This is a genomic window from Maribellus luteus, from assembly GCF_003576475.1.
In the GTDB taxonomy this organism is placed as follows: domain Bacteria; phylum Bacteroidota; class Bacteroidia; order Bacteroidales; family Prolixibacteraceae; genus Draconibacterium; species Draconibacterium luteum.
Map to the genome: position 1 here is coordinate 1 of NZ_QWGR01000020.1, position 57671 is coordinate 57671.

A 57671-nucleotide genomic window follows, 5' to 3' on the forward strand; every position below is an offset into this window, starting at 1 on the left:
CTTATAAGAAATACAAAGTCCCTCTCGCGGAAACGAATCGAGACTTTTTAACTGCAGCTGAACTTAGTGCTATTCAGGATAAAGAAATAAAGATTCAACGTCTCGATGCAATCCGGGATATCTTCGTTTTCGCTTGTTACACCGGTCTCTCCTACTCCGACATTGCCAAACTGCACAGAGATCATCTTCGTATGGGAATAGACAAAAACGACTGGATTTTTATTGATCGAACTAAAACCAATAACCGCTGTAGAATACCTCTACTTCCTGAAGCAAAGATCATCCTGGGAAAATATCAAAACACTCCTCAATACCAGGTAAAAGGTTTGTTATTACCGGTTCTTACCAATCAGAAAATGAATAGCTACCTAAAAGAGCTAGCCGACATCTGTGAAATCAATAAAGAGCTCACAATGCATGTTGCAAGACACACTTTTGCCACTTCGGTCACTTTGGGGCACGGAGTTCCTATCGAAACTGTTTCTAAAATGCTTGGACACATTTCACTTAAGACCACACAGATATATGCGAGGATCGTTGACAAGAAAATTTCTGAAGCTATGGAATTGATAGGCCAAACTGGGTAATAAGAAAAAAGTCAAAATTTGAGGATTAACACATCAATGTCCATTGCGAAGTTGCAATGGACATTGTTTTTTTTTGGTGTAGGATTCGAATCCTGATAATCCAGAATATTATCAACAGCTTTCTGTGCCAAACCTGAAACAGAAACAATAAACTTATTATCACTATTCCGTTTCTTTAGCCAGCCCTGAATGAAGCTGCACTGTTATCAATTGTTACGTTTTGAATGCCGCAATGACCACAAAAGCAATACTGCCCCCAGTTCAGTTATAACTGAAATTAAAATCTCAATTGACTTTTGCCCAAATAGGAGTAATTCGTAATTTATTCCTCAAACAAACGCACTTCCTGTTGTTTTGCTTTTATAGTAAAGATGGCATTTTTATCTAATATTTCTGAATACTTCAGTTCGATAATGTTTTTTTCGAATGGAGCCAAGGCGGATACACTAGCTTCAAAATTAACAACTTCTCCATTAATCTGACCTTCTACCTGAATCTTCGTTTCTTTAGAACTCACAAGTCCATAATTGCCTACTTCTATCAGGACAATCGTTTTACCATTCTTATGAGAAACAACCGGCTTTCGGGCTGACAGAATTGGGGCATCATACATCAACCAGGGCAAGCGGGCATAACCAAACAGCAAACTTCCATCCTTGTTTTTCCCAAGCAGTTTAGCCGCAAAGTTTTCATCGGTTAGTCCATTTCCCTTACCATCAAAGAATAGGACAAGGTCTTTTCCTTGTTGCTCTGTTTTTACAAGCTTACTCCCCCGGCCGAAGTTAACTTCTTCGGCAGCACCAAAACGAAGCGATTCCAAATCGATGTCTGTATGAGGATCAAAACCCGGTTCTGCTTCAATTTTTACCCGGATCAATGGGGTGTCCTCTGTGATTTCCTCCACATCAAGAATCGTCAGCAGTTTTCCTTTAGTCAGTGGGATGCCGATGTTCTTTGAACTGTGATGGTCATTGCCTAAATCGCCCCATTTGGATGAATCGATCACGGCAAAATTAGCCTGATAAGCCCGGCCATACTCATCCTGAAGCATTTTGATGCGCTCGTATTTATACCAGTCCTCGACTGTTCCGTCTTCGTATTTGGCAATCCCGGGCATGTAAGCTTCACCGGGTTCCACTTTCCAGTCGATGCCATTCGGCGAACGAAGGTAATAAGCAATGCGGCCATACCAATCGTTGACGATCATATGGTACTGAATATGCGTCCGCCAGATAACCGGGTCTTCATAGCGTCCGTCAAAAGCAGGATAGACTGACTTGTTCGTTACTTGGTAATAAGGCGATAGGCCGGTTTCACTCATCCAGATCCCACCACCACGGCAAACAGCCAGGTAGGAGCCGTCTTTTCGTTGAGCAAAACTTACGTTCGACAAGCCATCATGAATCTTCCGGTCTCTCGGATCGAATGTAAATTCCCCCTTCGTCCAAGGACCATTTAGCCCGTCAGCAATATAGTAGGCATTGATTACATAAATGACATACCGCCCGTCTTTCAGCCTGAAAAACTCCGGATTATGCCCTTGTCCAATGGTTTCACCCCGCACCTGGAAGGGCCCCTGAGGATTTTCGGCTACCGCATGGACCACCTCGGATTTTGGCCATTGCATATGCCCTTTTTCAGAATTTTCGGGCCAACGGCAAACAATTAGATGGTACTTCCCATCATCGCCCTTTCGGATGTTTCCTCCCCAATACGACCACTGCGGATCTTCAATACCATTAGCCGTGTAGCGGGGCCTTACCGCATCAGCCCCCCAGGTATCGGAAGTCAGTTCTCCAATTGGAGGGATGGCTTCAAAGCGATCCATAAAGCGGCCACCCAGTACAAGCTGTTTCCATTCCTCAGGACGCTGGCGCTCAATATCCTGGGCATTTAAAGGGGTGAATTGCAACACCCCACATACAACCAATACAAAGCAAAAAGAATAGTAGGAGTTTAGTCGTTTCATTGTTTGATAATTTGATTCGTTGATTATTTGTCTTTTTAAAACTCGGAACAACCATTCGTCAAGAGTTTTACACTTATTTTTCAGAAATCGTATTTATTGTTTCCCTTCTTCAATTATAAGCAGCCATCCCTTCTTGCTTTCAATTGGAATTTCATCTGTAATAGCAAACTGAGCGGATAGCTGAAAGTCTGCTATTTCCGGGGTAATTAGTCTTGCATTTGCCGACGAAAAACCAATTCTATCCCAATCCAGGTTCAGCTTAACTTTTTCCGTCTCATCCGACCAGTTTCCCAGTGCAATTAAGGTTTTGCCATCGCGGATATAAGCGGTTGCCTTCACCTGGGGGTTATTGGTTAGTACAACAGGCTCTTTCTCCCAAAAACCAACCATTTTGGATTGTTCGATACCAAATTCATCCCAAACCTTCCATACAGGACGAGGGTCGCAGGTTACGCCTTCGGTTACCCAGGGGTGCCGAACCGTCATGCCATACACCATGCCCAACCAACGGTTGCCTCCTCCGTGAAGCATGTCGCCCATCAAACCAAATGGAATTCCAGATACTTCAACCAGCCAATTGGCAGGCTCCATATCGCTATACATAAAGCTCTCTCCAAACCAGAGTTTATCCATATACGGAAAATACTCGGTGTATTGTGTGGCCGGACCTTTACTGAAACCCGTATTGGAGTGCAAATCGATCAAACATCCCGGTTTCTCCCGGTCAAGCACTTTTCGGATACGCTTAACAGTGCGGCGATCATACGAAACATCATCGAGATACAATCCGTCGATATCAACGTGGCGCACCAGCCAGGCCAATCCTTCAATATAGTAGTTGTACCAACGCGAATCACCAGGGGCATTTACAATCGATGCATCAGCACTTTTATCGGGAAACCACTGGTACCACTGCGGCCGGTAATTAGAAACCAGGTGCTCGCGCAACCACGGGTAACCGCCTCCGCGACCGTCGCCCAGAATCTCATCACCCAGGCTACGCAACGCCCATAGCTCGGTGGTATAATTGGTCAGTTCGCGGATGGTATAGTAAATTTTTACTTTTTGCCCTTTCTCATGCATCCGGTCCACAAACCATTTCATGGAATCGACCGCTACAAAAGGATAATTGATGTGGGGATTGTAGTTGTTTGCATGGTGCAAATTCACAATCTTAACACCACTTTCTAAATCTTCGTCCGACGGTACGGGCTGCCCACCATTGTGGTAATATCGATTGGTAAATTGGCTCTTGTAATCAATATCCTTAACCGGGGTTAGCAGCATACTCCATTCAAAAGTCAGCTCCTCCCCTTTCTCCAACGAACGCTTACCGCTATAAACCAATGCTTTTACTTCAGAAGGAGTGCTTTCAATACGAAAACCACCCTGATCGTCATTGTACCAACTTGCCGGATAGTCAGGGCGATAAAGATTTAGCAGAGGCCCGCTGTAGCTGCTCCCCCGTAATTCGCACCACAGTCCGGCATGCGTATTGCCAATCCAAAAACTGTCATGCGGCCCGTTCCACTTTGCCGAATGTTTTTTGGGGACAACACCTCCGGGCAAGTCCATGCCCATCATATATTCGGCGACCTCCTTTTTAAAAGGAATTTCCAAACGAATATCTTTTGCTTCAACTGGCTTTAAAGCTTCTACGCTTAATTTATAATTGATGTACCCGTCAGCTTCGATGGTTCCAACGCCCGATATTTTTAGATTGTCCGAATAACTTTCCCAAGCTCCAATCATCTTTCCCGGGGCATTTTTCACCAACTGTATATTTTGGGGTTCTGAAAACTGCTCTTGGCCTTTTGGAGTTTCAACCACAAATGAAATGGGACGATTCAGAACTTCCGTTTCTTTCACTTTAAACGAGCCCGGGAATCCGTTATCAGCAATAGTCATTGTTTTTCCGGTAAAACCATAGGTACTTTCCCCGATAAATGAGATTGGCTTGTAACCGTTGGTTGGTTCATCATCAATGCCCAATGTGGAGTTTAACCAGCGTAGGCGCGAGTGCCTCCAGGCCTCACTATCTCCTCGGTCAGCCAGCATTTCATTGCCAATTTTCAACGAAAGCTGTACAGTTTGTTTTTCCGTGTTTTCAGCCCAAACGCTTGCTGTTCCCTTATAGGTTCCGGCTGGAATATCCTTCGAAATATCCACTCCAATCCACAGTGGCTGTACATTTCCCTGAGCTAGGTCTACCCGCTTTACAAACGGATCGCCATAAGGGCCAATTCCCCCGGTATTGAAGCAAGTCAGTTTATCGGCTGCAATTTTATGATCGTCGTTTTGCAAGCCTGAAAACTCAATTTTTAGATCCTGCAAATCCTTTCGGGCAGCAAAAACACCTAGCTGAAAAGCATAGTATTCATTTTTAAGCGCTTCACCCTTAAAAACCGTTGAAGGACCACTTTCAATCCATTTTTGAGGGATCTCATCAAGCATACGAATCGGGAATAAACGATCCTCAGGGAAAATCAGGAAGTCTTGAGGATGCCTGTTTAAAAGAGAATCTTTCTCTGACTTGAGAGCAATTACCTCCATGGGGTAAAAGTTGTCAAATTCGGTTCGCGACTGAAAATCAATCAGCCTTGCTTTCAATAGCTTGGCAACATCAAGCTTATGCTCCCAATCAGCTGCGGGCTTCGCTTCCGGCTTTAAATAACCTTTATTGTAAAACCCATAGTTCTCCTGAACCAAATAAGGCAAGTAATAGAAAAAGTATTTCCCGGGCTTTTTCAGGGGACCGAAAGCCAATTTACAACGCTCATTATCCACCGCAATTCGATGAATATTCTGAATGGTGTCCCCACTTTCATGGATAATAATGAATCGCTTTTCAGCGGGATCTCGATCGTGCCGACGCCAATCAATATCAATCAAAGCAGCTTCTGCTGATTCTTCAACCTGAAGCACGGCACGATGGTTTCCAAGTGATTCTTCCCAGGGATTCTCAGCAACACTGTAAATCGACTCCTTCTTTGACATACAGCCGGATAAGAATAAGATCATAGAAAAAAGGAAATATTTCATCTGTTTTAAGTTTAGAACCAAGACACCAGCATCAAGACACGAATGGCATTTCAATTACTCTTACGTGCGCTCAAAAACTTTGTCATGGATATTTTAACTGATTTTAATTTTGATTCTTTACCCTTCTAATCGCCACCTGGGGGACAAGCTTAGTTACCAAATATTCCTTTCGGAACAGTTTTCACTTCCGATTTTTTCATGTTCAATACATCAAGAGCCTGCCCCAAGAAACCGTTAAATCGGTTATTTTCCACCTTTACCCCGCTACAATGCTCGAGCTTAAAATGGGCAACCGGCATTTCATCTGGCTTAGAAAGTGGTTTATAATCTACCTTGTTGTTATTAAACTGCAGGTTTCTCACGGACCGGGCAAATAAAACCGGGCTCCCCAGGCATTCAAAAACATTATCTTCTATCTGGATATTGGAGTGGATATATCCATTCTTCGGAAAATTATGCGTCTCCGGTTGAATGGAAATCACATACCCCTTTTCGCCTTGCGTGAAGCCACATTGTAGAAATCGGTTTCCGCGAATAGTCACATCACCAACCGGTCCGGACTCATACCAATAATTACAGTCGTTGGCAATAAGGATGGCATGCATCCCCGTGCGATAAAACGTATTGTTTTCTATTAAAACTTTTCGCCGGGTGGAAATAAGCAATCCCCTTGTGCTCGTTCGCTCAAAATGACTGTTGCACACAATCACTTCCGGAGTCCAGCTCACATTTTCCACACAATCACCTTTTTTAAGATCTTCAGGAAGGTGTTCTTCCATTTCCAATACGATTTCGCGCTTGGAGATCATTTGAGCTGTCTTCACTTTTCCAGAGTTGTAAATCATCAAATTTTCCGGATTGACAAAAGCCACGGAATCACCGGCAAAGAATGCTTTAAATCCATAGGTTTGGTGGTGCATAAAGCGAAGTATGAGCTTGTTATCTCCTTCAACTCTGGTGATTTTAAGATGGGTACCATGCACATTCATCGGATCATCGTGCGAACCTGATGTACGACAACTATCCACCTCTATTAACCCTTTGCATCCCGAAAAATGAAAACAATCAGCAAAAGCAGCAATGGTTCTCCCCGATTCTTTGCGAGGTGCAACAGCAACTTTTTTGAATGTTATATCTTCGGAGAATTGGGAAATAATGCCCATCCCATGAATGTAATGCAAGGAAACATTTTCCAGCACAATATTTTTGCTAAGGTCGATAAAAGCCCCGCAGTTATCTCGGTAAGGATCACGAATGGAGAGCACATCGCCTTTCTGAAAACCAGCCTCCGAAACATCACCATTGAACACAACTGTATTTGCTGATTCCTTTGTAGCTTGGAGTCTCTCAAAAGCCTTCCAGGAAGTCCGGTAAACCAGATCCTTTTCTGGATTCGTAACAACGGTATGCAAAGGTTTGGCCCCCCAGCCTTCTCCATAAAACAGAAGCTGATTATTGTGCACATCAAACCGGGTATCCGGATGAGCCTCCAATTTGGTCTGGTTAGACGATGTTTCAAGTAGCTTAAATTCAGCCATGGTCGGTCGCTCGTAATCAAAACAAATATTCCGGATGGTTACATTTTGACTGTTTAAGATGGCAAACGAAACCATTTTCCCATGTAAAACCACCAGCGTATTGTTTCCATCAATCGTGATATTGGAAAAGCCATCCAGGCAAATTGCCAGGTTTTTTACTTTCGAGAGCGTATCATCTTCCGTCGTGTTCGAAATGTAAAGCTCTTTTTTAACTGCACCTTCGGGCCATAAGTCCACACGACCGCCCGGAAACTTCAGTACGACCTCTTTCTCATCTTTAGCTGCTTCCAGTGCTTTTACAATAGCTGGCGATGCATTTTCATACGACCATGGAGTTACTCCAAAGTCAAGGAGATTAATTTCTTTAGCGCCAGCCAAATTGCAGGCCAATAGAAACAACAGGAATAGACAACATGATTTCAATTTCATAAATCCCAAATTTCAAATTACTTAACCAAAGGCCTTATGATATAGGGCTTTCCCTTTTCGATCTTAAGCGAAAAGACTCCATCCGTTACCTTAATCTCCCTCTCGTTCTTTTCACCATTTACTGAAATCTCCTGAATCCGGACTCGGGACCCCCTTTCCCAGTCGCCCGGTATGGTGATTTCCCGTTCTTCTGATTTAGTGCTATAAACAGCTAGGCTCGTTTCATTTTTCCACACCACAGGAAATGCCACAAACCCCTTTTCCCTCAAAAGGCGATCGCCCTGAAAAACGGTGCTATCGGCCAACGAAGTCGTTACATTATCTGAAAAACGGGCAATACGCTCATCTCCTTCACCCTCAACTTGAATACGTACATGTTTATTCAAGAAAAAATACTGCAAACAGTTTAAGTAGAACTCGTTCACAAACTTTTGCTTCCACTCCTCGTCATTTGGGTTCTTGTGCAATTGAGGAAAAATATTTTCGCCATACATACTTTTCCCAAACAAGAAGCCAAGTCCAAAGTCGGTGTACTCCAAATCGCGATTCAGTCCGCTTCCCGTATAAGTACTGGCCGGATATCTGAGGTAATCCTCTTGCGAAAAATGGTTAAAATGCCAGGCAAAAGGAATTTTACCAATCATGTAATCCATCACCCACTCACTGGTAGCGTCAATACCTTGTTGATTCCAATAGGCAAGCACTTTCTGCTGATATTTGGCTTCGGTTACTGCCGATTCGTAATGTCCTTTGCTTTCGCGCGCAATCCACGCGTCAATATGAATGGTTTTCCCTTCACGCAAAGGTGGCAGCAAATCCAACAGACGATCAATACGCATTTTAGCATAGCCACTCTCCCACTCGTTCTTGTAGTTAATTTGGTAGGCTTTCCGGTTGTTATAATTGCCAATCACCATCAGGTTGCCATTGGTAGTTTTCGAAATCAAATCATTTTCCAGATACTCCGGCCATAACGGACTGTCGTCATAAGCATCGGTCATATTGATGTGAAGGCTCACCACGGTATGGTATTTACGGGCTTCTTCCATCAGCCAAATCAGGCTTTCGCGGGCCGTTGCATCCTGTTCTCGTTTCAGTGCTTCATTCACCCCAAAAAAGGCCGGATATTTATCGTCATGTCCGTTATACTGCCAACCTACGAGATAAATGATTTTAGGCACTCCCAAAGTTAGCTCATCTGTGATTTTAATAATCTCCATAGCATCTTCAAAAGTATTGGCCACCATTGGCTTCCCTTCACTATCGGGTTTAGAAAGAAACAGTTTCATCACCAGCGTTTGCGAATAATCGTGATTAAAATCAGCAAACACGTTCTCTTGTTCACCACTAATTTTCGAAGTAACTCCGTAACAAACATTTCCGACAAGCAAGCCGGCAAGTATTAACAAATTAAGTATTAATCTTTTCATCTTTATTTTTCAAGTCATTATCTTATTTAAAACGTATCAATCACTGACAGAAATTTTTTCAGTATACCTGACCTCAATCTTCTGTTGACAAGAAGAAAAAGTGTTGTTTTTCAACTCTACACCCTTAGCTCCCCGAATGGAGATTCCCACTTCCGCATTTTCTCCCTCTATTATATTCTGTACGATGGCTATATTTTTATGAATACCGGCCTTGGTATCATCCGGTGCCTTCACGTTGACTGCAATTCCGCAGGCACCGTTATTTGTCGCATCGCCTCTCCCGGTTCTCATAATCCGGTTATTACGGATGGTAACATTCGCAGAGCCAGGCCCCTCGCGCCAGTCGCCCTCGGCACCAATGTGAATAGCCGTACCCGTTCCCTCCCGAAAAGTACAATTCTCGATCAGCACGTTGCGGGTTTTTACCAGTACACCACGCGCCAGATGGCTGCCCACGTATGAATTAACAAATTCGAGTTTCGGCAGTCTGGTAACATCAATCAGGTAATAGTCATTGAAATCGCCCGGAAGCTTGCGATTTAGTGTCAATACACTTTTCCATTCTCTTGGAAACGTGTCCACTTCCACAACGGTAAGCGAGTCAATCACCTCCAAAGTTGTTTTCTTTACAATTTCAAGGGCATTCCCAATATCCGGAAAATCAAGTACGCATGCGTGTGTGCACCAGCGATCTTCCAGCTTAATTTCATACGAGTTATTGCCTAAATCTTTGGTTATTTTATGATAGTACCCATGCACATTCGTAGCGTCATCTCCTTGCCCTTCAAACATGCAACCATCGAAACGGATCAGGCCGGTACAGGAAGTAAAGTGCGTAGCATCGGTATTGGTAGACTGGTATTTCCCTGGAGCCGGTACAATACGAAGTCCTTCCATTAATACATTGTGCGAACGGTGTCCAACAATTCCCATCCCGGGCTGAGCATGAATGGTCACCCTCCTCAACACCGTGTTTTTTGCTTCGTGAACCAAAATAGCCGGACGGAAGTGCATCATGTGATTCATCAAGGCAACTGTCCCAAGCATCTCCGGTTTTGCTTTGGTGAAGATGCGCACCGTTTTTTCATCCAGCTTACGGGTTTTAAACGGATGATACAGCGATTGCCCCAGTAAACGGTTCTTCTGCAGGTCCCAAAACATAATCCGGGTAATGGTCATGTCATCCCCTAACCACTGTACATCAGTAAGCTCCACATCCAGAAACTCTTTATCAACGTTCACCACTTTTCCTTCGCTGTGTGGAATGGTTTTGTAATCGATGGTCAAGCCTTCGATGGTGATGTCCCGGCAGTTTTCCAGCGACACAGGCTCCATCCAACCATGGCACAAAAGCGTAGCACCTTCAGCCATAATCCGGAGATTATTCACTCCATTGAAATCGATCCCACGTGAATATGGGAAATAGGGTGTATACACAACATCCTGTGGATTCTCTCCTAACTTGCCTGCCATGATGTCATTCATCAGCTTGATCGCTCCCGCATCGGAAATATCATATACCCCCGGGGGCATTATTAAAGTTTCAGCTCCACTTTTCCGGCACTCATCAATGGCTTTCTGAATCGCTTCACGATCATTCTTGCCATCGTTGGGGAGGGCACCATAATCAGTTACATCAATATTTTGAGCTTGCAACAGAATGGTTGTCAACAGGACAAAACTCATTAAAATCAGTCGTTTCGGTATATTTTCCATCGGTTGGTCTTTCAGGTTAAAAATAGGTTTAAGTCAATTTTAAAGACTCACTTCATCGGAAATTGGGATAAAGCCCTCAATTTTTGGGATGAATAAGGCGACTAATTTTCGAGGTCCAACTTGAAACGATATTCAGGATGTAGCTCAATCGTTGTTATTGCTGCCTGATCAAGCCCTGTTTTATCGACATACTTCTCGAAATAAATATCCGGGTTTGCCCTATCAAAAGCCTTGGCCCGCAACAAAAGTGGGTTATCCTGCAAACGATCCCGGTAACGATTGATCCCAATCACCCAATCTGTTCCATCAAACAGATAATCGCTGATCAGTTCTTCGCCAAGATAAGCGTCGGCGCGATCGCCTCTAAAGGAAATGGCCAGTCGCAACTCTTCTTTACCAAATAGCATATCAGCGGGAAGTTTGATTTCGTAATAATCCAGTCCATCGTCTTTCCGCCACTTGAAAGAAGGCAGTTTGTTTTCACCCTGCCAGCCAAGTCGATTAACCGGCATCCTGTTTTCTCCAACCGACTCCCAAGTCTGGTCCGTAGCCCAATGTAAACGACTTCCATTGTTCATCAGACTTTCAATTTCGCCAATAAACTGCAAGCCGGGATTCTCTGATTCAATACGAATATCGTTTACCCCATTATTGAATGTGCCATTCAAATCAGCCTCCCAGTAATTCCCGTTTTGCTTTAGGTCAATTAATATGTTATTCAAAAAAGCCGAAACCGGCTGTGAAGCGGAACATCGAAGTGTTGCCTCTTTCACTCCGGCCAATGAGCGGGCATCCAAAACCTTAGTGATTATGCTTTTCCCGGTGTTGCTGGCAGACTCAATCCATTTTGATTTTTCCATAGGACGATAGCCAACAGCTTCAACAGGTAGCCTTAAAATATCTTTTTCAAAATCATGAACCTCAAAAATTCCATCTGTTGGTTGATTTACGGATAGCTCGGGATAAATTAAGACTTGCTGTTTGTTGGCTTCCGCGAAAAGGGTCAGTTGCCCATCCTCAATAAAAATCCCGGATTCGGTCATTGCCAAATATTCTGTATCGGTATTTTTAAACTTCCATACTTTATCCGATTGCTCCTCAGTCAAAGTCAGGACTTTTATCACTGAACCATCTTTCTGTTCAATTTCGATAAGGCAATCCGTTCCCGGATTTAAATCAGATACAAAATATCCATTGGCTTCCTTCCTTACCTTCCCGTTGGCAGCCTTTATATTCTTTATCCCACCAGCACTGAAAAAATACTCAGCAGGAATGGCATCGTCTCCGAAAAATGCCCACAGTTTATCTTTTCCGTTCTGAAGCTTTGCGATGGGCTGAACCGTTGCGTATTTTAGTTGAACCTGCCCCATCTCCAGGTTAAACGGCCACATAAAATAGGCTCCATCTTTAATGGTAACGGCTGTGCGCGGAATCTTCAAAGTCTCCGTTTTCAACTTTACCTCAAACTGCACATTCTCAAAATTCTTTCGGGAGCGCTTATAAAGGTAGTTCGAGCAAAACAGATAGCCCTGATTGCCATCGGTGCGAACGGCCCATTGAAGGTTGGCCGTGTCATTGTTGGAAGCAGGGAGATAGGCAACTTGTCTGGCTAGGTCGCTCCCAAAATCATTCATAAAATAGTTGTACTTTTTGGTTTCACTCATTACAGCACCAATTTGCCCAAACTCTCTCAAAGGGGCTTGGTAATCATATGAAACCCGACTGGTTGACGACTCCAGCGTCGTCAGTTTGCCCACCTGGTTACTTCCTCCGCTATACATGTAATACCCCATCAGGTTCACGCCACAGCCAAGCCGAAGATTGATATTCGCTCCGGCCATTTCTTCCGGCACAATGGGACGGCGATGATAAAAACTGGGAGTCCCCAATCCGACTTCACAGGTAAAGTAAGGCGATTCCACTTCCTGCGAATTAAGCGATTGTACTTCACCGTCGAGTTGTATTAAATCGGTCCCGATATTATCCGACAAGCGGTTGTAGCTAAAAAATTGAAAGTTACTCACCGGCAACTCATCAGTTCCCCGAGTCCAGGGCGTTTCGATATAATAGCCGGCATAAGGAATGATCTCTTTCTTCGGATAATCAGAGGCCATCCAATGAGTCATGGAATAGACAGGAACGTCAAATCCTTCTTCAATGGCAATCTTTTTTAGCTCCATCAAATGAGACACAACATGCCCTTCGGTTACATATTCATTTTCGAGCTGTAAGCCCATAACCGGACCCCCATCCTTATACAGCAAGCCTTCAACCTGTCTGAACACCGCCTGATACCACCTCCTGGTATATGCCAAATAGAGCGGGTCGTTATAGCGCTTGCGGATATACGTTTTTTGCATTAACCAATCGGGAAGACCTCCGTTACGGCATTCTGCATTGCAATACGGGCCAAACCGCAGGTGTACCAGCAGCCCGACTTCATCGCACAGCTGGATAAACTTCCGTAAGTTATTGTTTCCGGTCCAGTTCATCTGCCCTTCAATCTCCTCGTGATAAATCCAAAGAACATACGTACTAACAATGGTTATTCCCGAAGCCTTCATTTTCAAAAGGGTTTCTTTCCAATAGCGATGGTCATAACGACTATAATGAAATTCGCCCATAACCGGAAGAACCGGCTCTCCGCCAATAGTCATGTAAAGACTGTTCAATTCAATCTCCTGACCGCCAGGCCCCGGATTCCCCATCTGAAAGTCACCCTTCAGAACCGGATAGCTTATTTTCCTCAAATCAATCTGAAAATCCGTTGCATAAAGGTCATTGTGTAACAACATCAATACCGCTAGCAAAAGGAACAACTGCCTGGCTGGTTGAGCAATATTTCTAGTTTTATAGTTTAAAAGAATCATTTTGCGGAAGTTTTATTGGATACTATTTGTAAGGATTACCACAGGATGGTGGTCAGAAGGAAATTGCTTGTTTCTAAAGTCAGTTAGCACCCCATAATGGCTGACCTCAACCTGCTTGTTCACGAAGATATAGTCGATTCGTGCTTGCTGAGCCTTTCCAAAACGAAAGCCATTAAATGTCCCTTCCGGACCATAGGGCTTTTTCGCGCTCTTCATTTTACTATCATAAAGGCCATTACTTGTCAGTTCTTTATAGGCCGGGCTATCGGGAGTAAAATTGAAATCCCCCATGACAAAAACCGGTTTGTTCTCAACCATGCTTTTTATGGTGTCATTCAGCAGCCGGGCACTTTGCAGGCGCGCTTCTTTACCCACACTATCAAAATGGGTATTAAAAACGTAGAATTGACTTGTTGAATCCAACGTCTCAAAAAGTGCCCAGCTACAAATACGTGTATAGCCTGCATCCCACGAACGGCTGACTTTTTCAGGCGTTTTTGACAACCAGAAGGTACCCGATGAAAGAACTCGAAACTTGTCAGCCCGATAAAAAATAGGATTGAATTCTCCCTCGTTTTTTCCATCTTCACGAGCTACTCCAATCCATTTATAGGCGGAGAGTTGCTCATCAAAATAGTCGATTTGATGACGATGTGGCTCCTGCATTCCCACCACATCCGGCGAATGAAAATCAATCAAACCTATTTGAAAATCCTTTCGGTTTGCCCAGTCATTCTGTTTGGGCTTCCCTTTGTTGAAAATTGACTCATCATACCGGACATTGAAAGTCATTAACTTTAAATTGGTTTGGGCCGGGGCAATGAGCTTGGAAAATGTAAACAGCACCAGCAATATTAAGTGTAATAATTTCATAAGTCGTTTTTTACTATTCGTTCGTTGTTTTAAACGAAACTTCCCATTGTACCGATGAAGTTTTGGCAGGCTGATACGAAACTTTCAAGACTTCACCTTTTTGTTCAGTTCTGGCTTGCTGACCATTGATTACGGCCGACTGCAACAAGTAGGCTTTGGGAACATAAATGGTAATCACATACTCATCGTCTATTACCACCCGACTTCGTCCTTTAAGTGAGTTTTCTTCCCACAGCAGCTTTTCAATTTCAGCAGCCCCCTGCGACAAATGACGGTTTGTAGATACTAATTGGGGATGGTCTAGCTTTTCCCGAATGGCCAAGGATTCCAGTCCATAAGGCTCCAATTCACCCAACGCAAAATCACCTTTCAATACTCCGTACATTTTATCCCGCCAGAACTCATACAACAGGTATTCCTTCGAAGAATCGAGCCCTAAGTCAGCAAACTTCAACACAACCGGCTCAAGCGACTTTTGATTTCTTTCCGACCAATTTAAGCGATGTAACACATTCCAGTTTTCAAAACCTGTATTGAACTCATTCAGCCAATAGGTGCACACCTCACCAAACTGATCTCCATCAATGGGTGTAGGATGTTTTCCTGTCGTAATATCAGTACGCTTGTTGTTTCTAAGCCAATCTGTTTTCCCCGGATCAAAGTCGTATAATTGTCCGGGAACTGAAAATAAAACAGGAGACGAACGACGCAAACCGTAGATCCGACTATCGTCCTCATACACTTCGGGTTTATCGCTGAGCATTAACATGGCTCCGGCAATTGAGGCTAAAGCTGGGCGTATGATGGTTTCCCGCTCCAATGCTTCTCTGGCTTCCAGGTCTTTTACATTGCCAATATCTTTGCCTTTTTTATTGGGAGACACATCACAATGATCAGGATCGTTACGCCAGACAATGCCGTTCCACGAATTATATTGCTGCAAGGTAACCGGGCCATAACCATCGCCACCAATACGGCAGGCATCAGCCAATCCGATACTTTCGGGTAAAACTCCCCAACACGACAAGATAAAAGTATCGTCACCCAGTTCTTCGCGAGCAATGCGCAGGTAAGCCCGCAGCACTTCATCAGGAGCAATGCCTTTTTCGCGGCACCATTCTATATTGTTGTGCAAATTATCATAGAGATAGTGACGAAGCTGATCGATTTTCACATATTCAATCCCTGCGTTTTTCAACCCTTTAAAAACAGGGCGAATCAATGCTTCAACCACTTCGGGATTAGTAGCATCCAACACATAGCTCACCCATGGTGCTGCTGCCGGTTTCCCTGACTCATCGTGCACAAACCAATCCGGATGTTCCTGAACCGTTTCTTCATCCGAAAAAAAGCAGCCCATCCATACCGCCGGATCAAAACCTGCCTGGTGAGTTGAAGTCACATAGCCTGTTAGTCCTGAAGGAAACAGGTCTTTCTTCCAATCGAGCCAGGTAGTAGGACGGCCTCCCAGGTAACCATTTGCTTGCGCACAGTTTTTACGCTCACGGTCATTTTCCCCTTGATAAACATCATCAATCTGAATAAAGCGATACCCATAATCGGCCATGTTTTTCTTTTGCCACATTTCCAACAATTCGAGATGATCCTCTTCCGTAAATTTCCTGAAATAAGCCCACCACGAACACCATCCGGTAATGGATTCTTTGTAAATAGTATAAGTCCAGGGTTGAAAATGAGGTAAGTTCCTGTGTTTTTGATAGTAGCGCGGACGAAAAACCAGCTCTGCACTTTTCGCGGTAAATGTGAGTTCAAACTGTGTTGTTCCGTTTGGGTTTCGAGAGGATCTAATCACAGTCCCAGGTGGCAGCTCAAGCATCCAGTCCAGGTTTCGGTCGTAAATCGCATTGTTTCGCAGGTTATTGCTCAATCCATGCGAGGTACGCACTAGAGCCAATTTCTCCTGGGCATCGCCCCAGGTTTCGGCTGCCAAAGCTTCTGAGCTTCCATACACAAAAGCATGAACAGTAGTTTCCCTTTCAAAATTGAGTTGAATTCGCTGTTCGATGACCTGATCGCCACTTTCCTTTGTGACAGTTTGTACCGGATTATCAAACGCTCCTTCAAAAATAATGGCATCTCCATACTGTAAGGTTACCGATTTTTTATCGTCCCCAATGTTCAGTTTTGCCGGGGTATTTTGCGGGCCTCCAGGCAATTCAGAAAAAGAAAGAAAGGTATTATTCTGTGCTCTTCCCTGAAGCAGGAAAAATAAACATATTCCAATAAGTAGTAAGTTCTGTTTCACTGGTTATCAGTTTAGTTATTTCTACAATTTTCTTTTTTCGAAAGGAATTCTGATGGCGTGTATCCTACTAAAAAAGTGTCAATTTCTCTTTAAATTCTATACAATACTCATTTTTCATCAACTACCAGGCTTTTGGACAGATTCATAAAAAACAGGTCGAAATCTTTACCATTTTCATACAAAATACCTATTAAGCTCCTGGTAATTTTGAAACAGTTATATGGTCTTAGCTACTTCCATTTTTTTGAACTTCATAATTTTGATTAAGATATAGTAATGAAAAACAGCTTTATCACGGTTATTACGAAACAGATACAGAGGCACTTTACAGAATCGCACAACTGGAAGAAGTGGACATGCAATAGTAAAACAGGGATAAAAGTTCTAAAAAATAGGCGAATAATGCGAGCGAAGAGTCCGTTGCCGGCTTGGAAATTCCGGTTACCGGCAACGGCTCTGATCTAACTAGCTTAGCCTACTTCAATATGTACATGCCTCAGTTTAAAACCAATTCAGTTATTCTTATCGTCCAGGTCTGTGTTGTTTTGCCGTTGGCAGCAGTAATTTTATACTTGCGCGAAGTAGAAAAATCGCCTGGTTTACCAAGTACCGGTGCTCCATCAACAGGCTCAATCGTTGCAGCGGTTGAGATATTCATGTAGCAAACGATGTTGCTCAGTGAAACTTTCTGGCGTTCCTCCTCGGTGAAAGTACCGCTGGCTTCAGGAACTGTGATGATAACAACTACTTCATTTCCGTTGATCTCTTTAGCAACTTCGAGTCTTTGGTTTTTTACAACCTCAGAACCGTCAATCCACTCATCATCTGAGTCGAGGTAACGGTGTTCGAAGAATATATTGGCAATTTCTGCCTCTTCGAAAGCTGGCAAGTCATCTAAACCACTTTTCAAACATGAGGTGAAACTAAACAAAACCCCAAGCATTAAAATCAGTGTTTTATAATTCAATATTCTTTTCATCGTATTTCAATTTAGTATTTATGCTTCCACTTTTTACCACCCCGGATTTTGGGTTAAATTCTCGTTGCGGTCAATATGACTTTTAGGAATCGGGAAAAGATATCGTCTATCTGGACTAAATACCCTAACTTCGATATTCAAATAATTTTCCCCTTCATCGGCATATGTTCTGGCATAAAATGATTTTCTGTCTTCAGAAATCAGGATAACACCCGGAACTTCATCTTTCATTTCATAAACTACACCACCCGGTTCACGACCATGATTGGCTTCGTCACCGTATAAGCCCCAACGCAAAAGAGTCCAATAAAAATCACGCTCTTTAACCAGTTCTACACGACGTTCTCTTTTGTAATCATTCCATGCATCCTGAAGCGAACTTGCGGATGACGCAGGTAGTCCGCCATGCTGCACACGAGTAACATTAAGGGCTTCAACTGCTTCAGTTACTTTATTCTGACGAAGCAACGCTTCTGCTTTATTTAAATACACCCTGCCAAGACGTATTATAACATAATGATAATCGGTTGGAATACCTACATAAACTCTTGGAGACACATTGTAAGTACCTTTTCGCCAATAGTACCCGGTACTTGAGATGCTCCACTGACGCGCTCCATTATAAGCGTATCTCCATAAGTTTCCTTTAATCCTTGTTGCAATATCTTCGCCAAACCAGGTTGAACCATCACGAACCACAGTCTGATCCAGACGTAAGTCTGCATTGCCATAAATAATATCATTTACTTCCAGTTCAACGCCATCTTTTACCTTCCATTCCCGATCTCCTATCATCTCCATATTTTCTGTAAACTGTGAAGTCTGGTTCCAAGGCAAGGCCTTTCCTGTATTTTCATCAATAATCAGGTAATTATCTACCAAAGTCTGCGTCGGAGTATGTCGGTTCCAGGCTTCGAAAATTTCGAAATTAGCTTTCCAGACAGGATAGAATCCATTACTTACCAATACATCACGTTTCAGATTGGGCACACACCATTGCAAATCCTGAATGTCGTTGCATACAGTATTGGCTTTATCTCTGTATAACCCCAGAATAATCTCGTTTGAGAAACGTCCCTGTTCGTTAAATATACTTCCGTAATTCGGGTCAATTGAAAAAGGTCCTTCATCTATAACCATATCGGCAGCATCAATTGCCTTTTGGTAGTAAGCATCGTCGCCTGTATAGGCAGCCGCCTGTAAACAAACCTCACTCTTGATGGCAGCAGCAGCGTACTTGCTGGCTTTTCCGGGAAGTGCAGTCTCGGGCAAGCTTGCAATGGCATCGTCCAGGTCCTTCACAATTTTGCTGTACGTCTCAGCAGTGTTTTGTGTAAGAGGCAGTTTGTAAGAATCTTCATTTTCGGTCAACACTTTGTCAACCCAAACTACACGTCCGAAACGACGTGCCTGCCAGAAATACACCATAGCTCGCAGAAATTTCCCTTCAGCAACCAATTCTGTTTTATCGTCTTCAGATAAACCTTCTGATGCTGTAGCTTTTTCAATAATCAGGTTACACTGGCGTATAAGACTAAACTTGTCGAAGCCAAAATCGGTTTCGCGCGTATAGGTTTCATCAGGTACTACTTCATCGCCATGGCAGTAAGCTCCGTTTGAAGTCCAATTTTCCATGGTTGCAAAATCTGCAAACAAACCGTTTAATACATCGCTGTATGTTTGATTCACAAAGGCATCGGCATTTGTACGGCTACCCCAGACCAATTCCTCCTGATATTTAGAACCGTAGGGGTCGGTATCCAGAAGATTGTCCTTACACGATATTGTTATCAATACCAGTAATAGTGCATAAAATATGATATATATATTTTTCATCTTAAGCTTTTTTAAAATCCAACATTTAACCCCACAGAAATAACCCTCTGAAGCGGATAACCATAATTATTGGTGTCGTCTGTTTCAGGATCCATTTTATAATCACTAAATATCTTTGAAATAGTGAACAGATTGGTTCCACTAACAAATAGATCACATCTGCTAAACGGCAAACTTTTTAACAAGCTTTGCGTCAGATCGTATCCCACCTGCAATGATTTCAGTCTGAAGTATCTTGAGTTTACCAACCAGAAATCGGAATCTACGGTGTTGTTGTTACCGTTAAATCCTTCGTTCGAAATTACACGAGGATAAGTTGCATTTGTATTTCCAGGCGTCCAGTAATCGGTTTGGAACGGATATTTAATACTTTCTACATTGCTATTCCTGATTACATTACTCAGATAAACATGCCGGTTACCGGCTCCCTGAAAATGAAGTCCTGCCGACCAGGCTTTGTAGTTCAGATCTACCGTCATACCATACATTACACGGGGAAAAGAAGGTTTACCCAATCGGATTTGGTCTTCGCTATCAATCTGTCCATCACCGTTAATGTCCTTGTATTTAATATCACCGGGAACCAGGTCATGCGAATCATTTCTTTTGGGGCTGTTCATAACATCCTGGGCATTTTGATAATATCCCTGCGAAATAAACCCCTGTGCACCGACACCAGTTTGATGTGTTAAGCGGGTATTTGGATTCATCAGCTGGTCTTCGGATTCATCGTGTTTTACTACCCATAGTTCATCGAACCGGGTTAGATTGGCCCCTATAACGTAGTTTAGTTCGCCGGTTTTGCCCTGGTATCTTACATCAAACTCCCAGCCTGCCCTTCGGTGTTTACCGTCGGTATTTACTTTTGGCAGCGATGTTCCCAACGGGTCGGTGTAACTGGCGCCTGACGGCGATCCCAGGTAGTTTACAGTTTCATAAAAGAAGTAATCAAGCGAACCTGCTATACGGTTGTCCATAAAAGCAAAATCGACGCCAGTATTTACCGATTTACGCTCAAACCACGTAATATCAGGACTTACCAGGTTTCCTTCCTTAAAACCAGGAACCATAACTCCGTTCACCACATAAGCAAACTCGTTCAGTGCATAACCTGGCAGATATTCAAAGCGTTCAACGCCATCATCTAACCCGGTTTCACCATACGAAAAACGGAGTTTAAACAAGTCCATCTGAATCTTCTCTTTAAGGTCGGCAACAAGTTTTTCTTCAGAAATGGCCCATCCTAGCGACCCTGAATAGAAGGTACCCCAGCGTTTGCCATCGGGGAAATTATCGTTACCATCGTAACGAATACTTCCTTCTACCATATACCTGTTATCGTATGCATATTTCAAACGACCCACAAAACCGGCATTGGCATTCTCCCGCTGAACTCCATTGTTTTTTGCGGTTTCTGTTGGTCCGGCAAAGATTTGGTCAACATCCAGGATATAATTTTCTCTCGACGCTAAAACACTTTCAAAATGTGAATACGTTTCATCGTACCCAAAGAGCGTCTCAATACTGTGTTTTTTGATGTTCTTTTCATAGCTGACCAGTGGTTGGATGCGATATGTCCACCCCGAACCTGATTCCAGACCAAGACTGGAGAGGTTTTGAGGAATTGGCGTCTCGCTGCCAAGTTGGTACTGATCTGCATTTTTCTTCCAGTATTTTCCAAAATAATTATCGGTACGGAAATACCCCATAACTTTTAGCTTCAGTCCTTCTATTTTTGGCACGTTCCATTCCAAATCTAACTGAGCATTAATGTTCCTGTCATCGTTTCTGTTGTAACCGGCACTTGGATCAATTTCAACCAAGGGGTGATCGACTTTTGTGGAATAATATCCCAGATCGGTATATGCCAATCCCATTGGAGAACTGTTCTGAATGTGTCCCCAAGTATACCAATACCCTGTTGAATAATGCGAATAAGGTTCACGTGTTTTTTCCAGATTACCGTACAACGACAATACCGATTTTAAACCTATCTTTTCAAAATTATTAGTTAGGCTCATCCTGTAAGTCATTCGTTTTAACCAGTTGGTATCGAACCTGTACAGAGATCCCTGATCGAAATAAGATAATGAAGCATAGTATTGCGATCTTTTGTCACCTCCCATTATAGACAGATCATGCTTCGATTCTTGAGCAAAATTCTTTAATGTTACATCCTGCCAGTCGGTATTTGGATAGTTAAACGGATCGGACTGGTCTTTATACTTCTGAACCGCAATGTCAGTGTACGGACGATCTTGCTTGTCGTTGTCGGCTGCCTCGTTGGCAATTGTTGCCAATTCGTATGAGCTTAATTTTGACGGCAACACTGTCGGTTGGCTAAAATTGTGACTATAGCCATAAGTAATATTAAACTGTCCAACTTCTCCCCTTTTTGTCGTAATTACAATGGCTCCGTTACCTCCTTTAGATCCGTAAATGGCAACAGCCTCGGCATCTTTCAAAACAGTAAAACTCTCAATATCTTTGGGGTTCATACGGTGCATCTCATCCATGTTTGATGTCATAACACCGTCAATTACCAAAATCGGTGCTCCACCACCGCGAACTGTAATTGTGGGTCTTTTCCCAATACCTCCACCATTGTTGGTTACGATTAAGCCCGCTGCCCTACCTGCCAATGCTTCACCAATACTGGTAACAGGTAGGTTCTGAAGATTATCGGTATTAATTTTTGTTACAGCAGCTGTTGTTGTTCTTTTTGTTGTTGTACCATAACCAATGGCAATAACCTCATCAATCCCAACCGCATTTGTTTGCAGAACAATGTTTATTGAAGTTTGATTGCCAACTTCAACTTCCTGAGTCTCCATGCCCACAAACGAAAAAAGCAATATGGCATTTTCGGAAATTGAAGTTAAGGTATAATGACCATCAACATCGGTAACAGTACCCTGGGTTGTTCCTTTTACCACCACCGTAACACCTGGAAGCGGCTCGCCGTTTCTGTCCGTTACTTTTCCGCTCACGGAACTTTGCTGTAGCCCAGTGCCATCATCGGATGTGATTGCAATGTAACGATCTATAATTTTGTAATTGTAACCTGTTCCATCTAAAAGCTCTTCCAGAACTTTATCCATACCTTCATTTACAAAAGTCACCTCTACTTCCTTACCAAGAATAGGTTCGTTTGACCTTATTACAAACCGATACTCTGTCTCTTTTTCCAGTTTCTCAACAAGCTCGCCAAAGGTCGATTTCATTGCCAGCGACACCTTGGTTTGGCCCAGAGAAGAGGCAGACACATGAATGCAAAAAACCAGTAGTAAAAACGCAGTTACTTTCATAATCCGCAATAATTTTTTAGTTCGCGCCCAAATTGGTACGCAATCAGTTTTTTTCATAAATTTGAAATGTTTTGATTGTTAAATTGCCTGTTGTCAGCAGGCGTTTGTTAAATCGAAAATCAGGATGGACCTAGACTCCATCCATTCAACAGACCGAGAATATTGTCAGTATTTTCGGTCTGGTTTTTTCAGGTAAATCTGTTCATTTTCATAAGTATTAGTTTTTAGTTTGATGTTATTTCTTTAGTTAATCTATTTTCGTTTTGATTTCCAATAGATTAATGTTGGCTTATCGACTCTTGGTGTAATAGTATATTCAATAGAACTAGTTATTCTGAATACTTCAAGAATCTGATCTATTGGTTTGTTTTTCATTATTGTCCCATTGTACAGTTCATCAGCTAATTGAGGTGTATCAAACACTATCTCAACATTATACCAACGCTGCATCATTCGGGCAATATCACCAAGGCGTTCATTTCTGAATGTAATCAAACCATCTTTCCACGACGAGAATAATTCTGTTCTTACCTTGCTCACCGTCAACTTGTTCGTTTCAGCAGAATACAATGCTTTATCACCAGGCACTAGTTTTGTAAGTTCATTCCCGGTATCATCAATAATGCTTACACTTCCTTCTTCCAGCACTGTGTGAATTTTGCCTTCATCGTTGTAAGCACGTAAATTAAATGCCGTTCCATGCACTTTTACATGTACCTTGCCTGGGGTTTTAACTACAAAGGGGTGTTCATCATCAGACTGCACATTAAAATAAGCCTCTCCACTTAGTTCTACCACGCGATTGCCCGCTGAAAAATCATTGGCGTACGAAAGTTTGCTTTCCGAATTTAAATGAACCAAAGAGCCATCGGGCAAAAACACACACGACATTTGCCCCACAGGAACTTCAAAACTGGTATTTTCAGCATAAATACTTTCCTGTGCTTTTTTGGTTAAAAGCTTCTGCGAAATGGCTCCGATTCCAACAAGCAAAATTCCAACCACAGCATACTTTATGAATGAGAGCCATAAAGTTATTCTTGGGGAATCTGTTTTTAGCCGACTCTTCACTTGATCCCAGGCTTTTTCCCCATCTTCACTGGCTGACGCGGCTAAAGCCCACGTTTGTTTTAACCGGATTACTTCTGCTCGGTTTTCACCTGATTCTTGTACCCAACTAAACACCTGTTGTACTTCCTCTTCTGAAGCCTCGCCGGATAAATATCTATATAAAATGATTTCTTCCATTTTTTTACTTCTACAATTAGTAACCCTAAAGGAAAGTAAACCCTATATCAGGGTTCATTTTTTTTTGAAAAGGAAAACGTTTTTAGGATTTATGCAACCCTGACTAAACCGATCATAAGCTTTACTATGAAAGAATGATCAAAACAAAGAAGAGTGGCAAATATTCTGTTAGGTTTACCTTTAGTGTCTTTATTGCTCGTGTCATATTTGCTTCAACCGATTTAATGGTAATCCCCAATTCTTCAGCAATCTCCCTATTGGTTTTTCCCTCGAAGCGCTTTTTTTCGAAAACCATTCTGCTCTTTTCAGGTAAATTTTCAATAGATTGCTGAATTAGTTCGTATAATTCGACATATTCCATAGAATTAAAATCCAAGCTATCAAGAGATTCAATCTGCAATTGCTTCTCTATTTCATTTAATCTCCAATCGGAATATTTCTTAACTACCTGCAAATGTCTGATATGTTTAAGGCAGGCTGATTTGGCAGAAGTATAAAGAAATGCATTTATACCCGTTATTTTTAAAATCTTTTCACGATTGAGCCAAAGGTTTACGAAAGCTTCCTGGGCAATTCCTTTCGCTTCTTCCCGATTGTTTACAAATTGAAGACAAAAGCCAACCAGCTGGTTGTATGAAGCTTTAAAAATATGTTCAAATGCCAATTCATCCCCTTTTTGAAAACGTACAAAAAGGAATTCATTTAAACTATTTTTATTATAATTCACTTGTTAAAGTTTAGCTATATCTGTTATTATACTCCTTTGATTAAAGTGAAGAATCAAGTTTAATTCTTTTAAAAATGTAAATTTCTTTTCGAAAATTTCTTGTTTATAAAACCTATCATGCGGTCTCTCTAATCAACTAAAAACGCACCAGTATTTTCAATACTTTTCCGGGAGCTTCAGACCATTCTTTCATGGCTTGAGGAGCTTCTTCAACTGAAACAATTTTTGATACCAGCAACTTTTCATCGGGTTTGGCTTGTTTCAGGTAATTAATCACAGCCTCAAAGTCAGAAGGAGTGGCATTGCGAGACCCCAGTATTTCCAATTCCTTTTGCACCCACAATTTGGTTGAAAATGCAATTTCCTCTCCGGCATAGCCAATACACACCACGCGTCCGGCAAAGCCAATTTCCTCAATCGCGGCTTTGTAAGTAAGAGGATTTCCGGCTGCTTCAACAACAATTGAAGGGCCATCTCCATTGGTCATTCTTTGCACTTCAGCATGAAGATCCTGACTGTTCGAGTTAATTAAATATGTAGCACCTAATTGCCCTGCTATTTCCAGTTTTGCATCATCGATATCAACTGCAATAACAGTAGCACCGCGTAGTTTAGCCCGGACAATGGCTCCGGTTCCAATCATGCCGCATCCAAAAATCAACACCGTATCAACATCCGTAACCCCGGCATTGTCTATAGCATGGAAGCCGACTGTTAAAGGCTCAACCAAGGCTAATTGAATGGAAGACAAGGATTCGCTCTCAACTATTTTCTGCCAGGGAATAACCAAGTATTCGGCCATGGCACCATCGCGCTGCACGCCCAATGTTTGGTTGTAACGACAAGCATTGAAGCGTTTCTTTTTGCATGCAGAACACTGCCCGCAATTGGTATAAGGAACAACAGTCACGTTTTTACCAGGCTTGAAATTCTCCGGCACCCGGCTTCCAGCCAGTTCTATCACTGCGGCTATTTCGTGTCCGGGAATACGCGGATAACTTACCATCGGGTTTTTGCCCAGGTAGGTGCTTAGGTCCGATCCGCAAAAACCAACATATTTCAGTTTTAACAAAACTTCATCTTCTCCATGACCAGGCATTGGTCTCTCCACCACTTTTATCGTTCCCGGTTTTGTTATTTCAATTGCTTTCATTTCTTTTTAAATCATTAAAGTTGATAAACCGTCAAGGCATTGTGATAAAAAATCTGATTTTGTTCTTCGCAGCTTAATGTCGATACCTGCTTCTTTACCAGCTGAAGCCACTCTGAATAGTTGGTTGCCACCAGACATACCGGCCAATCGGAACCAAACATCAAACGGGTTGGGCCAAATGCATCAAGCACCACATCGAAATAAGGATGAAGCTGCGCTTCGGTCCAATGCTGATAGTCTGCCTCAGTTACCATTCCACTAATTTTGCAGCTTACATTTTCGCGTCTGGCCAATTCTTTCAGTAAGTTTTGCCAAGGCTGTATTTCGTTTGTTTTGATCTTCGGTTTCGCAATGTGGTCCACCACAAACTGCTGATCCGGATGACGGTCTACAAAGCGAATGGTGTTGGCTAATTGGTGCTCCAAAATCAGAATATCGTACACCAAGCCATATTCTTTCAGTTGTGAAACGCCTTGGTTAAAAGCTTCTCCTAAAATGAACTCAGGATCGGACTCCCCCTGCACAACATGTCGGACACCTTTCAGCCACCTGTTTCCGCGGTATTGGTCCAGAATGGCCTGAATGTTTTTATCGGCCAAAGGAAGCCATCCAACCACTCCTTTTATAAATTCATTTTCTGGAGCCAGTTGCAGTAACCATTCCGTTTCTTCCAGACATTGCCTGGCCTGAACAGTTACCACGCCATCAACGCTGGAGTTCTGAATGGTGCTTGCCAAGTCTTCCGGCAGAAAGCTTTTACGTATGGCAGCCATTTCATTGTCAATCCAGCCGAATTCAACCGGATTATAATTCCAAAAATGATGGTGAGTATCAATAATCATAGCTTAAATCATTTACAGATAGGCATAGTCTGGATCAATAATTCCCGTATCTTTTAGTTCCTGCCAAAAAGCCTCGGGTAACGGCGTGTTTATCACAACCTTGTTATTCGCCATTCGTTCGGGCTTGCTGGGATTGAGTGCCACTGCGTTGATTTCGGGAGCCGACAAGGCAAATTTCAAACAGGCGTCACCGGGTTGAACCGCATATTTCTCACACACCGAAAAAAACTGCTTGCGCCAGGCAAACAAAGGCTGATCGGCGGGATCTTCCGGATTCAGAATTCGGTAGTCAAAATAGTCGCCTCCGGTTAAAAAGCCGGCATTAAAAATAGCGGAGTTAATGATTGCCAGTCCTTCAGCATGCAGCTGTTGCATAAAGCGGATAATCTCTTTCGGATGATGATAAATGGTGAATTTATTGGCCAACATCACCCAGTCAAATTTCACGTACTTGTATAGCTCTCTGATAATCAGCCAGTCTTTTGCCCCCACACCAACCGCTTTTACCACCCCTTTTCCCTTCAGTTCAAACAGTGCCCGATAGGCTTCCAAAATATCCTTCAGCCTTTGTTCTCGATCGATACCGTCAACGGCCGCCTCCAGGTATTCATCCGGATCGTGAACCGACACCAACTCCTGCTTATAATTTGGTCCCAGCAATTCGGCTCCTTGTTGCCAGCATTCCAAAATTCCGTCGTAGCTGATTTTCTGCACCGCATCATACTTTAGGTTAGCCCAGGCACCCGGCTCAAAAGTTGGTTCAGCCGTTTCCAGCGGCACCCGGTACCATCCCAGCTTATTGCTAATCGTAATTTGTCCTGGTTCAATATTAAGCTTTTCCAGCCCCTGTCGAATTACTTCCAGGGCTAATCCTGCACCATACTTCCCCGCACTGTCAATCATCACTTTTCCATCGCTAACCTTAAACCATTCCTGCATCAGGTTCAGCTTTTCGGTTTCCGACAATTCGCGGTACAGGTTGCCCAGGTAACTGGTGCCATATACAATCGCCGGAAGATTGAGCCCGCTTTTATTCTGTTTGTTCAACATGTCAATCTATTTGCTTTGGTTGTCCGTCTATTGGCAAACACGTTTGCTGCTGGTTCAACTCATAAATTCGATCCATGAGCACCCATTTTTCGCCAGCTGTTGCTTCGGAAGTCGTCAGTTGAAACCGCGACACATAAGCTTCCCATTCGGCTTGATGGGGCTTTTGAGCCAGTTCCTGCATAGCCTGCTCATGGTCAAAATCGGGCACCGTATCCATAATCATGAATAAGCGGTTTTGGATGATGTAAATTTCCATATCCAAAATGCCGACTTCTTTCATTCCCTGCGTAATTTCCGACCACGTATTCTCCGGTTTATGAACCTCCCGGTAGGCTTCAATCAGGCTGGGATCATTTTCCAGCAGCAAGGTTTTACAATACCGTTTAAACTTCATCGGTTTTTCTTTTTGAATACTTAAATTTCTGTGATTTTCAGCTCTTAATCAAAACAACGTATCTAAATATCTCCATGCAAAGCTTTGCGACAAGCTTTGCAATTCAAAAAATATGTTTTCAAACACAAATAGTAGGTGTTTAGATAGGATAAAAACTATTTTTGTTTGGCAAGGACAAACTATGGGGAACAGGCATATTTCATTAAAAGACTTGGCAAGGGAACTAAACGTTTCTATTTCGACGGTGTCGCGTGCGCTAAAAGATCATCCCGACATCAGCGCTGCGATGAAGGAGAAAGTCAAAAAGATGGCGCAGGAGCGCCGTTACACCCCCAACCCCCTTGCGATGGGTTTGCTTAAGCAGGAAACCCGCATGATCGGTGTGATTGTCCCCGATCTGGTTACCCATTTCTATGCCTCCATTATTGCCGGAATTGAAAGTTATGCCAAAGAGAAAGGCTACTTCATTTTATTAGCCAGCTCCAATGAATCATATCTCAAGGAAAAAGAATCCATTGAAAATTTACTGCGTGCGCGGGTGGAAGGATTCATCGTTTGCCTGAGCCAGGAAACAACGGAAACGGCTCATTTCGAGGATTTGCTTAAGCTGAATATTCCGTTGGTATTTTTTGATCGTGTTTGTCTTAACGGACGGGTGTCTTCTGTAACCGCCGACAACACGGAAGCTGCTCAAACAATCACACAACATTTCTATCAACAGGGATGCAGAAGAATTGCGTTTATATCCGGCCCGCAACACCTTAACATTTCCAAAGAACGGATGAGCGGTTATCTGGCAGGTTTAGAAACTTCGAAATTGCCTGTCATCGCGGAATTGATTGAAGCATGCGACCTCAGCTCCGAATCAGCTACACAGGCCATGAAGCGCCTGCTTGAGTTAAAAAGACTGCCGGATGCGGTTTTTGGAATCAACGACACCGTTGCTTTTGCCGCCATGAAGGAAATTAAACGTCATGGTCTGCGTATTCCTGACGATATTGCACTGGTTGGTTTTACCGATGAGTTTCATTCAACAGTGGTTGATCCTCCCATGACCTCCGTTACGCATCCTACTTTTGAAATAGGCAGAGCTGCGGCTAGCTTGTTTTTCATTGCCAAACAAGCGAAAGAAACACCACAAACACTTGTTCTGAAAACCCAGTTGGTTGAGCGCGAATCTTCTCAAAAAAACAAGCTTAACTGAGCCTAACACCGACAACCCCTTTTCCAGTCACCTTTTACTGCGTCCTCCTGTACTAAGTATAATTCTCACCCCGAAATAAAACCGTTTTTATATGATAAAGATTTCCATGATCACCAGATGTTTTGGCCATTAACAATTTAGTATCCGGGTATTGTAACTAATTCAATAGGTGCTAATCGCAAAAAAAGAGACTGCCTTTAACTGACAGCCTCTTCTCATTAACAAACTAAACTAAATCTATCGAGAACCGGTTTTACCATCCCGGATTTTGTTCCTGTTGTGTTCCTTCAATGTCAAACTCGGCCCGTGGAATTGGCCACAGGTAATGTTTGGATGGATCGAAAACACGTGTGCCGCCCGGATCAACCAGCCCATCAAGTACATCTTCTGCAATCTTCCAACGTTTCAAGTCTGAGTATCGGGTTCCTTCCAGAGCCAACTCAACCCTTCTCTCATGGCGAATAGCCTGACGCATTTCATCTTTCGACATCCCGGTTTGAAGTGCAGGCATTTCAACACCTGGGCGTGTACGTACTGCATTAACCGCATCATAAACCGACTGATCGGGGCCTACTGCTTCATTCTGTGCTTCGGCGTAGGCCAGCAATATTTGTCCGTAGCGAAAAACGATCGTATTCGTTCCGGTTGTGTTTGGATAACCAACTACGGGGACTACATTGTCTTCGTTGTATTCCGTATATTTCTTAAACGTGTAACCGGTATATTCACCTTCATGATCAGGAATTCCATTCGCGGTCACTCCCGGAACAAAAATGGTAGCTTTTAAGCGCGGATCCCTGTTATTATAAGGATGTCCTGCATCATACATTGGTGATTCTTCAATCGAAAGGCCATCAGTCATTTCATATTCATCAACCAGGCTTTGCATGGGAACTATTGACGACCAGCCTCCAATGCTAAAACTTCCGAGGTAAAGAATATTAAAATTTCCCTGCTCCGGGGCTTTGAACTGTACATCAAAAATTACTTCCTGATTGTTTTCATTGGCTTCCATGAAAAGTTCGCGGTAGCTTGGAAAAAGCGAATAGTTCATGTTAAGTACTTCTTTGGCAGTTGTGGCTGCTTCTGCCCAACGCCCATTGTACAATAGCACCCGGGTCTTCAGTGCTTTTGCTGCCCCAACTGTAGCCCTGCCCGTTTGCGACTGTGTTGCCGGTAAAAGCGAAGCTGCTTCATCCAGGTCGATCAGAATTTGTTTTACCACATTCTCTTTTGTATCACGCGGCATTTGGCCATGTTCCAGTTTCGGACTCTCAAGGAAAATAGGTACACCTCCGTAATGGTCAGTTAATTTGAAATAGAAGTACGCTCTTAAAAACAATGCTTCGCCTCGAACCGATTTTTTGAAATCATCGTTCAGTCCTTCCACATCATCCAAATTATCAAGAACTACATTCGCACGTCCGATTCCTCGAAAACAATATTCCCAGAATCCTGAGATTGCCCAAGGATCAGAATCGGTATGTGTACCATCGGCAATTGCTTTAAATCCTTCCCATGGATAATTATTGTATGCGTTATCCGACATTACATCGTGATAAATATAATTCTGCTCCAGATCTCCCAGCGTACTATAAGTGCCATCAATAGCTAAACGAACATCACTTTCAGTACGCCAAAATGTTTCAGAGGAGATTTGCGTACTTGATTCCACCTCCAGAATATCTTCTGAACAACTGGCAAAGAAAAACAAACCAATTAGTGCAAAATATATTGATCTCATAATTATTCTTTTAAAGTTTAAATTAGAATGTAACATTTAGTCCCAAAGTATAAATCTGAACATTGGAGTAACTTCCTCTTCCGCCAAAAGGACTCTTCTCCGGATCAAGACCACGGTACTTCGTAAATGTGAGCGGGTTAGTAGCATTTACGTATACATTCAGGTAATCGATCTTGAGGCGCTCTGTAATGCTTTTAGGAAATGTATATCCCAGTTGGATATTTTTCAAGCGCAGGAAAGAAGCATCTTCAATGAGAAATGTAGATCCATTCCTCCAAATATTATTTACGTAATTACTACCACGTGTCAGGCGCGGATATTTATTATTTGGATTTTCTTTGGTCCAGGCATTATCAAGCCAGAATTTTGGAAGTCCAGCATAATTAAAAAACGGTTTTTGTTCTTCTTCCGTTCTCGCATAAACACCTTCCACACCCTGCCATATCATTGACACATTAAAACCCTTGTATTCAATATTTCCGCTAAATCCGTAAATAACATCGGGGATAGAATTTCCCGCCGATTGACGGTCATCTCCGTCTATTTTGCCGTCTTTGTTAAAGTCTTCAAACTTTACATCGCCAGGCTTGGCGGTTGGTTGCGCTTTGTGGGCGACTACTTCTTCCTCGCTTTGGAAGATCCCCAGCATTTTAATGGCGTAAAATTCATCAATTGGGCGCCCCTCCTCAATCCACGACCAGCCACTGATAACAGGCGAAGGAATAGAAGTTACCTTGTTTTTGTTGGTTGTGAAATTGGCACTCAGTTCATAAGAAAGGTCATTGATTTTATTGCGATGAGTAGCTAAAAATTCCCACCCTTTGTTTTCGACCGAAGCCAGGTTAACGGTTGGAGGGCTTAATGCTCCAATAGTAGTAGAAATGTTGATTGGCCTAAGAATGTCATCGGTTTGCTTAATGTAATAATCAGTAACCAACTGTAGTTTTCCTTCCCACAAAGTTAGGTCAATACCAATATCGGTTTGAGTAGAACTTTCCCAGGTAACATCGGGGTTGGGCAGATTGGTTTGAGCTGCTCCTCCAACAAGCGATCCTCCGTACGAATACGACTGACCAAGGTTAAAAAAGGCGGTGTATTGATTCGGATCAATACTTTGATTCCCCAACTGTCCCCAAGAACCACGAATTTTAAGATTGTCAATAGCTGTTACATCTTCCATAAAAGCTTCTTCAGAAATATTCCACCCCACAGAGAAAGATGGGAAGAGTCCCCATTTTTGACCTTTGGCGAAATTTGATGAACCATCATAGCGAACATTTGCCTCGAAAAGATATTTGCTGGCGTAATCGTAGGTTACTCTTCCGAAAAACGACTGAAGCCCGAAATCAACAGAATAACCATCGGCTGTAGGATCCACAGAACCGGCACTGATCTCGCTCAGAGCATTGCTGGGCAACCCATCTTTTGACGCCTGCAAGCGGCTAAATTTGTTGGTTTCCTGGTTAAAACCTGCCAACGCACCAAAGTTGTGGTTTTCTCCGAATGTCTTGGTATAATCAAGTTGCGAAACAAAGGTAATATCGCGCTGGGTATCGTAACGGTTCCATGCTGATAATGCTTTCCCTCCCACACTCTGGGCAATGGTTACCGAATTATCCATCTGGTTGTAAAGACTCACATCGGGGCGGAATACTTTCTGTAACATATGATAATTGCTTACTCCAACTGTTCCTTTCAGTTTTAGTCCGGAGACAATTTCATATTCTCCCGACAAATTAGCTAGCAAGTTGTCCCAGGAAGTATTATTCTGTCCTTCCAACGCACCCGCAATGGGATGAGTATTATTTGCAAAATAAATTGAACTGTATGCGTATTTACCATCCTCCGTGTAAGGAGCTTGTATTGGTAATGCTCTCTCAATCCATCCTATTACGGTACCAGACCCTTGCACCGGTTGGTCCACATCATCATGACGACCGGAAAGTTTAAGTGAATAGCTGAACTTATCCGAAACTTTTGTATCCAGGTTCAAACGGGCGGTATATTGCTTGGTAGAAGTTCCTAATACAATTCCCTTCTGGTCCAGATAACCTACAGAAAACGAATAGCGTGTTTTCTGTCCGCTGCCACGAACACTGAGGTTATGGCTAGTAATAGGAGCATCGCGGTACATCAATTCCTGCCAATCGGTGTTTGGATATTTATACGAATCGGTGCTGTTGCGGTACTGATTAATCTGATCTTGTGTAAATGCAGGTGTTGCTGTTGGATCTTCATTGTAGATGGCCGTATTTACGGCTTCCATAAAAACAGCTGAATTGGTCACATAGTCGGTCAGGCGGGTTGGCTTTTGAAACCCCGTATACGCATTGTAACTCAGTTTAAAATCGTTACCCTGCTTACCCGTTTTGGTTGTTACCAAAATAACACCATTCGCGGCACGTGATCCATAAATGGCGGAAGAAGCTGCATCCTTTAACACAGTAATCGATTCGATATCGGCCACGTTTACGTTCGAAAGACTTCCCCTGATACCATCAATCAGTACCAAGGGATTATTGTTCCCAAGCGTACCTGTTCCTCTAACCCGTATACTTGCACCGTCGGCACCGGGCTGCCCGGAGACCTGCGTTACGGTTACACCCGATGCTAATCCGGCAAGCGCCTGTGATGCATTGGCAATCGGACGGTTTTGAGCTTCATCGAGTTTTAGTGTTGAAATCGAACCGGTCAGGTTCACCTTCTTTTGTACACCGTATCCAACGGCTACCACTTCTTCCAACCCAACAGTTTCTTCTTCCATTTGGACATTAATCGTACTTTGTCCGGTGTATGCCACCTCCAAGGTTTTTAATCCAACAAATGAGAATACTAATTTTTTTGCATTGGATGGCACTTGCAGAGAATATGAACCATCGCTGCCGGTAACCGTTCCAATAGTGGTACCTTTTACAAAGACCGATACACCTGGCAACGATATACCGGTTCCAGCTTCGGTAACAGTTCCCGACAAAGATGTGGTTTGTCCATTTACTAAGAAATGTCCTGAAAACAGGAAAACAAAAGCTAAGAGCACAATTCGGACATGAATGCCTCTTTGATGAAACATTTTTTTCATAAATTTGAATTTAGTGTTTATACAAAAGCCTGATTAGGCTGTTATTTAATTACACATGATGTGAAAACATCATTTCAAAACGGTGAATGTTCCCGCATTTACCGTTTTTTAGTTCCGGAAAATCTAGTTTCCCACACGATCAATGTAAAGGTAAAATATGATCCCCTTAGATACTTACACTCTATTATCACATACATGAACTATATTGTCATATTATTTTCAGAAATAGACAATTTCTAAACAATAAACATACACGCGAACATAAAAAAGCACTAATAATAAAGAGAATGAAGGGCACCTTCAATAACTTAAAAATCCTGTTCAGACCAATAAAGCCAAACAGGATTTTCATGTTTATTATCAATCTTATTACAACTTACCGACAACAACAATTTCAGCTAACGAAACGTAAGGCGGAACATTTGATTCAGTGACATTTAGCTTGATAAAACGTATTCGTTTACCATCGGTGATTTCGAGTTCTTGTTTTGATTCACCTGCGTTATCAGAGTAACTTAGAATTCCTAAATCCTCCCACGTACTTCCATCCGAACTCCCTTCAATACTCACTGTTTTGGTATGATTAGTTCCGCTTCTTCTGTAAAGATCGATGTTCATCACGTTAAATTCTCTTTTCATATCAATCGTGATATGGTGCGGTAGTTGCGCGGTTTGCGCTGACCATTCACTTTGCCAGTAAGAACTGTTTCTGCCGTCGATTATATTAGCTGCCGGTCCGTTGCCACCTCCTTCATTTGCCGCTTGCTCCTCTGAAGAGAAGTCAACAATCTCCCAGCTTGACTTGTCAAACTCAAACGATATTTCGGTTAAAGGCTTTAAATCAATAATTCTGGCATTGGCATACAGAGTATCGATGGACATTTCTTCGGGCAAATAGCCACTGGAAAACGACAACGTACTAAACAGGTCTACATCCTCAAGTATCAGTTCATTCTGAGAAGGAGGAAGCATAATATTCTTTGGGGGACCATCAATCGTTTTGTATTCAATCTTAGTCCCGGTATGGTTTAACGCAGCACTTGCAAAGGTAAATTTTACCCCACCGGTTATATTAGGCACCATAGAGGAAATTTCCCGGTTGCCAAGGTAGCTTATGTATTTTGGCCCGTATACTTTTGAGAAAGCATCAGCAGGAATTGATTTATTACCAGTTACATTTTCTGATGTAATGGTAAATAAGTATTGTCCTTCAGATAATTGAAATCCAACCAGAAATGAATCAGGTGATTGATGATAATCATAATCAAAAGACTTTGAGGTAATGGTATTGTCTTCATTTGCCCAGCTTATGGTTATTGTTTTTACCTGTAGGGCATTTTTCAGATAGCCTTTAAGCTGTACACGTTCATTTCCGGGGTACACGATCGGGTTATCGACTTTTACGCTATACACTGTTTCTCCGTCAGCAATGTATTCTTCGTGTATCTCCTCCATTTTGGTGCAACCCGAAATTATTGTCGCCAAAACTGTCAGTAGGCTTAATGTAATGGATAAATATTTTTTGCTCATTTTAATCAATTTTAGAATTCATCGGTTCCATAAAAATCAATTTCAGAAAAGTTACACCACCCGGAACCATCAAAATTACTGGTTATCCCATAACGGATGTAGCGCATCTCGTCCAGTTCCAACGGGAAATCAAAATTATGTCCTGCAAATGCAGCATCCTTGTCTTCCTGAGAAACCTGCCCAACGGGAAGCCCTGAAGGCTTGATGATTTCGTGACTTCCAATGAGCGTCCAGTAGTTGGTCCAGTCCTGCAGTCCATCACCGTCGTTGTCTTCTGTAATTTCCTCTTCCAGAACAGGGGCTTCTTTACGGGCATACACATACCATGTTTTCGGGTTTCCGTAGGTGTACATCCATGAACCGCTGCTTAATTGTACACGTTGAAACCAGGCATATCTCGATAATTTATAAGTATCACCCAAGTCTACAGTAATATGCCTGGGATATGGAGATTGGTAGGAAATGGCAACACTTGTGTGGGCATAATTTCCGTCAATGATGGCACCGGGGAGACCTTCCCAGTAGTTCCATTTATCATCAACCGGATGGTCAGGCCCATCTGCAAAAACGGACATTTTACTTTTGTCGAGCTTTATTTCCGGAAAAGGAGTAAGTGTTTCTCCTTCAGCCGGCGTTACAATGCTGGATTTATTTCCGAAGTTATCAACGATAAGAACACCAAATTTGCGGGGCACCGCCGGATATCCGCGGGCAATGAATTCACCTGCTTCCAGTTCGTTCTTAAGAATCCGGATTTCGGTCAGTTCACCCGGTTCTGCCCCTTCCGTCATAATTGTATCGGCCATAATGTAAAAGGTAAGCGGAGCTTCTGCCGCATTTTGCCATGCAAAACGGGCACCTCCGAAAGCACGTGTTATGCTCATATTGTTCTGAACCTTCAATAGCGGAGAAAGTCCTGGAGTAATTTGAACAGTAACCGGGTTCGATTCGTTATTGCTTCTGTCAACAGCATACAGTTTTACATCGTAAACCTTTGTTGTATCCTGGTCATTATATCCATGCACAGTCAGAGACTTTTCATATAAAGAGGATTTGGCCTCCAAGGTTTGTCCGTTTGAGATGGTATAAACGGCTTTTACATACAACAGGTCGTTGTCTTGTGGTATGTCGTATTCAATTTTTGCCCCCCCTGCCATTTTTGTGACTGTAATATTGCTGATTACCCCCGGGGCAGTTGGGTCTGAATCGATTGGTCCAAGTATCTTTTCTTCGCAGCCAAATGCAATGAATATTGCCAGCAGCAGATATATATTTATCTTTTTCATAGTCTGTATTTTTAGATTATTTTTCATCGTTACCACCCATAATTCTGAACCAGGTTCGGATTCTTACTGATCTCACTTTCCGCAATAGGAAAAAAGTGGTGTTTAATGTTAAAAGTTGGATAATACACCACCTGAACGTTGTAATAACCTTCAACGGTACTTTCGTTCGGATTCCATGAAGTAACGGGTTCATTACAATAATCTTCCGCATCCATCCATCTTCTCAAATCCCAAAAGCGGCTTCCTTCAAACGCAAGTTCGATTAAACGCTCGCGTTTCATAATTTCACGTAAGCCGTCTTTTGTATCGGGCTTGGAAGGATTCGTACTATAGACAGCCCATGATTCGTCAATACCTTTTAAACCTGCACGAGTGCGAATTTTGTCGATCCATACTTTAGCTTCATCCAACTGATTGTTTTCAATTAATGTTTCAGCATATAGCAAATAAAGGTCGGCTAATCGCAATGCAGGAAATGCATAGGCTCTGCCACGCCATCCCATATTGTCCTGCCCGGTATTCATATTCACCAGTTTTACCGGCCAATATCCATAAGGGCATACTTTCCATGCATAACCAGAAGAGGACCAGCCTCCCTGTTTGTGGTTGATATAATCCAAGGCAGCATTGTTATCGGTTTTATCGGGTCTTAAATGTCCGTACACCAAAGCTCCATCAAACGACAAGTCCGCATAATAGCGTACTTCCCGGTTAAAATTCCGTTGTACGGTTCTGTGTCCTAATTTCATATGGTTGGCTTGGTCCGCACCTACCGTCATAATTTTATTCAGGTTAAGGCCTTGCCAGTCTTTGTCTTCTTCTATCGGAACGCCATTGTTGGTGTAGTGCAACAACGACATTTTTAAGGGGGCCCCCAGACTTCCGTCTCCGTACCAGTCCTGAGTAGAGAAATATGCAGGCATTGCAATACTTTGCAAACCACCCACGCTGGCAGCACCGTTTGTATGAGGCCAGATAACTTCCTGGTTTTCCTGTGCTGTGACACGGTAGTTAAGAATCACTTTTAATTTGGTAGTATCAGTAACCACGGCACCTGCGGTTTTAAAATCGCTCAGGTCCATAAGTCTATGGCCCGCATTCTCGGCAAGGCTAATAGCTTCTTCACAGGCAGTTAAGGCATCGGCCCATTTTTGCTGTATGGCAGTAGCATCTTCGGTTGGAAATAGTGCCGTTCCATCATGATTGTAAATGTTAAACCCAGCTTCGCCGTTAAACAGAGGACTGGCTGCCGTAACCAGTATTTTTGCTTTTACCGCGGCTGCTATGGGTTTTGTAATATGACCATAGTCCGTAGCTTCCACTTGTAATATTTCCGGTAAATCAACCATCGCTTCATCAATCAGGTCAATCACATATTTAAAACAATCGTCAAGAGGTTCGCGCGTTAATTTCAGATTTTCAATCGACTCGTTAACGGGTAGATTCTCCGGAATAATATGGATGGGCCCATACATGCGGATAAGATAAAAATGAAGGTAAGCCTTAATAAATTTCACTTCGGCAATCCAGATATTTCTTTCATAATCTGAAATATCCGGAACTTCACCTATTCTTTCCAGAAAGGTATTACAGTCCCTGACACCTGTATACAATGCTGTTCCTCCACTTGTTCCCCGCCAGAAATCGTAATACGGGGCTACGATTGTTTGATTACCGATGGAAAGTTGAACCCCCGAGGTATTCTCGTGGTACTTGCCTAAGCTTAATTCATCGCTTCCCAGTATGGCAGGGTTGTTACCTGTTGACCCCATCTTGGGAAGATACGAGTAACAGGTAAATAAGTACTTTTCTGCATTGTACTTGTCGGTAAAGGCATTGTCGATGGTTGCCACATTGTCGGGTACAATATCGAGATAATCACATGCTCCGAAAGCAAACATCATCAAAAATAAAAGGATATAATTTTTAAGCTTTTTCATATTTCTGTTTTTGTTATCGGATTAAAAGTTGACTTGCAGACCCAAGTTAAATACACGTTGAATAGGATAGTTGATTCCTTTGCCAGCCATTTCAACATCCCATAGTTTGAAGGCACTTAAAGTGAGCAAGTTTGTTCCGTTAGCGTATACCCTGAATGTATCGAACCAAGGCACATTAAATGAATACCCCACTTCGACTGATTTAAGTCTTAAGAAGGCTCCGTTTTGCATATACCAGGTACTGGTTTGAATATTATTTCCGACTGGTGTTACCGATAACCTTGGCCAGAGGGCGTAAAGGTTTTGGTTCACTTCTGTCCAATGATCATCTGCATAAGCCTTAAGGAAAGCACTGTGTCCGCCACCTACATTTAAGAATGGGGCAGTTAAAACTGGATCAATCCAAAATGAAGAGCGGGCCGAGCCCTGGAAAAAGAATGAGAAATCAACTTTTTTGTACCCAGCCGACATACCAAAGCCATAAATTATTTCGGGAACTGTTGGATAACCCACCGGAACCATGTCAAGCGTGGTTATTCTCCCATCTCCATTAACATCCTTGTATTTTATATCACCCGGCAGGTATTCTCCAAATTGTCGGGGACTGTTGTCAATTTCAGCCTGGTCAACAAACAAGCGTTCTGCAACATAGCCCCATACCTGATTCAGAGGTTTCCCAATTCTGGAAACCCATGGAGTAGCACTGTAATCAGGTTCTTCAAATTTAACCATTTCGCTATGCGTATAGGTGAAATTTGCACGGCCAGTAATCCATAGATCATTGGAAAAACTCTGATTGTAATCTATTGACATATCTATACCGTGGTTTTTAGCTTCGCCCAAATTGGCCCGTACTCCAGCTTGCAAGCCCATACTGGCAAGAGTAATTCGATCCATCAAGATATTTGTACGATATTCTCCAAAATAGTCAGCATGGATATTTAACTTATCGAACAATCCTAATTCAAACCCGACATTGTATTTGTGTCCAATCTCCCATTGAATCTGATCGTTTTCGTATCTGCTGATACTCACCCCTGGCTTATAATAGTCGAGTTGGGTACCAAATTGTCCACCTCTACTGATATTATTGAGGGAAACTTCTGAAAGGAAAAAGAATCTGTCGTATTCGTTGCCAATGGCATCGTTACCTACTAAACCATAAGTCGCTTTTAATTTTAAGTTGGATATTCTGTTTTTATAGGCTTCAAAGAATGGTTGGTTACTAATAATATAACCAAGCCCGATAGATGGAAAGAATCCAAAGCGGTTGTTTTTGGCAAAGCGTTCAGAACCGTTGTACCCAAAGTTAAATTCGGTAAAATAACGTGAAGCATACGCATAGGTAAACCTTCCGCTTATTCCCAGATTACGGTAAGGCAGCGACTGTTGCAAACTTCCCGGGTTCGCGGCTTTAGCTTCCCGGGCAATAAAAACAAGCATACCGCTTACATTGTGATCGTCATTGAATGTACTGGTATAATTTATTGAGCCTTCGTAGTAGTTGGTAATATTTACTTTCTTTTCGTCCTCGGAGTATGACAAATACTCGGTACCGCTCTGTGAGTTAAGCTGTGTCAATTTATATGCACCCTCATCATTTTTTCTGATAGAATAATAATAAGGATTGAGGAACCGCCTGATGCCCGAAGTGGCTTCTCTGGTCGTATTGTAAAGCAATTTTACCGATAAGCCTTTGGTTATCATATCCAGGTTTTGGGATAATTCGAATTGTGACAAAATCAACGACCTGTCTGATTCACGATAACCTCTGGTAAGCTCGGCATAAGGATTCAGAAATTCGCCTTCGTTATAGTTACCGTATAGAATGTGTTTTGTATACTGGTGCTCAGCATCCGGTTCGTAATATGGGCTGAACAATACAGGGTTCGCATAAAGGGCCATTTTGTAAATGGTTTCACCATCGCTAACAGGCCCTCTGTAATCGTCATAAGTTCCCTGGAAACGGATTCCAATTTCAGTAGTTGGTGTGATGTTCAGATTTACGTTCGAGCGTACCAGGTATTTTGTAAAATCAATATCGTTATCAAAGAAGTTTTTCTGTGCATTTTTTAAAATGCCATTGTCCTGATTTACTGAAGCTGCTACATAATAACGAGCAACTTTACCCCCACCGCTCACATTAAAGTTGAGTCGTTGATTAACAGTATAGTCTTTCGTAAGGAGATCAATCCAGTTATTATTGGGGTATAAAAGAGGATCAGCACCTGCAGCCGTACGTTGGATTTTTTCTTCAGTATAATATGTTAATCCTAAGGGGTCGCGTGTCAATACAGCTTCATTGTGCTTACGCATAAATGTTATGTTGTCGGCAAATTCTACATTTTTTGTAGCCGTTGAAAAAGAATTCTCAAAGCGAACATTCACTTTAGATTTACCTTCTTTACCTTCTTTTGTGGTTACTAAAATCACTCCGTTGGCGCCGCGCGCACCATATAGTGCGGTAGCTGTTGCATCTTTCATAATAGAGAAGCTGGCGATATCGTCAGGTTGCAGACGGGCCAAATCGGTAGCCGAAAGTTCAATTCCATCGATAAGAATCAGCGGCGATTTCGAATACCCGAATGTTGTGACCCCACGAACAAAAAATTCGGCATTGTCTCTTCCGGGTTCACCACTACGCTGGTAAGAAATAATGCCGGCCATTCTACCAGCCAAAGCCGTAGTTAAATTACTGGACGGAACCTTTAGTTCTTCGGTATTAATAGTTTCAATTGAAGATATAACACTTTCTTTCTTTTGCTTGCCGAATGCAACAACTGTCACTTCATCGAGCTCGTCAACCATCTCGCTCAGTGTCACATCAATTTTTGTTTTGTCATTTACGTCTACAACCTGGCTTTCCATACCGATAAACGAAAATTGCAACTTATCGGTTGATTCTACATCAATCGAGTAGTTCCCATCGCTATCGGTGATTACACCTTTTGTTGTTCCGTCAACAACAATTGTAGCACCTGGCAAAGGTTTGCCATCTTTGTCAGTTACTTTACCCGTAACCTTATGTGTGTTTTCTGGTCGAGTCGTTGCATTTTCGATTGTGGAATTCTTTTCAATCTGATTATCCTTTGCTTCAGCCTGCACACTCAAAACAAAAAGCATGATTAGCAAATAAGCAAGCCTTACTACAACTTTTTGTTTGTTAAACACGCAACAACCATAATCCGTGCTAAATTTGATTATTCTCATAAGTAGTTTTAAAAATTTGGTAATTAATCTCATTTACTAGTTAGGTACCATTTCTGGTGTGTATCATTTATAGTTATACCCCATAGGCACATCAATTTATATTCACTGACTTACAATACATTAAGAGGAAAAACACAATATGATTCCATAGATATCCGGAAAAACATATTTTCAAGATAACTTGCAGACAAAGCAGGTATCACGTAACCTTACCTTTATTTATTCTCTCACAAAATGGACGTATTCCAAGAGTTGAATAAGTACTGACTATAAAAGAATACGAAAAGTATCACTAACCTCTATTAAGCATCTTTTCATAGTTTAGCATTTAGTGTTTATACAAAAGCCTGATTAGGCTGTTATTTAATTACACATGATGTGAAAACATCATTTCAAAACGGTGAATGTTCCCGCATTTACCGTTTTTTAGTTCAGGAAAATCTAATTTTCCACGCGATCAATGTAAAGGTAAACGATACTATTTATACTTGCTTATACTTTATTTTCTAATACATGAACTATATTGTCCAAACTATTTTGCTGTCGGTAAATTATTCACACCAGGCAAAAGGATGTAAACCAAATAGTCAACATAAAAAACTACTTTAAGAATGACTAGCTATGAAAAGTATCTGCCACTAAGCCGTTTGCATTTACTCTTATGCTAAACAGCTGCCCGTTCAACGGAAATTCCGACAACAATTTTTCGGTGAGGCCTTCTCTGGCAGTGGTAATATACAGGGTATCCAAATCAGGGCCTCCAAAAGAGCAAGAAGTCACATGCGGTGCCGGAACTTCAACAATGGCTTCTGTTTCTCCATTTACAGGATTCCAGCATCGCACAGCGGCCCCTCCCCAATGCGCAATCCAGACCCTTCCTTTCGAATCGATTGTCATGCCATCGGGAGCACCTGCTTCTTTAGGTACTTCAAACAATACTCTTTTGTTCGAAGTCTTACCGCTTTCCAACTCGAAATCATATGCCCAAACACAGTGTTCAAAAGTATCGATATAGTACATAGTCCTTTTATCGGGCGACCATGTCAGTCCATTGGATATCGTTACTCCGGCTTGTTTTAGCTGAAGTGTTTTTCCTTCAAAACAATACAGATTTCCGGCTTTTGGGACAACATTTTTGTTCATGCTTCCGATCCAGAATCTTCCTGCAGCATCACATTTTCCATCGTTAAACCGGTTGTTGGGCATCTCGCTATCAGGGTATTCCACAAGAAGATCCAGTTTACCTGACTCAGTTAAACCAAGAATGCCTTTTTCAGCAGCCACTATAAGCATGTAGTCTCCCACTGCCGGTACTACAGCACCCACCATACTACCCACATCGTAATGTCGAAAATTGCGGGTACGAATGTCAAGGCGATGTACTATTCCACGGGTAATGTCTACCCAAAACATTTCATTTAGAATGGGATGCCACACCGGACTTTCACCCAGTTCACAAAGAGGTGAACCGGCGACCAATTTCGCTTTATAGAGCATAGTAAAAAATTGAAACGTTCGTTAATCGTCTTGCAGGATCGCTGACCGGCCGCCATCGAGCAAATAGGTTGTGCCAGTGGCAAATGCAGCTAAACTGCTCGACAGAAAAGCACACCAGGCGCCTACTTCTTCGGGGGTTCCCAGCTTTCCGGCCGGATGGAGTTTGATTGTCCGCTGCCTTTCTGCTTCTGCATCCGGAAATGACTCAAACCATTTATCGTTTCCCGGCGTTTCAATAAACCCGGGCGCCAGGCCCACTACCCGTATGGCAGGTCCCCACTCAATAGCTAAAGAGCGCACGAGACCGGTTAAAGCGGTTTTGGTTACATTGTACGGAAAGCATCCTTTTATGCTCGAGAAAGCATGGTTCGAGGTCATAATCACAATCACGCCATTCTCGCTTTTCTCAAGCCAGGGTTTAGCGGCTTTTGCCAAACGCCAATGAGCAGCCAGATTCAGTTCGTGATTATACATCCAATCGTCGTTGGTACATTGAGCGGCTCCACGAAAAACATTCACCCCTGCATTGGAAATCACAATATCTATTTTTCCAAACTTCTCACCGGTTTCCTGTACGAATTTTGTTAGCTGTTCTTCCTTGGTTACATCAACCCGACGATAGAAAAATTGTTGTCCAACAGCTTCCAGGTCATCCTTCAAACTTGTTATAGTTTTATCGTTTTCTTCCGTACGCGAACATCCGGCAATACTACAACCGGCCTTTGTCAACACCTTTACAACTCCGGCCCCAATTCCGCTGGAAACGCCGGTTACAAGTGCTACTTTGTCTTTCAGATTAATCGCGAGCATGCAGATTGTTTTATAGTCTAATTTAATGAATATAAATAAGTTTCTAAATGTAGTAACCTTGCCTGAAGGTACGAATACCAGGATACTTTTTCATTTCGTCTTCAATCAGGTCGACTCCAAGTCCCGAACGTTCCGACAATACCAGTTGACCGTCTTGTATTTCAATCGGGTGACTGATTACTGTATCTCTCCAGCTTACATCGTTAAAAATAAATTCCTGTCTGAAGAAATTCGGAATAGCCGCACATACATGAGCACTTGCCAAAGTAGACAGTGGACCATTTGGATTATGGGGAGCCAACAAAACATTATAGGTCTCGGCCATTGTAGCCATGCGTTTCATTTCTGAAGGCCCTCCACACCTGGTGATATCAGGCATAATAACATCAACCACCTGTTTCTCCAACAAATCACGAATACCATACCGGGTATAATGACGTTCGCCTACACAAATCGACACTTTCGGATCGATTCGTTCACGCAATGCTTTTAAGGTATTGGCGTTTTCGGGCCCTGCCGGTTCCTCGTACCAGGTAATATTTAACTGGGCTAAGCGTTCGGCCATAGTTACCGCCGTTTTAAAATTCAGCATGGCGTGTGTCTCGATCATCAAATCGGCATCAGGCCCAATGGCTTCGCGAACGGCCTTACTCACTTCATAAGCCCGGTTTTGCTGCTCCTGACTCAACCCCAGATCGGTATTCAGGTCTTCGCCATACAGGTAATTCACATGCGCAAACGGATCAAATTTTACTCCTTTGAATCCTGCTTCCATCACTTTACGAGCCTGTGCTGCATAATCCCGAGCGCTATGACTTCCGTTGGTAAACCAATAGTTGGCGTACAAACGAATTTTTGTCCGAAAAGCCCCGCCAAGCAATTCATACATGGGCACTCCCAGCACTTTGGCTTTCAAGTCGAGCAAAGCCATATCGATTCCTGATATGGCACACATGCTGGCACCAAAGGGGCCCACCCAATTCAGGTCGCGGTAAAGTTTGGTCCAGATAAAGTCGGTTTGCATCGGATTCAGACCAATTATCCGCTGACCAGCTTCTTTGGCTGCTGCCTCTACGATTTGGCTTCCCGGCCAGTTGGTGGCTTCTCCGACGCCGGTAAATCCTTCGTCAGTGTATATTTTTAACATGGTCCAGTTGTATTTCACTCCCTCAACCAACCAAACCTTTACATCTGTTATCTTCATCGAAAAATATTTTAAATTGAAGTTCAGTTACATAATTCCGTATCTGTTCCAGGCTTCAACGGCGCTCATCCCTTCCTGGATAGCTTTTAAAACCATGCGTTCGCCACGCGCCTTCTCCAATGATCTGGCAAACACCTCATCTTCCACTTCACGGGGAACTATACAAACGCCATCTATATCACCAATAACAATATCCCCCGGGTTTATACGCACTCCGCTCATTTCAATAGGAACGCGGTAATCAATCACTTTACCACGCGGCGCCTGGTCCTGGGCGTAAGGGCCATAGGAAAATACAGGAAGACCGACTTCGTAGATGCCATTTGTATCGCGCGAGTAGCCGTTAACTACGGCCCCTGCCCCTCCACACATTTTCACCCTTGTAAGCATCAATTCCCCGACCAACGCGTACGAAGGAGACGAACCGGAGCAGATATACACCTCGTTTGGCTTTATATCATCCAGAGCTTCCAGCATCAAACCAAAAGGTTTATTCATCAGTGGATTTTTCGAATCCGGACTCAGTTCCTCAAAACAATCAGCCTCCAGAACAGTCATCGCACGTCCAACGATAAACATTTCTTCTTTCAATGGCCTGATTTGCGGTGGCAAAAACTGGCGTTGCATCCCCATCTTATCCATAATATCGCCAACCACCGCTGTATAGAGTTCTTCCCTGATGAATTTGAAGAGCTCTGTATCATCTTTCCAATAGTTCTGTGTCATATTTTTTACTCGTTAGTAATTTTCAGTTTTATTTCACCGCTGATTTTTTGCCCCCGTATCAGCGGAATATCATACAGCTGTGCATGCGAACTAAAGCCACGCAGGAAACGTTCCGATCCGGGATTATCGTAGCCGGCAATCAACCAATGAATTGCCCCCTGATCCAGCCAACTGCGAATATGCTGGCTTCCGTCCGATTTCAACTCAACACGTGTTTTCCCGGGCGCAAGCAGTGCTGCCCTGAATACATTTCGTTTAGTTGAGCGGAAATCGTTGCTACCGTAATTTGTCTGATCCTGGTTATATGTCCAGTCAGGCTGTTTGGAAGGCCCGGCCAATCCACACCGCTGGTCGTTGTAAAACAAATGTGCAGTCCCTTCCAGGCGCCCGATATGATCACCGGGATATACGCTCCACAATCCTTTTCGCTGCCACTCCAACTGGGTATAATCTTCAGGCAGTGAAAATGCCAGTCCCCACTGACGGAAGTTTTCATTTTTTAACATTGAATAATCGTAGTCCACCCGGATATTACCATCAGCAAAAAAATGTAATTGCAGGCTTCCGGCAGCCTCATCGTATCCTTCACTTAAGCTTATAACAAACTGCTCCTCCCCCTTTTTCACTTCCACCGAACGTATACTTCGGTTCGATGCCTCGGGCGAAAAGAGTGTATAATCGGGCGTCTCTTTTGTCATTTGCGTATCGCCTTTGTTGTTGGCTGAAACAAGCATTAGTGCAGGCCAGCCGTTTAGCACTTTATTGCCTTTCGAATCGAAGACAAACAATCCCTTCGGACCAAACTCGACCTTCATATTTTTGCTCGTTGCAACCTGCTGGTCTCCTTTCAAACTCCATGAAAAATGGTCTTCATTTTTTGTGAGCATTTCTGTTACCGGCATCGAAAAATCGTAGGCATATTCATCAACAGCAACTTCGCTGTCTTTAAAAACTGAGATGATCAGCTTTCCTACTTCATCGTTGGTAAAAGGCAAGGTAGCCTCCACAATTGCACCGGGTTTTGCATCAACGGTTAATGTCCCCTGCTTGGTGTCGTTGTTCTTCCAAATAATCCGGCATTCCTTCAAATTTGAAAAGAAATAACGATTTTCGAGCGTCAGCTTTACCTTTTCATTTTTTGGACCGTCGTTCAACGTAATTTTTACCGGCGAATAGATTTTCTTCATGTGCCAGTATTCGGGTTTGGGCCTTCGCCACCCATCAACAGGTCCCCAGGTACCGTAGCCAACCACTTTCCCGGAGGGTAAAAAGAAACTATCATCGATACCAGCCCACAAAGCACCACCCAGTACTCCTTTCGAAGCGTACATTTTTTCCCACATGTGGTAAAGAATATCCCCCCAAAAGTCGCGAATGCCGGGATCAGTCATTAGTTCGTAACGATTATAGGCATTCAGGTGGCAATATTCGTCGAAAGTAATCGGGCGCTGGTAGTTCCTGTATTTATCAGGGCCTCCGGGTCCGGGGTAATGATGATTGGCAATTTCAAGATAACCGTTGTCGCCATCAGGGCCGTATTGGCTAAAGATACGAGGACGCGAAGGATCGGCTTTCTTTACCCAATCGGCTGCTTCTTTGAAAAGCTCATCAAAATCGTACGACTCGTTGGCAATCGACCAATGCAAAACAGAAGGATGTGATTTATTCATTTCCACCATTTCCAGAAGAGGTTGTACAATACCTTCGAAGTAATTCGCATTGGTAACCGGCTTTTTAGAAGCCCAGCAAAATGGTCCTTCCACCTCGACAAACATCCCCAATTCATCACAGGCTTCCAGCAACTTTTCGTTGGGAGGATAGTGCGAAGTACGGATATAATTGACATTCCCATCGCGAAACAATTTCACATCCTCGTACCACTGGTTTCCGTTCAGCGAACGTCCCCTTAAAGGATGAACTTCGTGCCGGCAAACTCCACGCAACTTGATTGGCTGGTTATTCACAAAAACCTGGTTACCGCGAACTTCAATCTGCCGAAATCCAAAGCGGCGAACCACTTTGGTCAGCTCTTTTCCATTATGAAAAAGGGCACATTCAAGAAAATACAGGTTGGGATGTTCCGGATCCCATTTTTCAGGATTTTTCACCTGCAGCTTTATTGAATGCGAATCGATTGAGTTGGCAGCCAGCGTAATATCAGATTTTGTTTCTCCGCTAACCGGAATTTCTTTTCCTGTGTTATCGCGCAAGCGAAGTTTAAGCTGTATCTGCTGTTCCTTTTTCGATTCGTTAGCAAGCTTCAGGCTGGCATTCAATTCAGCGTTTTTATAGTCAGCATCGAATGTGGTTGAAACATGAAACGAAGCAGCATTTATTTCGGGTAGTGCAAGCAGATAAATCGGGCGGGTAATTCCGCCCAGGGGATGAACAGCATATTGCGATGCACTCGACAAGGTATCGGCCAGGCTTTCGCTTTTTACGCTAAGCGCGATGGTATTATTTCCGTTTTTTACAAGCTCCGTTACATCGAGCTCAAAAGGAGTAAATCCCCCCAAATGAGAACCGGCTTCCTTGCCGTTCACCCATATTTTGCATTCACTGTAAATGGCTTCGCATTTCAGTTTTATACGCTGTCCTTTCCATTCGGGATTTAAATTGAAGGTGCGAAAATAGCCTGCTGCAGTTCTGGGATTTACTTCAAAGCCCTGCATTACCCACTCACCGGGAACTTCAATGCTTTTCCAGTCGGCAACACTTTTTGCTTTGTAAAAATCAGCTTCAGGCTGGGCTGAAAACGACCAATCTCCGCCTAAATCCAGTTTGAATGACTTTAGCCCATTAACCGACTCAGGCTGAGGAGTCCAGCGTATGTGGTTAACTTTTGTCGAATCGAAGCTAAACTGTCCGGACACAAGAAAGGACCAAAACAGCAATGCACCAACCAAACAAATTTTATATGCAGATTTTAGAGTCATGGAATTGCGGTTATTCATAATTATTTATTTCTATCGTTTACTAACTTAATTTTTACTTCATCGCCAAATTTGTCACCATCTTTTAACGGACGTCTGAACTTCTGCAGATGGCTGCTAAAAAACATATCTCCCCCTCCGGTCGAAAATCCGGCCACAAGGAAATTCACCTTACCGACTTCCATAAAAGCGCGAAATGCCTGGCTACCATCCGAGACCACAACCAGTCCTTTGTTTTGGTTATCTGACAACGACGCCCAATATATATTTTCGCGGGTTGCCCTAAAGTCGTTTGTTCCTAACTCATTGGCATCGTAGCACCAGTCGTCTGAAGGCGCTTTTCCAAACGAATCGACCCGGAAAGCTTTGTCTCCAAACGAAACTGTTTTTCCATGTGTACGCCCAATGTGGTTTTCGGGATAGTAACTCCAAAGCCCTTTTCGGTACCACTCGAGCCTGTTCATATTTTCGGCTGCCGAAAATACCAGTCCCCACTGACGAGGATTAATGTCGGAATTTGCCGTCATCTGGTAGCTGATGTCCAGTGCTGCATCCTTCGAAAAACGATAAACAAGCTCGCCTTCCGCTTCGGTATATGAACCAGCGACTACTACCTCAACTGTATCATTTTTCATCGACCATGTTGCCTTTTTCATGTTCCAGTTACTGCACGTCTCGTTGTGAAACGGAATTTGCAGGCTGTGTTCGGTCAGACACTCACCTGTTTTTAAGCTGAGTAACATTAACTCTGCTCCACCCTTAAGTACATACTTTTCGCCAACTTGTGCATTGTCCAGTTTTCCCGTGTTCAGGTTAAAGGCCCAGCTAAAGCCATTGCCTTTAATCATCAGCATTTCTCCCTGCTCAATCGCATCAAGTTTGTCGCCGTTTAACTCTGCAAACGGAATATCGTCGCGTTTCACATCTCCGATCTCAATAACACAAGTTTCCACTTCTACACCTTGTGGCGAAACAAATTTTACTTCCAGTAGTTTGCCGTTTAGTTCCTTTGTTTTCGGCTGGACCGTGAGAATTCCGAAGTTATGAGGAGCCAGGTTCATATTTAGCATTCCCGATTCAGCATCCAGTTTCCAGGTGATGGCACATTCCGAAAGGTTGGTAAAATCAAAACGGTTTTCCACCTGCAGTTCAATACCCTTCCCAACTGAAGGAACCGCCACTACACGGTTGTGTATTTTTACCGGTGAATAACTCTTTTTCATGTGGAAATATTCGGGTTTTTCGCGACGCCAGCCATCAATTGGGCCCCATTCGCCATATCCTACCGAGCGGCCATCAGGCAAGAAAAACACATCGTCGATACCCGACCAAATAGCACCTCCCAGGCACCCGCGGCTTTTGTACATATCTTCGAACATGTTTTTAAACCCGCGTCCCCACGAATCACGCACTCCGGGGTCGGTAACAATTTCACTCCGGTTGTAGGTATTCAGGTGAGCATATTCACCAAACAGCAGCGGCCTTTCAAAATTTTCAGCCACGCCTGGACCTGCCGGACCGGGATAATGTATATTGGCAACCGGCATTTTCGTACTGCCGTAATTATTAAATCCGCCGTAAGCCTGATCGTGAAAAGTGGCGGGCCGTGTCGGATCTTTTTTCGCAAAAAAATCGGCCAGCTTCGCCCAGTTTGGTCCCCATGCTGATTCATTGGCCATCGACCAGATAATGATACTGGGATGATTTCTGAAAAACTCAATGTTCGATTTTGAAATGCTTTCGAGATAAGCATACAAGGCAGGGGCATGAGGATCATGTGTTTGCCAGTGACTGTTTGCACCATGCCCGATCCAGGCAATGGGGTTCTCAAGCTCTACGTACAAACCAATTTTATCGCACCATTCAATAAATTCTTCCGAAGGCGGGTAATGCGAAGTACGGATATAATTTACATTTCCGGCCTTAAATAGTTTGGCATCCTGTTTCCAGAGTTCATCAGTAAGGCTGCGGCCACGCAACGGATGCACCTCATGGCGGTTTACTCCTTTTAGTTTTACCGGGCAGCCATTTACAAAAAGCTGGTTGCCGATTACTTCAATCTGCCGAAAACCCACATTTTTTACTATTTGTTCCGATCCTGCATCCGAGCTTACAATAAGCTTTAGTTGGTATAGGTTCGGATGTTCTGCATCCCATTTTGCAGGGCTGCCTACCGGAAAAATAAGTTCAATTTGGCTACTGCTCTTTTCATTAATATTGTAATTATTTTGGCTGTTGTCGAGTGTCACTGTATTTCCATCGGGGTCAATAAGTTGTGCTGAAACGCTTGCTGACGCCAGCTTACTTTTATTGACCAGCTCTCCGCTAACAAGCAAGCGCGCGTTATTGTATTCCGCATCAAATTCTGTTTTTATCCATAAATCACGTAAATGAACTTTGGGAACAGCTACCAGGTAAATCTTTCGCAAAATCCCGCCCAACTGATGAGCCGCATATTGCGTACCCGACATTAAAGTATCAGCAAGGGTTTCCGCAACAATTCCCATTGCAATCCGGTTCGTCTTTCCGGCGTTTATCAGATCCGTCACATCTTTTTCAAAAGCCACCATCGGACCGGTATGGCTCCCGGTATGCTTTCCGTTTATGGCAACTTCAACTTTACTAAATACCGCATCGCAACGTAAATACACTGCGTAGTCTTTCCAATCGGCAGGCACCTTAAACTCGCGAAAATAGCCGGCTTGCTTTCCCGCTTCCACCTTAAAACCCTGCATTAGCCATTCACCCGGCACCTGAATCTCACTCCAATTTTTAGCTGTTTTTACACTAGTGGCATCAACATTCTTTAATGCAGGATTAAAATACCAAGATCCGTTCAAATCTATTTTATTATTGATCTGATCCGCATCATCAGGTACTTCAACATACTGGCTGTAAGCAATATTTACAGCCAACAACAATAAGGTTGCAAGAGATAGATATTTATAGTATTTCATTAGCGAAAAGTTTTATTCAAAAATACTTTTGAAAACAGAAGCCTGCTTGTAGTTAATTATCTAACAGTTGAACAATATTGTCTTATTTGATGTAATATCAGAAAATATAGCCAAATTCGAATGCAGTATTTGTCCATTTGCAGCCGTGATACAATGATTGACTGCCTATGAAAATTTAAAGACGTTATTTTATGAAACCACACTATATAAAGTTACCAAAACATCTCCACGAAACCGTTCACATCAGAAAGGATATTACCATGAATTTTTATCAGAAATGGCACTATCATGATGAAATTGAGCTGGTTTACATACTAAGGGGAAAAGGAACCCGCTTTATCGGAGACAATATCTCGAGATTCAGCGACGGTGATCTCTTACTGGTTGGCGATCATCTTCCGCATTTGTGGAAGAACGAACCACTTCCATCCACAAAAGGGAAAAAGAACATTCCTGCTTCTGCCATTGTCATACAGTTTCCGATGAATTTCGGAGCGGAAGGCTTGCTGGATATTTCAGAAATGACATCGATAAAGAAATTACTAAATGACTCCAAACGAGGCTTATTTTTTAGTCTTCCTGAAAATCACAATGCAAAGAGGCAAATCAGAAAAATGCTGACACTTAGTTCGTTCGACCGGGTATTGTCGATGCTTTCGTTGTTAAAAGAACTTTCGGAGACAGAGAAAAAGGTTACACTCTCCAGCGTTCCGTTTGCGGATCATTACATGAAGCACAATTCAAAAAGAATGGATGAGATTTATAATTACATCCTGAATAACTTCAGTAAAGAAATAAAACTGGAAGATCTGGCATCGGTGGCGAACATGACTTCCTCCTCTTTGTGCCGTTTTTTCAAGCATTCCACCCAAAAATCGATCAGTACTTTTATCAACGAAGTGCGGATTGGTTATGCCTGCAAACTGCTTATCGACGACAAATTTTCGATTTCGGATGTATGTTTTAGCTGCGGCTACAATAACCTCTCGTATTTTAACCGTCAGTTCAGAAAAATCATCGGCATTAGTCCTTCAAAATACCAGAATCAGATTAGCACCAACCTGGAAGAGTAAACGATTTTTTTTACCAAAACAAAATATAGATAGCCGAAAAAACGATGACAATGATGATGGAAAGGAGATTGAACCATTTGTCGGTACGGAAGATACTGCGCGAAAATTCGAGCCCTTTGTTTTCACTTTTCCCCTCCAACGAAAGGACGATAATAACCAGAGCAACCACGACAAACGATAAGAGCATTTGATCGAGAAAAGGCAATTCAGGAATCAAAAATTTTATGGCAGCCGAAACGGGTATCGAAATAATCGTCCCCCAAAGCGCGGCAGTGGAAGTGGCACGTTTCCAGAATAAACCTAACACAAAAACAGCTGTGATTCCGGGGCTCACCATACCGGTATATTCTTGAATAAACTGAAAAGCCTGTTCGATGCTCCCAAGCAAGGGGGCAACGATAACGGCAATAGCCATGGCAATTACTCCGGAGAGCCTTCCAACAAATACCAATTGCCTTTCAGAAGCATTTTTATTAAAATAAGGTTTGTACAGGTCCATCGTAAAAATGGTGGAAGCACTGTTCATGATGGCGCTAAATGAGGAAACAATGGCAGCAATAAGCGCAGCAAAAATAAGCCCTTTAATACCGACCGGAACAATGTTGGAAAGTATCCACGGATAAGCTTCATCGGGTTTTGCAATAGGTGCACCAAGCGCAAAAGCGGCAATACCCGGAACTACCACCACAAACGGCAGGATGAGTTTCAGATAACCCGCGAAAACCATTCCGCGTTGAGCTTCCTTCAGGCTTCTGGCTCCAAAAGCTTTTTGAATAATGTATTGGTTCGCACCAAAATAATAGATTCCGGCAATCCAAATTCCGCCAAAAACCGCTCGTATTCCCGGCAGGTAAAAATAATTGGGATCACTGCTTTTTAAAACCATATGAAATTTTTCGGGAACCAGTGTAAACATGGCTTCAAATCCATTAAGAATCCCCTGGTTGCCGCCTACCTGATTTACTGCAAAATAGGTGGTAATTAATCCGCCTACCAGCAAAAAGAAGACCTGGATAATATCGGTACTTGCGATGGCCTTTAATCCGTTAACCACGGTATAAAGCAATGAGAATATAGCCAATCCAAGAATTCCGTAAAACAATTTTATTCCGAAAATTGATTTTAATGCGAGCGCTCCGAGGTAAAGTATCGAAGTTAAGTTAACAAAGATAAAAAGGCTCAGCCAAAAAATGGCCAGCACGGTTTTTATGCGGTTATCGTACCTGAGTGCCAGGAATTGTGGCATAGTAAATATTTCCTTGTCGATAAAAACCGGGAGAAAATATTTTGCGACAACAATTAAAATAAGGGCTGCAATCCACTCGTAAGTAGCAATTCCGAGCCCAATGGCAAAACCAGAGCCCGACATTCCAATAAATTGTTCGGCTGAAATATTGGCTGCAATAATCGAACTTCCTACCAAAAACCAGGGAAGTGATTTGCCGGCAAAAAAGTAATCGGTACTGTTGCGTTCTTTATTTTTCGATCGTGTTAGCCAGTTGCCAACCACAATAACAACTATGCCATAAATGGCAAAGATGATCAAATCAAGTTTGTTCATAATCTGTTTCTTCCAGACTCCCGCATTTCTATTCTTTAGTAAAGCAGAAAGATTCTGCTTCAATTTCACCCGGCTCGTAGCGAAATTATCGAATATCAGCGTGAAACCTTTTATTCTTTAGTCAGACTGGAAAAATAGAAATATTATACCAATATACTTCATGAAAATAAACAACCTGACAATATAGTTCAAACGATGGATAATGGAATACTGATTAATGGATCAGGTTTATCCGAAACGATATCACTCAATATGTGTTATCAGACTTCGTCCGACCAAGGTTATTTCAAATAACAGCTGGAACGGCCAGATCTGAGCACCTCTGAAAAATAATAACCTTAATAAAGTTTATTTGAGAAGCAGCACTAAACTGCCTCTCAAATACTATCTTTTCAGTGGTATCTCTCAAACACTTACTCCGTTTTCAAAAGGTCAATTTCGGCAATCGCTGCAGCTTTATTTCCTCCGGCAATAACTCGAGATTCAATCCGGAAAAAACGGGCGGATACGGGCGCATTAAAGTAATGAGTCCTGGGAGTCGGATCATTAATCAAGTTCCCAAACTTAAAGGGTTCAAGCGTTTTCCAGCTTTTACCATCCGAGCTTGTTTTAATCAGTCCTTCTTCAATCATGCCATCTGAATTAGCTGTTTGAGGCGTATAAACAAAGCCTGACAAATTCTGCTTTTGTCCTAAATCAATGGCTAAAAAGTGAGCTTCGTTTCGTGTCGAAGTCCAGTACGTTTGGCTATGTTCATCGAAAGCCATGGTTCCAGCGTGTCCATCAGATTCCTGATCAGTACCAATTAGTTTCCAGTCTTTTTTGATAATACCGAAGGTCTTTTCGGCCACACTACCCGACTGGTCTTTGGTGAATGAGCGGGCTTTTACTTGTCCTGACTCATGTAAGAATGGAGTGGTGTATAACGTTGAAGTGTTGGTTGGTTCACTACCATCTAATGTATAACGAATTTCCAAGTCACTATTGATATTTTTTGAAATGTCCTCTCCATGAGGTTTCCAACCAAAATCATGTTTCTTCGGCTCGATTGTCAACTGACCATCAATACTACGCGAAAAAGCAAGTTGCGGCGGACGGTTTTTATAATAATGGGCGGAAACCTTTGCAATAGCAGGAACCATGCGTGACTCCAAGATTCGTAAACGCCATTTTGAAGTGCTTACTGTAGGGAAACGTAAAATCCGTTTGTAACCCACGTTAGTTGCCGACGCAACTTCTTGCCACTGGTTGTCGATCCAGGCATCCAAAGCGTGCTTTTCAACCCGCTCGCTATGGCTGGCAATGGCTTCCTGAATAACAAAGCGGTTGGCTTCCACTTCCGAAGTCATGGTGATTTCAATGGCCTTTTCATCTCCTGCAAGCAATTCGTAAGAGTTTGGATCATTATCCAACACTTCGGCAGGACCTTTAGCTCCTCTCAGCAGATCAGCACCATAAGTTTGCTCGATGCGTTTTCCAAGTTCTTCCAAAACCTGAACGTCTTCGTCCGAGAAACGACCTTGACGATTGGGCGGAATGTTGAGTAGAAAAATAGAGTTTCCTCCAACTGAGCGCTCGTACATGTCGAACACATCATCAGCACTACGCACTTTTTGTTTTGTATCATCGCGATAGAACCAACCTTCGCGAATAGACGTATTGGTTTCTGCTGGTTGATAATGCAGGAACTTTGCCTGGAATAATTGTTCCCTGCTCCCCAATGACTTATCCGTCATGTCCGGGAAATGCTCAGCGATGTTCGGTTTTTCCTGATATGGAATCACGTTCCATTCAGTGTCCCTGGTCTTTCCTGATTCGTTTCCACACCAACGGATGTCCTCACGACCAAAAATAACCGCTTCAGGAGCCAAAGTGTGAATCAACTCTTTCCAAGCCATATAATCGTAAGTCTGACCGCCTTTACGTTTCGGATGAGCTCCGTCAAACCAGACTTCATGAATTAGGCCATATTCGGTCAGCAACTCGAACAATTGGTTCAGAAAATATTCATTGTAATCGTCCACCGTGAATCTAAAGGTGGTTTTATTTTCGAACGGGCGTCCTTCAACCGGGCGAGGGATGACACGTTCCGTCTTTTTACTCAGGTTTCCATACAATCCTTCCGGGTTTTCAATCTGGAATAAATCGGCCGGAGAAAGGTAAACCCCCAGTTTTAAATCATACTTTTTACATGATTCTGCCAAGTCTTTTAAAACATCACCTTTACCATTTTTAAATGGAGAAGACATGATTCCATGCTCGGTATAGCGGCTTTGCCACAGGCAAAAACCATCATGGTGTTTGGCCGTAAAAATCACTTTGGTCATTCCGGCAGCTTTCATCGCCTGACACCACTGGTCGGTATCCAGCTCGCGAAGGTCAAAAATCCGGGGATCTTCCATTCCATTCCCCCACTCCATCCGGGTAAAGGTGTTGGGACCAAAATGGATAAAAGCAATAAACTCATCGTTTAAAGCAGCATATTGGTTGGGAGTCGGTACCACGTGGGCAGCTTTAATGACGATGGAATCCTTTGTATCATTCTGATCGACAGGAATCGTATTCGAGGTTTTCATCAGTTGTCCTGACGGATTTGAACATCCTAAGATGATTGCCAAAAACAGAAACGGTAAGATATTCTTCATATGTAACACTTTTTA

The 57671-nt window shown here is 42.8% G+C and carries 34 protein-coding genes; 3 read left to right on the forward strand and 31 right to left on the reverse strand.

All coding sequences use genetic code 11. From position 1 onward, the window contains the following. Window positions 1–587 (forward strand): site-specific integrase (locus D1614_RS21560; RefSeq protein ID WP_147384340.1); only part of this gene is annotated, 587 nt, incomplete at its 5' end. 322 nt (window positions 588–909) lie between these two features. Here the strand turns inward: D1614_RS21560 and D1614_RS21565 are convergent. The 17 genes from D1614_RS21565 to D1614_RS21650 form a co-directional block, all read right to left on the reverse strand. After that, a complete protein-coding gene (locus tag D1614_RS21565; protein ID WP_119440073.1) occupies window positions 910–2556 on the reverse strand; it encodes a glycoside hydrolase family protein in 1647 nt (548 codons plus the stop codon). A gap of 93 nt (window positions 2557–2649) precedes the next feature. Continuing rightward, entirely contained in the window at window positions 2650–5598 is a 2949-nt protein-coding gene (locus D1614_RS21570) for a glycoside hydrolase domain-containing protein (RefSeq protein ID WP_119440124.1), read from the reverse strand. Between the two features lie 149 nt (window positions 5599–5747). Beyond that, window positions 5748–7565 carry a right-handed parallel beta-helix repeat-containing protein gene (locus D1614_RS21575; protein ID WP_119440074.1) on the reverse strand — a complete coding sequence of 606 codons (1818 nt, stop codon included), beginning with the start codon at window positions 7563–7565 and terminating at the stop codon, window positions 5748–5750. A gap of 17 nt (window positions 7566–7582) precedes the next feature. Then, window positions 7583–8995: an endo-alpha-N-acetylgalactosaminidase family protein gene (locus tag D1614_RS21580; RefSeq protein WP_119440075.1), complete on the reverse strand. Its 1413-nt coding sequence runs from the start codon at window positions 8993–8995 to the stop codon at window positions 7583–7585. A 36-nt stretch (window positions 8996–9031) separates the two neighbouring features. Next, the gene (locus tag D1614_RS21585) at window positions 9032–10711 is read right to left on the reverse strand and encodes a right-handed parallel beta-helix repeat-containing protein (RefSeq protein WP_119440076.1); all 1680 of its coding nucleotides are present in this window, start codon (window positions 10709–10711) and stop codon (window positions 9032–9034) included. A gap of 101 nt (window positions 10712–10812) precedes the next feature. Continuing rightward, the gene (locus D1614_RS21590) at window positions 10813–13581 is read right to left on the reverse strand and encodes a beta-galactosidase (RefSeq protein WP_119440077.1); all 2769 of its coding nucleotides are present in this window, start codon (window positions 13579–13581) and stop codon (window positions 10813–10815) included. A 12-nt stretch (window positions 13582–13593) separates the two neighbouring features. Next, the gene (locus D1614_RS21595; protein ID WP_119440078.1) at window positions 13594–14454 is read right to left on the reverse strand and encodes an endonuclease/exonuclease/phosphatase family protein; all 861 of its coding nucleotides are present in this window, start codon (window positions 14452–14454) and stop codon (window positions 13594–13596) included. 13 nt (window positions 14455–14467) lie between these two features. Continuing rightward, complete coding sequence (locus D1614_RS21600) at window positions 14468–16720, reverse strand: alpha-galactosidase (RefSeq protein WP_147384341.1); 2253 nt, start codon at window positions 16718–16720, stop codon at window positions 14468–14470. 496 nt (window positions 16721–17216) lie between these two features. Continuing rightward, a complete protein-coding gene (locus tag D1614_RS21610) occupies window positions 17217–17699 on the reverse strand; it encodes a DUF5018-related domain-containing protein (RefSeq protein WP_119440081.1) in 483 nt (160 codons plus the stop codon). A gap of 33 nt (window positions 17700–17732) precedes the next feature. Next, window positions 17733–19535, reverse strand: coding sequence for a RagB/SusD family nutrient uptake outer membrane protein (locus D1614_RS21615; protein WP_119440082.1), 1803 nt, complete (start codon window positions 19533–19535; stop codon window positions 17733–17735). Window positions 19536–19546: 11 nt separating this feature from the next. Continuing rightward, window positions 19547–22843 carry a SusC/RagA family TonB-linked outer membrane protein gene (locus tag D1614_RS21620; protein ID WP_162304598.1) on the reverse strand — a complete coding sequence of 1099 codons (3297 nt, stop codon included), beginning with the start codon at window positions 22841–22843 and terminating at the stop codon, window positions 19547–19549. A 252-nt stretch (window positions 22844–23095) separates the two neighbouring features. Continuing rightward, window positions 23096–24091: a FecR family protein gene (locus tag D1614_RS21625; RefSeq protein ID WP_119440084.1), complete on the reverse strand. Its 996-nt coding sequence runs from the start codon at window positions 24089–24091 to the stop codon at window positions 23096–23098. Window positions 24092–24215: 124 nt separating this feature from the next. Further along, window positions 24216–24818, reverse strand: a complete 603-nt coding sequence (locus D1614_RS21630; protein ID WP_119440085.1) for an RNA polymerase sigma-70 factor — start codon at window positions 24816–24818, stop codon at window positions 24216–24218. Between the two features lie 136 nt (window positions 24819–24954). Beyond that, entirely contained in the window at window positions 24955–25971 is a 1017-nt protein-coding gene (locus D1614_RS21635) for a zinc-binding alcohol dehydrogenase family protein (RefSeq protein ID WP_119440086.1), read from the reverse strand. A 14-nt stretch (window positions 25972–25985) separates the two neighbouring features. Beyond that, on the reverse strand, window positions 25986–26813 hold the full coding sequence (locus D1614_RS21640; RefSeq protein WP_119440087.1) for an amidohydrolase family protein: 828 nt from the start codon (window positions 26811–26813) through the stop codon (window positions 25986–25988). A 12-nt stretch (window positions 26814–26825) separates the two neighbouring features. Next, on the reverse strand, window positions 26826–27863 hold the full coding sequence (locus D1614_RS21645; RefSeq protein WP_241558147.1) for an aldo/keto reductase: 1038 nt from the start codon (window positions 27861–27863) through the stop codon (window positions 26826–26828). Window position 27864: 1 nt separating this feature from the next. Further along, window positions 27865–28257, reverse strand: coding sequence for an L-rhamnose mutarotase (locus D1614_RS21650; RefSeq protein ID WP_119440088.1), 393 nt, complete (start codon window positions 28255–28257; stop codon window positions 27865–27867). 211 nt (window positions 28258–28468) lie between these two features. Between D1614_RS21650 and D1614_RS21655 the strand changes: the two genes are divergently transcribed. Beyond that, window positions 28469–29461, forward strand: coding sequence for a LacI family DNA-binding transcriptional regulator (locus D1614_RS21655; protein ID WP_241558148.1), 993 nt, complete (start codon window positions 28469–28471; stop codon window positions 29459–29461). A gap of 253 nt (window positions 29462–29714) precedes the next feature. Here the strand turns inward: D1614_RS21655 and D1614_RS21660 are convergent, their stop codons facing one another. From D1614_RS21660 to D1614_RS21715, 12 genes are all read right to left on the reverse strand, one after another. After that, window positions 29715–31205: a RagB/SusD family nutrient uptake outer membrane protein gene (locus tag D1614_RS21660; RefSeq protein ID WP_162304599.1), complete on the reverse strand. Its 1491-nt coding sequence runs from the start codon at window positions 31203–31205 to the stop codon at window positions 29715–29717. Window positions 31206–31227: 22 nt separating this feature from the next. Next, a complete protein-coding gene (locus D1614_RS21665) occupies window positions 31228–34284 on the reverse strand; it encodes a SusC/RagA family TonB-linked outer membrane protein (protein ID WP_119440091.1) in 3057 nt (1018 codons plus the stop codon). 369 nt (window positions 34285–34653) lie between these two features. Then, window positions 34654–35814, reverse strand: a complete 1161-nt coding sequence (locus D1614_RS21670; RefSeq protein WP_119440092.1) for a DUF4998 domain-containing protein — start codon at window positions 35812–35814, stop codon at window positions 34654–34656. A gap of 11 nt (window positions 35815–35825) precedes the next feature. Beyond that, window positions 35826–37100, reverse strand: a complete 1275-nt coding sequence (locus tag D1614_RS21675; RefSeq protein ID WP_162304600.1) for a DUF4959 domain-containing protein — start codon at window positions 37098–37100, stop codon at window positions 35826–35828. Window positions 37101–37129: 29 nt separating this feature from the next. Next, a complete protein-coding gene (locus D1614_RS21680) occupies window positions 37130–39040 on the reverse strand; it encodes a RagB/SusD family nutrient uptake outer membrane protein (protein ID WP_119440094.1) in 1911 nt (636 codons plus the stop codon). Window positions 39041–39061: 21 nt separating this feature from the next. Beyond that, on the reverse strand, window positions 39062–42250 hold the full coding sequence (locus D1614_RS21685) for a SusC/RagA family TonB-linked outer membrane protein (RefSeq protein WP_206610113.1): 3189 nt from the start codon (window positions 42248–42250) through the stop codon (window positions 39062–39064). Between the two features lie 615 nt (window positions 42251–42865). Continuing rightward, complete coding sequence (locus tag D1614_RS21690) at window positions 42866–43747, reverse strand: SMP-30/gluconolactonase/LRE family protein (RefSeq protein ID WP_119440096.1); 882 nt, start codon at window positions 43745–43747, stop codon at window positions 42866–42868. A 21-nt stretch (window positions 43748–43768) separates the two neighbouring features. Next, window positions 43769–44557 carry an SDR family NAD(P)-dependent oxidoreductase gene (locus tag D1614_RS21695; protein WP_119440097.1) on the reverse strand — a complete coding sequence of 263 codons (789 nt, stop codon included), beginning with the start codon at window positions 44555–44557 and terminating at the stop codon, window positions 43769–43771. 43 nt (window positions 44558–44600) lie between these two features. Further along, complete coding sequence (locus D1614_RS21700) at window positions 44601–45761, reverse strand: mandelate racemase/muconate lactonizing enzyme family protein (protein WP_119440098.1); 1161 nt, start codon at window positions 45759–45761, stop codon at window positions 44601–44603. A 27-nt stretch (window positions 45762–45788) separates the two neighbouring features. After that, entirely contained in the window at window positions 45789–46487 is a 699-nt protein-coding gene (locus D1614_RS21705) for an RraA family protein (RefSeq protein ID WP_119440099.1), read from the reverse strand. A 5-nt stretch (window positions 46488–46492) separates the two neighbouring features. Further along, window positions 46493–49441 (reverse strand): glycoside hydrolase family 2 protein, encoded by a 2949-nt coding sequence (locus D1614_RS21710; protein WP_119440100.1) that lies wholly within the window; start codon window positions 49439–49441, stop codon window positions 46493–46495. A 2-nt stretch (window positions 49442–49443) separates the two neighbouring features. Continuing rightward, on the reverse strand, window positions 49444–52377 hold the full coding sequence (locus tag D1614_RS21715) for a glycoside hydrolase family 2 protein (protein ID WP_119440101.1): 2934 nt from the start codon (window positions 52375–52377) through the stop codon (window positions 49444–49446). Window positions 52378–52568: 191 nt separating this feature from the next. Between D1614_RS21715 and D1614_RS21720 the strand changes: the two genes are divergently transcribed. Further along, a complete protein-coding gene (locus D1614_RS21720; RefSeq protein ID WP_119440102.1) occupies window positions 52569–53450 on the forward strand; it encodes an AraC family transcriptional regulator in 882 nt (293 codons plus the stop codon). A gap of 10 nt (window positions 53451–53460) precedes the next feature. On the opposite strand, the gene D1614_RS21725 is transcribed toward D1614_RS21720, so the two are convergent. Beyond that, the gene (locus D1614_RS21725) at window positions 53461–55011 is read right to left on the reverse strand and encodes a sodium:solute symporter family transporter (RefSeq protein ID WP_119440126.1); all 1551 of its coding nucleotides are present in this window, start codon (window positions 55009–55011) and stop codon (window positions 53461–53463) included. Window positions 55012–55424: 413 nt separating this feature from the next. Then, window positions 55425–57656 (reverse strand): alpha-L-fucosidase, encoded by a 2232-nt coding sequence (locus D1614_RS21730; RefSeq protein ID WP_119440103.1) that lies wholly within the window; start codon window positions 57654–57656, stop codon window positions 55425–55427. Window positions 57657–57671 lie beyond the last annotated feature (15 nt).

Bases quoted from the DNA above. Each gene is read 5' to 3' on its own strand.
- D1614_RS21690 (WP_119440096.1), bottom strand. From the start codon at position 43,747: ATGCTCTATAAAGCGAAATTGGTCGCCGGTTCACCTCTTTGTGAACTG.
- D1614_RS21675 (WP_162304600.1), bottom strand. From the start codon at position 37,100: ATGAAAAAGATAAATATATATCTGCTGCTGGCAATATTCATTGCATTT.
- D1614_RS21640 (WP_119440087.1), bottom strand. From the start codon at position 26,813: ATGATTATTGATACTCACCATCATTTTTGGAATTATAATCCGGTTGAA.
- D1614_RS21610 (WP_119440081.1), bottom strand. From the start codon at position 17,699: ATGAAAAGAATATTGAATTATAAAACACTGATTTTAATGCTTGGGGTT.
- D1614_RS21665 (WP_119440091.1), bottom strand. From the start codon at position 34,284: ATGAAAAAAATGTTTCATCAAAGAGGCATTCATGTCCGAATTGTGCTC.
- D1614_RS21575 (WP_119440074.1), bottom strand. From the start codon at position 7,565: ATGAAATTGAAATCATGTTGTCTATTCCTGTTGTTTCTATTGGCCTGC.
- D1614_RS21710 (WP_119440100.1), bottom strand. From the start codon at position 49,441: ATGAATAACCGCAATTCCATGACTCTAAAATCTGCATATAAAATTTGT.
- D1614_RS21695 (WP_119440097.1), bottom strand. From the start codon at position 44,557: ATGCTCGCGATTAATCTGAAAGACAAAGTAGCACTTGTAACCGGCGTT.
- D1614_RS21595 (WP_119440078.1), bottom strand. From the start codon at position 14,454: ATGAAATTATTACACTTAATATTGCTGGTGCTGTTTACATTTTCCAAG.
- D1614_RS21680 (WP_119440094.1), bottom strand. From the start codon at position 39,040: ATGAAAAAGCTTAAAAATTATATCCTTTTATTTTTGATGATGTTTGCT.
- D1614_RS21585 (WP_119440076.1), bottom strand. From the start codon at position 10,711: ATGGAAAATATACCGAAACGACTGATTTTAATGAGTTTTGTCCTGTTG.
- D1614_RS21635 (WP_119440086.1), bottom strand. From the start codon at position 25,971: ATGAAAGCAATTGAAATAACAAAACCGGGAACGATAAAAGTGGTGGAG.
- D1614_RS21570 (WP_119440124.1), bottom strand. From the start codon at position 5,598: ATGAAATATTTCCTTTTTTCTATGATCTTATTCTTATCCGGCTGTATG.
- D1614_RS21715 (WP_119440101.1), bottom strand. From the start codon at position 52,377: ATGAAATACTATAAATATCTATCTCTTGCAACCTTATTGTTGTTGGCT.
- D1614_RS21580 (WP_119440075.1), bottom strand. From the start codon at position 8,995: ATGAAAAGATTAATACTTAATTTGTTAATACTTGCCGGCTTGCTTGTC.
- D1614_RS21670 (WP_119440092.1), bottom strand. From the start codon at position 35,814: ATGAGCAAAAAATATTTATCCATTACATTAAGCCTACTGACAGTTTTG.
- D1614_RS21590 (WP_119440077.1), bottom strand. From the start codon at position 13,581: ATGATTCTTTTAAACTATAAAACTAGAAATATTGCTCAACCAGCCAGG.
- D1614_RS21700 (WP_119440098.1), bottom strand. From the start codon at position 45,761: ATGAAGATAACAGATGTAAAGGTTTGGTTGGTTGAGGGAGTGAAATAC.
- D1614_RS21720 (WP_119440102.1), top strand. From the start codon at position 52,569: ATGAAACCACACTATATAAAGTTACCAAAACATCTCCACGAAACCGTT.
- D1614_RS21705 (WP_119440099.1), bottom strand. From the start codon at position 46,487: ATGACACAGAACTATTGGAAAGATGATACAGAGCTCTTCAAATTCATC.
- D1614_RS21620 (WP_162304598.1), bottom strand. From the start codon at position 22,843: ATGAAAGTAACTGCGTTTTTACTACTGGTTTTTTGCATTCATGTGTCT.
- D1614_RS21615 (WP_119440082.1), bottom strand. From the start codon at position 19,535: ATGAAAAATATATATATCATATTTTATGCACTATTACTGGTATTGATA.
- D1614_RS21645 (WP_241558147.1), bottom strand. From the start codon at position 27,863: ATGTTGAACAAACAGAATAAAAGCGGGCTCAATCTTCCGGCGATTGTA.
- D1614_RS21565 (WP_119440073.1), bottom strand. From the start codon at position 2,556: ATGAAACGACTAAACTCCTACTATTCTTTTTGCTTTGTATTGGTTGTA.
- D1614_RS21725 (WP_119440126.1), bottom strand. From the start codon at position 55,011: ATGAACAAACTTGATTTGATCATCTTTGCCATTTATGGCATAGTTGTT.
- D1614_RS21625 (WP_119440084.1), bottom strand. From the start codon at position 24,091: ATGGAAGAAATCATTTTATATAGATATTTATCCGGCGAGGCTTCAGAA.
- D1614_RS21660 (WP_162304599.1), bottom strand. From the start codon at position 31,205: ATGAGATCAATATATTTTGCACTAATTGGTTTGTTTTTCTTTGCCAGT.
- D1614_RS21730 (WP_119440103.1), bottom strand. From the start codon at position 57,656: ATGAAGAATATCTTACCGTTTCTGTTTTTGGCAATCATCTTAGGATGT.
- D1614_RS21685 (WP_206610113.1), bottom strand. From the start codon at position 42,250: ATGAGAATAATCAAATTTAGCACGGATTATGGTTGTTGCGTGTTTAAC.
- D1614_RS21650 (WP_119440088.1), bottom strand. From the start codon at position 28,257: ATGAAGTTTAAACGGTATTGTAAAACCTTGCTGCTGGAAAATGATCCC.